This is a genomic window from Janthinobacterium sp. PSPC1-1 (genome assembly GCF_049897625.1).
GTDB classification, from domain to species: Bacteria; Pseudomonadota; Gammaproteobacteria; order Burkholderiales; family Burkholderiaceae_D; genus Janthinobacterium; species Janthinobacterium tructae.
The window spans coordinates 568587-626257 of record NZ_JAFCWP010000003.1 but is presented as its reverse complement, the minus strand read 5'-3'; the positions used below and the strand labels follow the sequence as shown (position 1 = coordinate 626257).

The following is a 57671-nucleotide window of genomic DNA, read 5'->3' as shown; positions in this document are numbered from 1 at the left end:
CAAGACGCGTATCAGGTATTGAAGCAAGACTGGGGTGGTTTTGCCGGTTACGACCGCTGGTTCGAGCAGCCATTGAGCAATGCGCACCTCGCTTCCGTGTCGACCTACAATGAATTTTTGCCTGCCTTCAAAAAATTGCTGGAAGAAAAAAAGAACTTTCGTGCTTTTTATGCTGCAGTGCACACAATGGCCCAGATCAAGAAGCCTGAGCGCAGGCATGCGCTGGAACAATTGTCCAGCCCCTGACCCGTAAAGATTGTCCCGTACGGCGAGGCAAGCGATTCGGTAACAGCGTATTTATCATGCTGCAGTGCAGCACAAAATGCCCCTAGAGTTGCTGCTCGAATACTGTTGAAAGCGCTTGCATGGAAGCGCGGCGCCCGATAGCATCGCATTAGTAGCATAGAGCAATTGCTCGTCAAAATGCTCAAACTGACTGCAGGACGACAGAATCCGCAGCAATGATCCGCGCCGGCAGGCTGCGCCGGCTCCCCCACGATTATTCGAGACAAGAGGCACAGGATGGAAAAAATTTGGCTGAAGTCGTATCCTCCCGGCGTTCCCGCCGACATCGATCCTGATCAATATCGTTCGCTGGTGCATTTGCTGGAAGAAGCGTTTCAAAAATATGCAGACCGCAATGCCTATGTCTGCATGGACAAATTTCTCACCTATGCCGAACTCGATACCTATTCGCGCCAGCTCGGTGCCTGGCTGCAAAGCCGTGGCTTGAAAAAGGGTGCGCGTGTCGCCCTGATGATGCCAAACGTGCTGCAGTATCCGGTGGCGATCGCCGCCGTGCTGCGCGCCGGTTACACGGTGGTCAACGTCAACCCGCTGTACACGCCGCGCGAACTCGAGCATCAGCTCAACGATTCGGGCAGCGAAGCCATCATCGTGCTGGAAAACTTCGCCCATACGCTGGAACAAGTGTTGAGCAAGACGGCCATCAAGCACATCGTCGTCGCCAGCATGGGCGAGATGCTGGGCGGTTTGAAGGGCATGCTCGTCAATTTTGTCGTGCGCAACGTCAAGAAGATGGTGCCCGCGTATTCCTTGCCGAACGCCATGCGTTTCAAGCAGGCGCTGGCGCTGGGCAGCCGCATGAAACTCACGCCCGTCGAGCTGAGCATCAACGACGCCGCCTTCCTGCAATACACGGGTGGCACCACGGGCGTGTCAAAAGGTGCGACCTTGAGCCACCGCAATGTGATCGCCAATGTGCTGCAGAGCGAAGCCTGGTCGGGCGCGGCGCTCGATCCGAACAGCCGCGAGCAGCTGATCATCGTCTGCGCCTTGCCGCTGTACCATATCTTTGCCCTGACGGCGTGCGCGATGTGGGGCACGCGCGTGGGCGCCCTGAATATCCTGATCCCGAACCCGCGCGATATCCCGGGCCTGATCAAGGAACTGGGCAAATACAAGTTCAACCTGCTGCCAGCGGTCAATACGCTGTATAACGCGCTGGTGAATCACCCCGACTTCGCCAAGCTCGACTTCTCGGGCTTGAAGATCGCCAATGGCGGCGGCATGGCGGTGCAGCAAGCCGTCAATGACAAGTGGCTGCAAGCGACGGGCGTGTCCATCATCGAGGGTTATGGCCTGTCGGAAACGTCGCCCGTCGCCACGTGCAACCGCGCCGACAGCACGGTGTTTTCCGGCACCATCGGCTTGCCGATTCCGTCGACCGAGATCGCGATTCTCGACGATGACGGCAAGGAAGTGCCGCTGGGGCAGACGGGCGAGATCGCCATCCGTGGCCCGCAAGTGATGAGTGGCTACTGGAACCGTCCCGATGAAACGGCCAAGGTCATGACGTCCGACGGCTATTTCAAATCGGGAGACGTGGGCATCATGGATGAGCGCGGTTATGTGAAAATCGTGGATCGCAAGAAAGACATGATCCTCGTCTCCGGCTTCAACGTGTATCCGAACGAAGTCGAAGCCGTTATCGCAGCCCATCCGGGCGTGCTCGAGTGCGCCTGCGTGGGCGTGCCCGATGAGCATTCGGGTGAAGCCGTGAAAGTGTTTGTCGTGCGCAAGGACCCGAACCTGACCCAGGCAGTGCTGGCCGCGTATTGCAAGGAACAATTCACGGGCTACAAGCGGCCGAAATACATCGAGTTCCGCGATGAACTGCCGAAGACCAACGTCGGCAAGATTTTGCGTCGCGCCCTGCGTGACGAGAAAAAGATAGCAGCATAAACAATGTGGATGCGCCAGGAGGCGCATCCCTTTTACAGATAAAGATGAGGCGAGATGGACAAGATTTGGTTGAAGTCGTACCCGGACAGCGTTCCCGCAGAGATAGACTGCACGCAATACCGTTCCGTGACGCATTTGCTGGAAGAGTCGTTCCAGAAATATGCGGACCGCAACGCTTTCGTGTGCATGGATAAATTCCTTACCTACCGCGAGCTCGACCAGTTGTCGCAGCAGATGGGGGCCTGGCTGCAAAGCAAGGGCCTGCAACGGGGGGCGCGCGTGGCGATCATGCTGCCGAACGTGCTGCAATATCCGGTGGCCATGGCGGCGATTTTGCGCGCCGGCTACACGGTGGTGAACGTCAACCCGCTGTACACGCCCCGTGAATTGCAGCACCAGCTGATCGATTCGGGCAGTGTAGCGATCATCGTGCTGGAAAACTTCGCCACCACGGTGGAGCAGGTGTTGCCGCATACCCAGGTCAAGCATGTGATCGTCGCCACCATGGGCGATTTGCTGGGTGGCTTGAAGGGCACGATTGTTAATTTCGTCGTGCGCAAGATCAAGAAAATGGTGCCCGCGTTTTCCTTGCCGGGCGCCATCAGTTTCAACAAGATGCTGGCCGAAGGCGCGCGCCTGACCTTGCAGCCGGTGCAGCAGGGGCATGACGATATCGTCTTCCTGCAATACACGGGAGGCACGACGGGCGTCTCAAAAGGCGCGATGCTGTTGCACCGTAACGTGATCGCCAACGTGCTGCAGAACGAGGCGTGGATGTCGCCCGTGATGACGCCTGAAATGCGCGCCACCTCGATGGGCTTCATGTGCGCCTTGCCCCTGTATCACATCTATTCGCTGACGGTCAGCGCCCTGATGGGCATGCGCCTGGGCGGCATGAGCGTGCTGATTCCCAATCCGCGCGACATCCCCGGTTTCGTCAAGGAATTGGCCAAGCACAAGATCGTCGTCTTCCCGGCCGTCAATACCCTGTACAACGCGCTGCTGAACAATGCCGAGTTTGCCAAGCTCGATTTCTCCAGCTACAAGGTGTGCAATGGCGGCGGCATGGCCCTGCAGCGCAACGTGGCCGAACGCTGGCTGAAACTGACGGGCTGTCCGCTGATCGAAGGCTATGGCATGTCAGAAACATCGCCCGTGGTGACGGGCAACCGCGTCGATATCACGGAATTCACGGGCACCATCGGCTTGCCTTTCCCGTCGACGGAAGTGGCGATCTTGAACGACGATGGCGTGGAAGTACCGCTGGGTGAACCGGGCGAAATCGCCGTGCGCGGCCCGCAAGTGATGGCCGGCTACTGGCAGCGTCCGGACGAAACTGCCAAGTCGATGACGGCCGATGGCTACTTCAAGACGGGCGACGTGGGCGTCATGGACGAGCGCGGCTACGTGAAGATCGTGGACCGCAAGAAAGACATGATCATCGTCTCCGGCTTCAACGTGTATCCGAATGAAGTGGAAGACGTGGTTTCATCGTGCCCGGGCGTGCTGGAATGCGCGTGCATCGGCGTGCCGGACGCCAACGCGGGCGAAGCCGTGAAAGTGTTTGTCGTGCGCAAGGATCCGAACCTGACGGTGGAACAGATCCGCGAGCATTGCAAGCATGAATTGACGGCCTACAAGAAACCGAAATACATCGAGTTCCGCGATGAATTGCCGAAAACCAACGTCGGCAAGATTTTGCGCCGTCAATTACGCGACGAGAAGAAGGTGGCTTAGTTCGCAGCCATGGCTGTGTCCGCCTCCAGGTTCCGCCCTGGGCGGGCGGGCAAGCCGAAGCAGGGGCGCAGCCAGTTCACCTTGCTGATCAGCAGCGAGGTTCCCAGCCAGCAGGTCGCCACCGTGCCAGCCAATATCAGCAGCGCTTCGAGCACGGGGCCCAGCTTCAGGGGCACCAGCCAGTAGGCCAGCAGCACGATCGCGCTCTGGTGCAGTATGTACCAGGGAAAGACGGCCTGACGGGCCCAAGGCAGCCAGGCAAACGGGCGGTTCAATAGCGTATGCGACCAGCCCAGGATGGCGCAGATGGCCAGCCACATATACAGGTTGCGCATGGGCCAGGAGCCGGCCGAGGCCCAGGTCAGCAGGTTTTCCGAATAAATCTGGTCAAATACCATGTACACGGCAAACGCGCCCAGACCCAGCCATAGCGTCTGCCAGCGCAGGCGCGACAGTTCTGCCCACAATCCCTTGTCATTACCCAGCCACCAGCCATACACGAACATGGTGAAATAGATGCTGTGCGCATACCAGTCGTGCACCACCGCATGGGTTTCCGGATAGCGCATTTTCAGGAACACCGTGGCGGCAAGGGTGGGCAGCGCAGGCAATACCAGCAAGCGCCAGCCGCGCAAGTGCTGGAACAGGGGGCGCAGCGCTGCCAGCAGCGGCTGCAGCGCCACCAGTACGATGATGTACAGCAGCAAGTACACCAGATACCACAAGTGATTCCACGTAAAACCATATTGCCAGCCTGCGAAGGCGCCGGCCGGCCAGGCATGGCCGCCAAAGTAATGCAGCAGGAACTGTCCATAGCCGGGTTCGACCAGGCCGTTGCTGACCCCTTCGCAATATGGCTGGATGGGAATGATGATGGCCATGCCGAACAGCAGCGGCAGCAGCAAGCGCTTGATTCTGCGCCAGAGGAAGGCGCCGCGCGAGGTCAGCGTCATCATGGCGCACGACACGCCGGAGATGAGAAAGACGATTTCCATGCGCCAGCGGTTAATGAAGACCAGCGGCATGTTCAAGGCATCGGTGGCGTAAGTGCTGTGCATGTGAAAGTTCCATCCATCCATGTACAGCAGGGCAGTGTGGTAGACAATCAGCAGGCTGAAGACGAGAAAGCGCAAGGCGTCGATATCGTGACGGCGGGAGTCCATGGTCATGATCGGTGGGCAAGTGGTGAAGGAAGGCCCAGCATAGGCAGCGGCGGGGCTGGCAGCCAGCGCGAAGTGACCAGCGGACGGCTGGCTGGGACGAATGGATCGCCTGGGACGGGTGTGGGACGTTACAATCGTGCAACTAATTTACCTGCCGAAGCCATGCGCGTCCCTTCCACCGACCTGTTGCAACGTTATCAACGCTGGCGCCGCGTGGCCGAGCCGGGATTCTGGATCGTGCTGACTCTGCTGCAGGCCAGCGTCAACAGCTGGCTGGTCTGGCTCGACCTGCGGCGCGCCGGCGTCAATACGCAATTCTGGGAAGTGGCCGTGTGGGAGTGGAGCAGCAATCTTGTGTTGCTGGCGCTGGTGCCTGTGGTCGTGCTGGCGGGACAGTACCGGCCGCTGCATCTGGTGTTCCAGCGCCAGAACCTGCGCTGGCACCTGGCTGCGTCGGTCGTCTACAGCCTGGTGCATGTGGTGGCCATGGTGGCCTTGCGCAAAATTGCTTATTGGAGCCAGGGCAGCCACTATGATTTTGGCGACTGGTGGCGCGAGTTGCCGTATGAATACCTGAAAGATGTGCGTGCTTACTTCCTCGTCTTGCTGGCCGTGGGCTTTTACCAGTTGCTGCTGATGCGCTGGCAAGGCGAGGCGACACTGCTGGGCGAACCCGATGAAGGCCCAGCCGTGGAGCCGGTGCAGCAGCCGGAACGCTTCCTGGTACGCAAGCTGGGCAAGGATTTTCTGTTGCCGGCTGCCGATATCGAGTGGATACAGGCCTGGGGGAATTACGTGAACCTGCATGTGCGCGGACACGATTATCCGCTGCGCTCGACCATGGCCGCCATCGAGCGCCGCCTCGACGGCAAGCGCTTTGTGCGCGTGCACCGCAGCTATATCGTCAACCTTGATTTCGTACAGAGCATCGTGCCGCTGGAATCGGGCGATGCGCGTGCCGTGCTATCCACGGGCGGGGAAGTACCCGTCAGCCGGCGCTACCGCGATGCCTTGAAAAGTACCTGCTAAGTGGGCTGCAAGCCCGCCTTGCCGTCCTGGACGGTGAAACTGGCCAGTGTCGCGATGGTAGAAGTGCTGTCGCGCACATTCTCCAGGCCCTGGAACAGGGTCGTGGTTTTCTCTGGCGTGATCTCCATCAACATATAGCCACGCTTGTCGCTGCGTCCGTAGCGGATGTGCGGGTTCATCGCCACATATTGCTCGGTGCGCGCCTGCGGGCGCGAGCTGGACGTGATGGAGGTACCGCAAAACTCGGTGGCCAGCACGGGATTGCTCTTGCCGGTGGGGCGCATGGCGTTGCGGCTCAGCTCGGAGGCATAAAAGGTATGCACGTCGCCCGACAGCACCAGCGGGTTGCTGGCCTTGCTGCTGCGCAGGGCGTCGAGCAGGTGCTGGCGCGCCATCGGATAGCCATCCCAGCCATCGGTCCAGACGCGCTCGTCGCCGGGCCGCAGGATGGGCACCTGGCTCGATTGCGCCATCAGGGTTTGCTGGGCCAGGATATTCCAGCGCGCGGGCGAGTTGTCGAGTCCTGCTTGCAGCCAGCGCTGCTGCTCCTCACCCAGCATGCTGCGCTGCGGTTTCAGCAAGTCGGGGCAGTGGCGCGTGGTGACGGAATTGGAGCCGCCGCGGCCCGGCCTAGCGCACGCGTGATAGGCGCGGTATTGCCGGTCGTCCAGTACGTGGAAGCGCGCCAGCCGGCCCCAGTCATAGCGCTGGTAGATGCGCATGTCGACAAAGCCGCGGCTGCCCAGCGGCAGCAGACGCAGCGGCATGTGCTCATAAAACGCCTGGTAGGCGGCCGCGCGGCGCTGCAAAAAGGTGGGCGTGAGCAATTCGTCGCGGTCGTTACCGTAATCATTGGCCACTTCATGGTCATCCCAGGTGACGATCCACGGCGCGGCCAGGTGTGCGCCCTGCAAGTCGTGGTCGCTCTTGTATTGCGCATAGCGGGCGCGGTACTCGTCCAGGGTAAAACTTTCGTGCGTGCGCATGGCCCTGCTCGGGTGCTGCAGCTGGTACGGTCCCCATTCATAAATGTAATCGCCGAGGAAGGCCACCAGATCGGGCGCGGCTGCTGCGATGTGCCGGTGCGCCGCATACGCGCCGAATTCCCAGTGCTGGCACGAAGCCACGGCCAGCTTCAGCGAGGCGGGCAGGCTGTCGGCGGCGGGCGCCGTGCGCGTGCGGCCCACGGGGCTGACGGCGTCACCCAGCATAAAGCGGTACCAGTACCAGCGTCCTGGCGCCAGGCCGCCCACGTCGACGTGCACGCTGTGCGCCAGGGCGGGCGTGGCCGTGGACTGGCCCTTGGCGGCGATGCGCCGAAAAGCCTCGTCTTCGGCCACTTCCCAGCGCACGTTCAGGGCGATGGCGGGCGTGGCGGCTGCCTGCAGCGGGTCGTAACAGATGCGCGTCCACAGCACGACGGCGTCCGGCAAGGGCGAGCCGGAGGCGGCACCGAGCGCAAACGGATAGCCGTTGCCGTTCAGGCGCGTGGCAGCGCTCGCGCTGGAGCCGGACAGCACGCTGCCGGCGGCGGCCAGCGCCGTGATGCGCGCAGCGCTCTGCAGAAAGATGCGGCGCTGGCTATCCATAGTGTGGAATTATTGCGACAATCAAGACGACAATAAGGTCTCGATCGGTGGCACCTTGCGCGGCTTGCGGTCGGAGTCCGTCGCCACGTAGATCAGGGTCGCTTCCGTGACTTTCACGATGCATGCCTGCAGGCGGTTGCGCTCGGCATACACCTCGACATTGACGGTGATCGAGGTATTGCCAACCTTGACGATTTCGGCGTAGAAGGACAGAAGATCGCCGACGAACACGGGGTTTTTGAAGACGAAGGAATTGACGGCGATGGTGGCGACACGGCCATTGGCGCGCCGCGTGGCCGGCAGGGAACCGGCGATATCGACTTGCGCCATGATCCAGCCGCCGAAGACGTCGCCGTACACATTGGCGTCGGATGGCGCGGGCATCATGCGCAATTCCGGCATTTTTCCGGCGGGCAGGCCGGAGGCGAGGCAGTTATCAGGACGGTCGGGGGAGGTGCTCATCTTTTATTCTCATGAAAGGCTACAATTGCCCCGATTGAACCATAAAAAGCTGACCTTCGCCATGCGCCGTTCCCAGACTCCTCCTCCGCCCCGCTCGCCAGCCTCCGCCAGCCACAGCGATTTCGCCACCATCAAGACCTTGCTGCCGTATCTATGGGTCTACAAATGGAGAGTATTGCTGGCGCTGCTATGCCTGGTGGGCGCCAAGCTGGCCAACGTGGGCGTGCCCCTGATCCTGAAAAAACTCGTCGACGCCATGACGATTACGGCGGCCCATCCGCAAGCGCTGCTGGTGTTACCGGTCGGCTTGCTGGTGGCGTATGGCTTGCTGCGCCTGTCGACCACCTTGTTTACGGAGTTGCGCGAATTCCTGTTTGCCAGGGTCACGCAGCGGGCCGTGCGCACCATCGCGCTGCAAGTGTTCCGCCACCTGCATGCCTTGTCCCTGCGTTTTCATTTGAATCGCCAGACGGGCGGCATGACGCGCGATATCGAACGGGGCACGCGCAGCGTCGGCTCGCTCATTTCCTATACTTTGTTCAACATCTTGCCGACCTTGGTGGAAATCACCCTCGTGCTCGGCTATCTTGTCTTGCATTACGACATCTGGTTCAGCGTGATCACGGCGGTGGCGCTGGTGTCCTACATCGCGTTTACCGTGCTGGTGACGAACTGGCGCACGCATTTCCGCCGCACCATGAACGACCTCGACTCGAAGGCCAACACCAAGGCCATCGATTCGCTGATCAACTATGAAACTGTGAAATATTTCGGCAACGAGGATTACGAGGCGAAGCGCTACGACGAAGGCTTGCAGCGTTATGAATCGGCGGCCGTGAAATCGCAGACTTCCTTGTCGCTGCTCAATACGGGCCAGTCCTTGATCATCGCCACGGCCGTCACCTTGATCCTGTGGCGCGCCACGGTGGGCGTGATCAACGGCAGCATGACCCTGGGCGACCTGGTGCTGGTGAATGCCTTCATGATCCAGCTGTACATCCCTCTCAATTTCCTCGGCGTCATCTACCGCGAAATCAAGCAAAGCCTGGCCGACATGGAGCGCCTGTTTTCGTTGCTGAACGAGAACCGCGAAATCGCCGATACGCCGGACGCAAGTCCGCTTGTCACGCGGGGCGCGGCCGTGCGCTTTGCGCATGTGAATTTCAGCTATGAAGCCAAGCGGCAAATCCTGTTCGACGTGGATTTCCAGATTCCGGCCGGCACCACCACGGCCGTGGTGGGTCACAGCGGCTCGGGCAAGTCAACCCTGTCGCGCTTGCTGTTCCGCTTTTACGAAGTCGATGGCGGCAGCATCACCATCGATGGCCAGGATTTGCGCAGTATTACGCAGGATTCCTTGCGCGCCGCCATCGGCATCGTGCCGCAGGACACGGTGCTGTTCAACGACACCATCGAATACAACATCGCCTACGGTAAGCCGGGCGCCAGCAAGGACGCCATCGTGGCGGCGGCAAAAGCGGCGTCGATCCATGATTTTATTGAAAGCTTGCCGGATGGCTACAATTCCATGGTGGGCGAGCGGGGCTTGAAGCTGTCGGGCGGTGAAAAGCAGCGCGTGGCGATTGCCCGCACCTTGCTGAAGGACCCGGCCATCCTGATCTTCGACGAAGCGACGTCGGCGCTCGACTCCAAGGCCGAACAGGCGATCCAGGCGCAATTGAAGGACATCGCCAAAAACCGCACCACCCTGGTGATTGCGCACCGGCTGTCGACGGTGGCCGACGCCCAGCAAATCCTGGTGCTCGACCATGGCCGCATCGTCGAGCGGGGCACGCATCCGCAATTGCTGGCCGCGAATGGCTTGTATGCGCAGATGTGGCAACGCCAGCAGGCGAATATGGATGATGAGGCGCAAGAGGAGGAGTTGGCGGGGCTGGCGCCGGCAAAATAAATCGGCGGGGGACAATCAGTAGGAAAAATGCTACAGCCGCGCTGATTCCGGCGCGCGTATAGCGCCTATTTGACGGCAATCGCAGAAAACGGCTGGTTCGGCGCTGAAAATGAAATAAAATTAATTCCATTGGTGGCGTTTGCACCACAGTTGTTTCGTCCGGCTTTGTATCCGGTTTGTCCGTCCAGGAGAATTTATGAAATTGACCAAAATCATCGCCACGCTGCTCAGCGTCGGCGTCATCAGCAGCATGTCGCCAGTCCAGGCTCAGGAATTGACCGGCACCTTGGCCAAGATCAAGAAAGCCGGTTCCGTCACCCTCGGCGTGCGCGACGGCTCCGTGCCCTTCTCCTATCTCGATGACAAGCAGCAATACCAGGGTTATTCGATCGATCTGTGCATGAAAGTCGTCACGGCCCTGCAAAAGCACCTGGGCCTGACCGAACTGAAAGTGGTGATGAGCCCCGTCACCTCGGCCAACCGCATTCCGCTGATGGCCAACGGCACCATCGACCTCGAATGCGGCTCGACCACGAACAACCTGGAGCGCCAGCAGCAGGTGGCATTCGCGCCCACCATGTTTGTCATCGGCAACCGCGTGCTGTCGAAAAAAACCTCGAACATCAAGACGCTGGAAGACTTGCGCGGCAAGACCCTGGTGGCCACGGCCGGCACGTCGACCATCAAGCAGATGACGATTTTGAACAAGGAAAAGAACCTGGGCATGACGATTGCCGTCGGCAAGGATCATCCTGAATCGTTCCTGATGCTGGAAACGGGCCGCGCGGTGGCCGAAGCCAACGACGACATCCTGCTGGCGTCGCAAGTGGCCAACTCGAAAAACCCGAACGACTACGAAATCACCAAGGAAGCGCTGTCGGTCGAGCCGTACGGCATCATGCTGCGCAAGGGCGATCCAGCCTTCAAGAAAGTGGTCGACGAAGCGCTGATCCGCCTGTACAAGAGCGACGACATCAACCGTATTTATGCGAAATGGTTTACCTCGCCGATCCCGCCGAAAAATATCAACCTGAAATTCCCCATGCCGCCGCAATTGAAGGCCGTGTTTGCGAATCCGACCGACTCCGGTGACCCGGCCGCGTACGCGACCGTGCCCGAAGCGCAGAAGACTTCGGACAAACGGAAAAAGTAATAAGAGTGCGTAACAAATCGGGGGGCGCAAGCCTCCCGGTTTCATTTGCGGGGTAGGCGGCTGGCCGCTTTCCTCGAGCTGCATGGGAAGGATGATCATGAATTACAACTGGAATTGGCGCATCTTCTGGGAGATGTCCCCCGATGGCGTGGGCACGTATATGGATACCCTGTGGTCCGGCCTGGTGTGGACCCTGGCCACGGCCGGTGCGGCCTGGATCATGGCCTTGATCCTGGGCCTGGTGATCGGCACCGTCCGTACCCTGCCGAACAAATGGCTGGTGAACGTGGCCAATGCCTACGTCGAATTGTTCCGCAATGTGCCGCTGCTGGTGCAGATGTTCCTGTGGTATTTCGTCATGCCGGAATTGCTGCCGCCGGACCTGGGCGCCTGGGTCAAGTCGCTGCCGAACGCGCCATTCGTCACGGCCGTTTTATGCCTGGGATTCTTTACCTCCTCGCGCGTGGCCGTGCAGGTCACGACGGGTATCGAGGCGCTGCCGCGCGGGCAGAAACTGGCCGGCACGGCGCTGGGCCTGACCCTGCCGCAAACCTATCGTTTCATCTTGCTGCCGATGGCCGCGCGCGTCATCATGCCGCCGCTGACCAGCGAATTCTTGAACATCATCAAGAACAGTTCCGTGGCATTGACCATCGGCCTGATCGAACTGACGGCCAGTGCGCGCGCCATCCAGGAGTTTTCCTTCCAGGTATTCGAGGCGTTTTCGGCTGCCACCATCATTTACGTCGTCGTCAATCTGCTGGTGGTGGTACTGATGCACCTGATCGAGAAAAAGGTCGCCATCCCGGGCTTCATCGTCGCCGGCGCCAAGACGGGAGGACACTGACATGTTAGGTAACTTCGATTTCGATGTCATCTCCCGCTCGTGGGTTTACCTGTTCCAGACCGGCATGGTCTTCACCCTGAAACTGACGGCGCTGGCCATGGTGGGCGGCATCGTGCTGGGCACACTGCTGGCGCTGATGCGCCTGTCCAGCAACCGCCTTATCTCGGGCGTGGCATCGAGCTACGTCAACCTGATACGCTCGATCCCGCTGGTGCTGGTGATCTTCTGGTTCTATTTCCTGGTGCCGTACATCGCCGCCTGGGTCATCGGCGCCGACGAGCCTGTGAAAGTGGGCGCGTTTTCTTCCGCGCTGATCACCTTCATCATGTTCGAGGCGGCCTACTATTGCGAGATCATGCGCAGTGGCATACAGTCGATTCCCCGCGGCCAGGTATGGGCCGGGCAGGCGCTGGGCATGAATTACCGGCAGACCATGGGCAGCATCGTGCTGCCGCAGGCCTTTCGCAACATGATCCCCGTGCTGCTGACGCAGACCATCGTGCTGTTCCAGGACGTGTCGCTCGTGTACGTGTTGTCGATCCCCGATTTCGTCGGCGCCGCCTCGAAAATCGCGCAGCGCGATGGCCGCCTGGTGGAAATGTATGTGTTTGTCGCCGTCGTGTATTTCGTGCTGTGCTATGCCTTGTCGTTCCTGGTAAAACGCCTGCAGAAACGCGTCGCCATCATTCGCTAACCGTAAAAGAAAGAACAAGATGATCGAACTCAATAACGTCAGCAAATGGTATGGCCAGTTCCAGGTACTGACCGACTGCACCACCGAGGTCGCCAAGGGCGACGTGATGGTCATTTGCGGCCCGTCCGGCTCCGGCAAGTCGACCCTGATCAAGACCGTCAACGGCCTCGAACCGATACAGCAGGGGCAGATCATCGTCGACGGTATCACCGTCAACGACCCGAAGACGAATTTGTCGAAACTGCGCGCGCGCATCGGCATGGTGTTCCAGAATTTCGAGCTGTTTCCGCACCTGTCCATCCGCGAAAACCTGACCATCGGCCAGATCAAGGTGCTCGGTCGCAGCGCCGACGAAGCCAATGCCAAGGGCTTGAAATACCTGGACCGCGTGGGCCTGCTGTCGCAGCAGGATAAATTCCCCGGCCAGCTGTCGGGCGGCCAGCAGCAGCGCGTGGCGATCGCCCGTGCGCTGTCGATGGACCCGATCGCCATGCTGTTCGACGAGCCCACTTCGGCGCTCGATCCGGAAATGATCAACGAGGTGCTCGACGTGATGGTGGGCCTGGCGCAGGAAGGCATGACGATGATGGTCGTCACCCATGAAATGGGCTTTGCCAGGCGCGTGGCCAACCGCATCGTCTTCATGGACCAGGGCAAGATCATCGAGGATTGCAGCAAGGATGACTTCTTCAACACCACGCGCTCGGACCGCGCGCGCGATTTCCTGGCCAAGATCATCCATTAATTGTTCATCACTTTGAAGTTGAGTGCGAATGCCTGACATGAAACACTTAGCCGGTGCCATGCTGGCGCTGGGCCTGCTCGCGCATGCCCACGCGGCCGACAGGATCGCCGTCGACATCGCCCTGCGCGACGCCACCCTGATCGACGTTGCTGCCGGTAAGGCGGTCGCCGGAAAAACGGTGCTGCTCAGGGGCGACAGCATCGTCGCCGTCGTCGATGACGCGCAGCTGCGCAGCTACGCGCCGAAGCGGACCATCCGCCTGCCCGGCAAATACCTGATGCCGGGCCTGTGGGATACGCACGTGCATTTCGGCGGCGGCCCCGAGCTGATCGACGAGAACAAGCAGCTGTTGCCTTTGTACCTGGCGCATGGCATCACCACGGTGCGCGACTGCTCGGGCGACTTGCCCGACACGGTGCTGGCATGGCGCCAGCAAATCAACGCGGGCCAGCTGCAAGGCCCGACGATTTTCACGTCCGGCGCCAAGCTCGAAGGCATCAAGCCGCTATGGAAGGGCACCATCGAAGTGGGCACGCCGCAGGAGGTCACCCGCGCGCTCGATGGCCTGCAGGCGCAGCAGGTCGACTTCGTGAAAATCACGGAAAACACCCTGAAGCCGGAGCTGTACCTGGAAGCGCTGCGCCAGGCGCGCGAGCGGGGCATGCGCACTTCGGGCCATATCCCTGTGCAGCTGACCCTGGAGCAGATGGCCGATGCGGGCCTGGGCACGATCGAACATCAATCGTACCTGCTGCGCGCCACCACGCCGCGCGAGCAGGAGCTGACGGACAAGGTGGCCGCCGGCGCGATGACGGGCAAGGAAGCCATGCACGCCAGCGTGCAAAGCTACGACGAGCCGACGGCGCGCAAGGCCTTCAGCTACCTGGCTGCACGCGGCACGGCCATCGTGCCGACCCTGTGGGGTTCGCGCGTGACGGCTTACCTGGACCGTGAAGACCACACGCACGATCCCGCCCTGCAATACATCGGCAAGGGCTTGCGCGCCACCTACGACTGGCGCGTGCAGCGCGCCGCCAAGGATGGCCCGGAAGCGATCGCCCAGCGCCATGCGCAGTTCGAGCAATCGGCAAAGCTGCTGCCGATTTTGCAGCAGCAGGGCGTGAGCATCATCGCCGGCACCGATGCGGGCTTTTTGAATTCCTTCGACTATCCGGGCCAGGCCCTGCACGATGAAATCGGCCTGTACGTGCAGTACGGCCTGACGCCGCAGCAAGCCTTGCAGTCGGCTGTCATCAACGGTCCCCGCTTCCTGGGCAAGCTGGAGCGCTACGGCAGCGTGGCGGCCGGCAAGGCGGCCGATTTGCTGGTGCTCGACGCGAACCCGCTGCAGGACATCAAAGCCACGCGCCAGATCCGCCTGGTGGTCAGCCGTGGCCACGTGTACGACCGCGCCGCGCTGGACCAGATGCTGGCCGATATTCGCGCCTGGGTGGCGCAGCAGGAGACGGCGCCGGCCAAGTCCTGATCTTCTGCGTTCTCTTTTAGTAAAAACGGCCGGTTGATACCGGCCGTTTTGCCGTCTGTCAGCCGCTCGCGCTTGGTTTGCCGAAAACGATCTCCAGTCAATCCGCCGTACGCTGATTCTTTACCAGTCAAATCCTTCCTTTTTATACTAATAAAGGTATAATTCATGAAGGTCACTCCAAAGCCTCACAAGCCGCTGGTGTGGGTTGCTTCCACCAAGAAAGAGTTGATGGCCTTGCCTGTGGACATCCGTTCATTCTTCGGCCATGCGCCGGACCTGGCGCAGCGCAGTGACCGCCATGACAGCGCCAAGGTATTGCACGGTTTTGGCTGTGCTGGCGTGCTGGAAATCATCGACGATGGTGTGGGTGGCACCTATCGCGCCGTCTACACGGTGAAGTTCGAGGAGGAGGTGTTCGTGCTGCACTGCTTCCAAAAGAAGAGCAAGAGCGGTATCGCGACGCCGAAGCAGGAAATGGATCCGGTGCGCGCCCGCCTGCAGAGTGCACAACAATGGATCGAGGAGTTACGCCATGAAAAAACATATCGTCGATGAGACCGAGTTTGAACTGTCCAGCGGTAACGTCTTTGCCGACCTGGGCCTGCCCGGCGCCGACAAGCTGCAAATCAAGTCCGGCCTGGTGGGGGAAATCCGCAATGCCATGCGCAAGCTGGAATTGACGCAGGAAGAAGCGGCGCGGCGCATGGGGATCGCGCAACCCAAGGTGTCAGGCATGTTGCGTGGCGATTTTTCCGGTCTGTCCGAACGCAAACTGATGGATTGCCTGAACCGCCTCGGTTACGACATCGAGATCAGCGTCAAGCCGGCCGCCAACGCTATCGGCCATCTGAAACTGGCTGTCGCCTGAGCTTCCTCACTCGCGTCCCCCGGCCTGTGCTGCTGCCCCGCGGCTGGTAAAATGGCGTTATTCGCAATGACCGCCTGAGAGCAGCCGCCATGTCCACACTCGATCACACCCCAGCCGCCGTTCCATCCTCCATCACCATTACCCGTCCGGATGACTGGCATTTGCACCTGCGCGATGGCGCCGTCATGGCCAGCGTGCTGCCGCACAGCGCGCGCCAGTTTGGCCGCGCCATCGTCATGCCGAACCTGAAACCGCCCGTCACCACCACGGCCGATGCCAGCGCCTACCGCGAGCGCATCCTGGCCGCCGTGCCGCAAGGCGTGAACTTCGATCCGCTGATGGTGCTGTACCTGACGAACAATACTTCGCCCGACGAAATTCGCCGCGCGCAGGACAGCGGCATCGTGCAGGCTGTCAAATTGTATCCGGCCGGTGCCACGACGAATTCCGACCTGGGCGTGACGGATTTGAAGAATTGCTACAAGGTGCTCGAAGTGATGCAGGAAGTGGGCATGCCCTTCCTCGTGCACGGCGAAGTGACGGACCCGGAAATTGACATCTTCGACCGCGAAGCCGTCTTCATCGAGCGCGTGATGCGTCCGCTGCGCAGCGCCTTCCCGGCCCTGTCCGTGGTGTTCGAGCACATCACCACCAAGGATGCGGCGCAGTATGTGGCCGAAGCGGAAGGCCCGATCGCCGCCACCATCACGGCGCATCATCTGCTGTACAACCGCAACGAGATTTTCAAGGGCGGCATCCGTCCGCATTACTACTGCCTGCCCATCCTGAAGCGCGAAGAGCACCGCCTGGCGCTGATGACGGCCGCCGCCAGCGGCGACGAGCGTTTCTTCCTCGGCACCGACTCGGCGCCGCACGCGCAAGGCGCCAAGGAAATGGCTTGCGGCTGCGCCGGTTGCTACACGGCCCTGCACGCGATGGAAATGTATGCCGAAGCGTTCGAACGGGCCGGCGCGCTGGATAAACTGGAAGCGTTCGCCAGCTTCCACGGCCCGGCCTTCTACGGCGTGCCGCGCAACACGGACAGCATCACCCTGAAGCGCGAAAGCTGGACCTTGCCAGCCTCGCTGCCGCTGGGCGACAGCCATGTGATTCCGCTCAACGCGGGCGAGCAGATCAACTGGAAAATGGTCTAAGCGCTCCATGCTGCCATCGATAGACTGGACCCGCCCCTGGTTTGCCACGGTGCTGCCGGCGCGACGGCAGCTGGACCTGCAGCGCGACACGGTGATCGTGGCGCTGAACGGACGGGCGCGCGCGCTGGACTTGCGCAATCCCACCGGCCTGCCGCTGGCCTTCGTGCCGCAAGCGGACTTGCCCGAAGGCGTGGCCTACGAAGAGTTCATCGGCGCGACGGGCGGCGTGCCCACGCGCGACAATCTGCACGATTTTTTCAACGCGCTCGTGTGGCTCACCTTCCCGCGCATCAAGCGGCAATTGAACGCGCTGCAGGCGGCGCAGATTGCCCTGTCCGGCGTCGGCAAGTCGCGTGGTCCGGCACGCGATGGCGCGACGATTTTCGATGAGAATTCCGCCTTGCTGGTGCTGCGCGACAGCGATGCCGGACGCGCGCTGGAAGCGGCCTTGCGCGGACACGACTGGCGCAGCGCGTTCATTGCGCAGCGCGAGAAATTTGGCACCGGCGGCGACGCCGAAGTCTGGCTGTTTGGCCACGCGCTGATGGAAAAACTGGTGGCGCCGCGCAAGGCCATCACGGCGCATACGCGCGTGATCTTTGCCGGCGACGCCTACTTCGCACTCGATGATGCGGCACGCCGCGCCTGGCTCGACGAGCGCGTGGCGCAAGACCTGGCCCAGCAAGGCCTCACCACTGCAGACTTCACGCCGCTACCCGTGCTGGGTTTGCCCGGCTGGTGCGAGGGGCAGGACGACGATTTTTACAATGACGCGGCGGTGTTCCGCCCGAAGCGCAAGGCAGCTGGCGCAGAAAGAGATCAATAGCATGGAAAATACCGTCCGCTGGGGCATCCTCGGCACCGGCAAGATCGCCCGCGCGATGGCCCAGGGCTTGCGCGATGCGCCCGGCGCGCAGCTGGTGGCGGTCGCTTCGCGCAGCGATGCCAGCGCACAGGCCTTCGGCGCCGAATTCGGCATCGAACGTTGCCACGGTTCCTACCAGGCGCTGGCCATGGACCCCGGCGTGGACGTGATCTACATCGCCACGCCGCACACCCTGCATGCGGAAAACGCCTTGCTGTGCCTGGCCGCCGGCAAGCACGTCGTGTGCGAAAAACCGTTCACCATGAACGCGCGCGAAGCGCAGGCCGTGGTCGATATGGCACGCGAAAAAAAGCTGTTTTTGATGGAAGCCATGTGGAGCCGCTTCCTGCCCGCCGTGCAGGAAGCGCAGCGTATCATCGCCAGCGGTGAAATCGGCGTGCTGCAGCAGGTGCAGGCCGATATCGGCTTTGTCGCCAATTTCCCGCCCGAGCACCGCATGTTCAATCCGGAGCTGGGAGGTGGCGCGCTGCTCGACGTGGGCATCTATCCGCTGTCGATGGCGGCGTTCTTCCTCGGCCCGGTATCGCAGGTGCAGGCGCTCGCTGAAATGGGTGCCACCGGTGTCGATGAGCAGGTCGTATTTTCCTTGCTGCACGCGGGTGGCGGCACCTCGTCCTGCGCCTGTAGCCTGCGCGCGCAAACGCCGACGGAAATGACCATTTCCGGCAGCCTGGGGCGGATTCGCCTGCCCAACCGTTTTTACAAACCCGATCATCTGATCGTCGAAACGATGGATGGCGAACGCCGCGTCGTCGCCATGCCCCACTTGGGCAATGGCTACGCGCATGAGGCGATCGAAGCGATGCGCTGCATCCGCGCCGGCCTGCTGGAAAGCCCCGTCATGCCGCACGCCGACAGCGTGGCGCTGATGCACAACCTTGACACCATGCGCGGCCAGATCGGTCTGGTGTATCGCTCCGACCTCAGCGCCGACCAGGCGTGAACAGGCCCAAACAGGAATCCTCCATGACATTGCACTCATCCCGTCCCAGCCTGAAAACCGTCCTGATCGCCAGCGGCGTCGTCCTGACCCTGGCGATGGGCGTGCGCCACGGCCTGGGCTTCTGGATGCAGCCGATCTCGCAAGCGAATGGCTGGACGCGCGAAACGTATTCGCTGGCGCTGGCCATGCAAAACCTGATGTGGGGCGTCTTCGGCCCGTTCGCCGGCATGGCGGCCGACCGTTTCGGCACCATGCGCGTCGTCATCGTCGGCGCCATCAGCTACATGGCGGGCCTGGTGTGGATGGCGCTCGTGACGCAACCGGCCCTGTTCATCGCCGGTTCCGGCATCTTCATCGGCCTGGCGCTGGCCTGCACTGCCTTTGGTGCCATCAGCGGCATCATCGGCCGCAGCGCGCCGCCCGAGCAGCGCTCGTGGGCCTTCGGCATCTCGTCGGCGGCCGGCTCGTTTGGCCAGTTCCTGATGATGCCGGTGGAGCAGCAACTGATTTCCGCCGTGGGCTGGCAGAACGCCTTCTATGTGCTGGCCGCGCTGGTGCTGCTGGCCATGATCCCGATGGCCTTTTATTTGCGCGAGCCACCCGTCTCGCACGCCAGTGGCCCGCAGCAAAGCGTTGGCGCGGCCTTCAGCGAAGCCATCGCCAGCCGCTCGTTCTGGCTGCTGCTGGCAGGGTATTTTGTCTGCGGTTTCCAGCTGGTCTTCATCGGCGTGCATTTGCCGGCCTACCTGAAGGACCAGGGCCTGATGAATCCGAACATCGCCGTCACGGCGCTGGCGCTGATCGGCCTGTTCAATATCGTTGGCTCCTATTACGCGGGCAAACTCGGTGGCAAGATTGCCAAGCGCTACCTGCTGTCGGCCATCTACGTGACGCGCGCCGTGGTCATCACCGTGTTCCTGCTGGCGCCCTTGTCGGCGTGGTCGGTGTACCTGTTTGCCGCCGGCATGGGCGTGCTGTGGCTGTCGACGGTGCCGCTGACGAACGGCATCATCGCCGGCATCTTCGGCGTCAAGCACCTGTCGATGCTGGCCGGGATGGTGTTCTTCTCTCACCAGGTGGGCAGTTTTCTGGGCGCGTGGCTGGGCGGCTATCTGTACGAGCACCAGGGCAGTTACCACATCGTCTGGATGATCACCATCGGCCTGGGCTTGCTGGCCGCACTGATCAACCTGCCCATCGACGAGCGCGCCGTCAAGCGCGTGGCGGTGGCCGCGTAATGGCCAGCTGGCGCACATGGCTGTGGCGCCTGGCTGGCGCCGCGCTGCTGGCCATCGTCTTCCTGGCCTATCTGCGGCCGGACTTCATGCTCGACCTGGCGAACCGCTTCTGGATGTGTATGTAGACTGCGCGGGCGCAAGGTAGTTTGCGAAAAGTCGGATTACGCTGGAAGTCGGATTACGCCAGAAGTCGGATTACGCTACGCTAATCCGACCTACCCGACCTATTGCGGTGTCTTTTCGCGTAGGTCGGATTAGGCCGCAGGCCGTAATCCGACAACACCGGGAAATAAGCAATATCGATGGCGCTTAGGCCGCAGGCCGTAATTCGACAACATCGGGAAATAAGCAATATTGATGGCGCTTAGGCCGCAGACCGTAATCCGACAATCCCCTGAAATCATGCAGTACCTACGCGCATACCAGCCAGGCGGCAGTTTTTTCTTCACGGTGGTGACTGCCCGTCGCCGGCCCGTTTTTGCTACCGCCACTGCCGTGGACGTGCTGCGGGATGCTTTTCGCGTCGTGCGCCAGAAACGGCCATTCGCCATCGAAGCCATTGTCATTCTGCCCGATCACCTGCACTGCATCTGGACCCTGCCTGAAGGCGATGCCGATTTCATGACGCGCTGGAGGCTGATCAAGACGTGGTTCAGCAAGCATGCAGGATTGAAAGACGTTTGGCAGCATCGCTACTGGGAGCATGTGCTACGCGACGAACGCGAATTGATAAATCATGTCGATTACATCCATTACAACCCTGTCAAACATGGTTTAGTGGGCAAAGTTATCGATTGGCCGTATTCCAGTTTTCACCGGTATGTCAAGCATGGCTTGTGTGCAGAGGATTGGGGTGGGGACGGTGTGGCGATTGAGGGTGTTGGGCGGGAGTGAGGAGCGCTAACAATGTTGTCGGATTACGTCAGAAGTCGGATTACGCTACGCTAATCCGACCTACCCGACCTGCCGCCACGTCTATCGCGTAATCCGACAACACCTAAAAGCCAGCAATACCAGATTTACACCTTTAAAAACTCTTCCTTGCCACCCAGCCAGCGCGCCAGATGCGCTTCCACGGTGGCCGCCGCCGTCGCGGTGGTGGCGTGCAGCAGGTCGTGCGCCACGTCGCGCGCCTGATCTACCAGCCATTGATCCGTCTCCAGGTCGACGAAGCGCAGCATGGCCTGGCCGGACTGGCGCGCGCCAAGAAACTCCCCGGGGCCGCGGATTTCCAGGTCGCGGCGGGCAATTTCAAAACCGTCCGTCGTCTCGCGCATGGTCATCAAACGCTGGCGCGCCACGCCGCCCAAGGGGCCTTGATACAGCAGCAGGCAGACGCTGGCCGCCGTGCCGCGGCCCACGCGGCCACGTAACTGGTGCAGCTGCGACAAGCCAAAACGCTCGGCGTGCTCGATCACCATCAGCGAGGCGTTCGGTACGTCGACGCCCACCTCGATGACGGTGGTGGCCACCAGCACGTGGATATGGCCGGCGATGAAGGCATCCATCACTTCCTGCTTTTCCGCCGGCTTCAAGCGGCCGTGCACGAGGCCCACCTGCAGCGCGGGCAGGGCTTCGGCCAGCATCATGTAAGTGTCGGTGGCCGTTTGCAGCTGCAGCGCTTCCGATTCCTCGATCAGCGGGCAGACCCAGTACACTTGCCGGCCTTCCAGCGCGGCCGCATACACGCGGGCGATGACTTCGTCGCGCCGGTTCTGGTCAATGGCGCGCGTGACGATGGGGCTGCGTCCGGGCGGCAGCTCGTCGATCACTGACACTTCCAGGTCGGCGTAATACGTCATGGCCAGGGTGCGCGGGATCGGCGTGGCCGACATCATCAGCTGGTGCGGCACGGCCGCGCTGTCGCCCTTGTTGCGCAGGGTCAGGCGCTGACCCACGCCGAAGCGGTGCTGCTCGTCGACGATCACCAGGCCCAGTTTGGCAAACAGCACATTGTCCTGGATCAGTGCATGCGTGCCGATCACCAGTTGCGCCTCGCCCGATTCAATCAGGGCCAGCGCTGCCGTCTTTTCCTTTTTCTTCAGGCTGCCCGTCAGCCAGGCTACCTTCACGCCCAGCGGCTCCATCCAGGCAGCGATCTTGCGGAAGTGCTGCTCCGCCAGGATCTCCGTGGGCGCCATCAGCGCGGCCTGGTAGCCGCTGTCGATCGCTTGCGTGGCGGACAATGCCGCCACCACCGTCTTGCCGCTGCCGACGTCGCCTTGCAGCAAGCGCTGCATCGGATACGGCTGGTGCAGGTCGGCGCGGATTTCCTCGAGCACGCGGGCCTGTGCGCCCGTCAGCTTGAAGGGCAGGGCGGCACCAAAGGCATGCGACAGGGTACCGACGACTGCTAGCTGTGCGGCGCCTTTCGAGCGGCGCGCGCGCTGGGCGCGTTTCAGCGACAGCTGCTGCGCCAGCAGCTCATCGAATTTCATGCGCACCCAGGCCGGGTGCGAACGGTCCATCAGCGCGCTTTCATCGATGTCCTGCGGCGGATAGTGCAGCAAATGCACGGCGGCGCGGAACGGCGACAGCTGCATCTGGCGCAACAAATCGTCAGGCAAGGTATCGTGCCAGTCGATGCGGCGCATGGCGTCGGCGATCTCGCGCCGCAGCACGTGCTGCGACAAGCCTTCGCCGGACGGGTACACGGGCGTCAGGGCCGTGGGCAGCGGCGCGCCCTCGTTGACGACTTTATACGTCGGGTGCACCATCTCGGCGCCGAAAAAGCCGTGTTTGAGTTCGGCACGCGCGCGTACTCGCGTGCCTTCGGCCAGTTGCTTGACCTGGCTACCGTAGAAATTCATGAAGCGCAGCAGCAAATTGCCCGTTTCGTCGGCGATCGTCACCAGCAATTGCTTGCGCGGCTTGAAATTGACTTCGCACTTGGTGACGACGCCTTCCACTTGCCACGACTCGCCGCCGCGCAGGCAGGCATCGCGTATCGTGTAGACCTTCGTCTCATCCTCGTAGCGCATCGGCAAGTGCAGCACCAGGTCCATATCCGTGCGCAAGCCCAGTTTGGCCAGCCGGCTTTCCGTGCTGACCGCTTTTTTGGCGGCTTTCGGCTTCGCGGCAGGCTTGGCTGTGGGAGGAAGATCGGGCTTGGGTTCGGACATATCGGAGATTTTTGTGCCGCTAGCGTAAAATAGAGGGTTGTCCGGCACACCCTGTGCGTACCGCAGTCATAATTTGTTGCGGCGGATTATTGTAATGCCTGTATAGGCGCACAGTATAGTGCCAGATGTTCCATTGCGCACTCCTAATCATTTTTGACGTACTTTTGAAGCAAAACGCATGTATTCGCTTTCCGATTTCGATTTTAATTTGCCGCAAGAAAACATTGCGCAAACTCCGTTGGCCCAGCGCAGCGCTTCGCGCCTGTTGCATCTGGACGGCGATGCCCTGGTCGACCGCAGCTTTGCCGACATCGTCGGGCTGTTGCAAGCGGGCGACCTGCTGGTAATGAACGATACCCGCGTACTCAAGGCGCGCTTCTTTGGCGTGAAGGAAAGCGGCGGCAAGATAGAGGCGCTCGTCGAGCGTGTCTTGGACGACCGCACCGTGCTGGCCCAGGTGCGCGCCTCGAAGTCGCCGCCGCCCGGCTGCCGCATCCGCCTGGCCGACGCCTTCGATGTGACGGTAGGCCAGCGCGCCGGCGAATTCTTTACCTTGCACTTCGAGGCCGACGTGTTCGAGCTGATCGAGGCGCATGGCCGGCTGCCACTGCCGCCGTACATCGAGCACGATGCGGACGAATTTGACGAGACGCGCTACCAGACCGTGTTCAACAAGGTGCCCGGCGCTGTCGCCGCGCCGACGGCCGGCCTGCATTTCGACCAGGCCCTGCTCGACCAGTTGAAAGCGAAGGGCGTCAACTTTGCCTATGTGACCCTGCACGTGGGCGCCGGCACTTTCCAGCCCGTGCGCACGGAAGTACTGGCCGAACACAAGATGCACACCGAGTGGTACACCATGCCGCAGGACACCGTCGACGCCGTGCGTGCCGCCCAACTTGCCGGGCGCGACGTGGTGGCCGTCGGCACGACCAGCTTGCGCGCGCTGGAATCGGCTTCGCAAAGCGGCCAGCTGGTGGCGGGCAGCGCCGATACGGCCCTGTTCATCACGCCCGGCTATGCTTTTAAAACGGTGACGCGGCTGATCACCAATTTCCATTTGCCGAAGTCGACCCTGCTCATGCTGGTATCGGCCTTTGCCGGCTATGCGCCGATCCGCAGCGCCTACGCGCATGCGATCGCGCAGAACTACCGTTTCTTCAGCTATGGCGATGCGATGCTGCTGACCACGCAATCGCGCGCTGCACTGAACCTTGATACTCCCGTGAAAGACTGACCATGCTGGAATTTACACTACTCAAGACCGACACGAGCGGCCTGACCAAGGCACGCCGCGGCACCTTGAAACTCAACCATGGCGTCGTGCAGACGCCGATCTTCATGCCAGTGGGCACTTACGGCACCGTGAAAGCCATGTCGCCGCTGGAACTCAATGAGATCGACGCGCAGATCATCCTGGGTAACACGTTTCACTTGTGGTTGCGTCCTGGCAACACCGTCATGGAGAAATTCGGCGGCTTGCACGGTTTCATGGGCTGGAACAAGCCGATTTTGACCGATTCGGGTGGCTTCCAGGTGTTTTCGCTGGGCGCCATGCGCAAGATCACGGAAGAGGGCGTGCATTTCAATTCGCCCATCAACGGCGATAAACTGTTCCTCTCGCCGGAAGTGTCGATGCAGGTGCAGCGCGTCTTGAATTCCGACATCGTCATGCAGTTCGACGAATGCACGCCGTACGAGATTGCTGGCCGCCCGGCCACCATCGAGGAAGCGGCCAAGTCGATGCGCATGTCCTTGCGCTGGGCGCAGCGCTCGAAGGACGAGTTCCACCGCGGCGAAAACCCGAACGCGCTGTTCGGCATCGTGCAGGGCGGCATGTTCGAAATGCTGCGCGACGAGTCGCTGGCCAAGCTCGAAGAGATCGATTTCCCCGGCATCGCCATCGGCGGCCTGTCCGTCGGCGAGCCGAAGGAAGACATGATGCGCATGCTGGCCCACGTGGGCCCGCGCCTGCCGGCCAACAAGCCGCATTACCTGATGGGCGTGGGCACGCCGGAAGACCTGGTGGCCGGCGTGTCGAACGGCATCGACATGTTCGATTGCGTCATGCCGACGCGTAACGCCCGCAACGGCTGGCTGTTTACCCGTTTTGGCGACATCAAGATCAAGAATGCCAAGTACAAGGAAGACCAGGCGCCACTCGATGAGACCTGCAGCTGCTACGCCTGCCGCAACTTTTCGCGCGCCTACCTGCACCATTTGCACCGTTCCAAGGAAATCCTCGGCGCGCGCCTGAACACCATCCACAACCTGCATTACTACCTGGACTTGATGCGCCAGATGCGTGAAGCGCTGGATGAAGACCGTTTCCACGCGTTTACCCTGCAATTCCATGCGGAACGCGCACGCGGAACTTAAGAAAAGCTTAGCTTGAGCCCTGGCGGTGGCAGCGCTGGAAGTTTTGTGTATTGGTGCTTGGACTGGGGCGATAAAGCATTGCATAATGCCTTTTTAGCCCCACTTAAAGTTGCCATGCCTGCAATTCGGGTTATGACGTATAGCCAATGCTAGAATACAGCGCTATTTTTTCAAACTGATTAGAACTGGAGTCACCGTGTTTTTCATTTCCAACGCTTATGCGCAAGCCCCAACCGACGCCCTGGGCTTCGGCGGCAACCTGACCAGCTTCCTGCCGCTGGTATTGATGTTCGTGGTCATGTATTTCCTGATGATCCGTCCACAGCAAAAACGCGCCAAAGAACAACGGGCGATGATGGATGCGCTGGCCAAGGGTGACGAAGTCGTCACCGCTGGCGGCATGCTGGGCCGTGTTGTCAAGGTAGTGGACGCTTACGTCACCATCGAAGTGGCGACCGGCACCGAAGTCACGGTGCAAAAGAGCTCCATCACCACCTTGCTGCCTAAAGGCACCCTGAAGGCGCTGTAATTCCTCGCTGTCATTGCCTAGGCAATGATGACCGGGGCGGCTATCCGCCGCCCCTCGCGACGCCTCCGACGCTCAACACTGAACGCTGAATCAATATGAATCGCTATCCTGCCTGGAAATACATCATCATCGTCGTCGCCTTATTGCTGGGCGCACTCTATACGGCACCCAATTATTTCGGTGAATCACCGGCGCTGCAAGTAACCAGCGGCAAGTCGACCGTCAAAGTGACGGGCGATCTGATGACGCAAGTCGCGGAAATATTGACGAAAGAAAACGTCAAGTCGGAAGGTGTGACCATGGATGGCGCTGGCAACCTCGCCTCCGTGCGCGTGCGTTTCGCCGATCCCGATACCCAATTCAAGGCAAAACTGGTGCTGGAAAAGGACCTGAATACGGATGCCAGCGACCCTGCGTACATCGTGACGGTCAACCTGCAAGCCAATACGCCGATGTGGATGCAAAAATTGCATGCCTTGCCCATGTACCTGGGCCTGGATTTGCGCGGTGGCGTGCACTTCCTGATGCAGGTCGATGCGAAAGCCGTACTGAACAAGAAAATTCAGGGCGTCCAGTCCGCCGCGCGTAGCGTGCTGCGCGACAAGAATATCCGTCACGCCGGCATCGAGCGCGTGGGTGACAGCGTGCAGATCAACTTCCGTGACGCGGAAACGCGCCTGAAGGCCAAGAATGTGCTGTCCGACCAGATGTCGGAACTGGCTTTCGCCGATGCGGGCGAAGGCAGCGATTTGAAACTGAACATCACCCTGAAACCGGCGGCCCTGAAAGCGACCATCGACGAAGGCGTGAAACAGAATATCTCCACCCTGTCCAAGCGCGTCAATGAGCTGGGCGTGTCCGAGCCGCTGATCCAGCAGCAAGGTCCTGACCGTATCGTGGTGCAACTGCCTGGCGTACAGGACGTGGCCCGCGCGAAAGCCATCATCGGCCGCACGGCGACGCTGGAAGTGCGCCTGGTCGACGAAGGCATCGTGCCTGGCACGGAACTGTCGAGCGCCATTCCGTTCAACTCGGAACTGTTTACGGTTGGCAAGGGCGTGCCTGTCGTCCTGTCGAAAGACGTGATCCTGACGGGCGACTATATCTCCAGCGCGACGGCCAGCTTCGACCAGAACCAGCAAGCGGCCGTGTCGATCGACCTGAACGGCGACGGCGGCCGCAAGATGCGCGAAGCGACGCGTGAGCGCGTGGGCAAGCGCATGGCCATCGTGCTGTTTGAAAAGGGCAAGCCGGAAGTGCTGTCGGTTGCGACCATTCAGCAGGAACTCGGCTCGCGCTTCCAGATCACCGGAATGGGCGGCGCGGAAAACGCGAATGAACTGGCGCTGCTGCTGCGCTCGGGCGCCTTGTCCGCACCGATGACCGTCATCGAAGAACGCACGATCGGACCGCAACTGGGCGCGGAAAACATCGCCAAGGGCTTCCACTCGACCTTGTATGGCTTCATCGCCATCGCCATCTTCATGATCGCCTACTACATGCTGTTCGGCGCCTTCAGCGTGCTGGCCCTGGCCACCAACCTGCTGTTGCTGGTCGGCTTGCTGTCCATGATCCAGGTGACCTTGACACTGCCAGGTATCGCCGCGATCGCGCTGGCGCTGGGCATGGCGATTGACGCCAACGTGCTGATCAATGAACGTATCCGTGAAGAGTTGCGTGCCGGCAGTACGCCACAAGCGGCGATCTCCGCCGGCTTCGACCGTGCATGGGCCACGATTCTCGACTCGAACGTGACCACCCTGATCGTCGGCCTGGCGTTGCTGGCCTTCGGCAGCGGTCCCGTACGCGGCTTTGCCGTCGTGCATTGCCTGGGCATCCTGACGTCGATGTTCTCCTCCGTGTTCGTGTCGCGCGGCGTGGTCAACCTCTGGTATGGCCGCAAGAAAAAGCTGACGACCTTGTCGATCGGCACGGTGTGGGTGCCGGGCACGAGCAAATAAGCGGCGGCCCTGACTCACCCAATAGCGACAACAGCGATCGCGTCCGGTGGCACAACCGCCGGACGCACAGAATAGAACTCAGAGGATTTCATGGAATTTTTCCGGATCAAAAAAGATATTCCCTTCATGCGCCATGCGTTGATTTTCAACGTCATTTCGGCCGTGACCTTCCTTGCCGCCGTCTTCTTCCTGTTCCACAAGGGCTTGCACCTGTCCGTGGAATTCAAGGGCGGCACCGTGCTGGAGGTGAAGTACCCGAAAGCGGCCAACCTTGAAGGCATACGCGGCACCCTGATCGGCATGGGCTACGAAGAGCCTGGCGTGACCAGCTTCGATACGGCGCGCGACGTGATGATCCGCCTGCCGGTGGAAAAGGGCGTGACTGCCGCGAATACCTCGCAGCGCGTGTTCGAAACCCTGTGCAAGGTCGAGCAAGGCACGACCAAGGGCATCGATACCGTCACCGACAAGGGCGAGCACGTCATCAAGACCGCCTGCCTGGACGCCGCCGGCAACGAAGCGCTGGTGCTGCAGAAAGTCGAATTCGTCGGCCCGCAAGTGGGCGACGAATTGACGCAGAACGGTCTGAACGCGCTGGTGGTGGTGATCCTGGGCGTGATGGCCTATCTGGCCGTGCGCTTCGAATGGAAATACGCCGTGTCGGCCATTATCGCCAACTTGCATGACGTGGTGATCATCCTGGGCTTCTTTGCCTTCTTCCAGTGGGAATTCTCGCTGACGGTGCTGGCGGCGATCCTGGCGGTGCTGGGCTACTCGGTCAACGAATCGGTGGTGATCTTTGACCGTATCCGCGAAAACTTCCGCAAGCAGCGCAAGGCGAGCGTGCATGAAGTGATCGACAGCGCGATCACCAGCACCATTTCGCGTACCATCATCACCCACGGTTCAACCCAGATGATGGTGCTGTCGATGCTGGTCTTCGGCGGCCAGACCCTGCACCACTTCGCACTGGCGCTGACCATCGGTATCTGCTTCGGTATTTACTCGTCCGTGTTCGTCGCGGCCTCGATCGCCATGTGGCTGGGCGTCAAGCGCGAAGACTTGATCAAGCCGATCAAGGAAAAAGACGAGACTGACGGCGCCGTGGTGTAAGCGCAGTTTGTTGCATGACGAATTCAAGAACGATCACCCGCGCGGTGGTCGTTTTTTTTGTAACGGATGACGATGAAGCGTTTGATAGTGATGGGCCTCATGGCGGGCATCGGCACGCTGGGCAGTGCCGCGGAATTGAGCCGCGTAGGCAGCGATACCATCGCCCTGCGCGGCGCCATCGCCGAGGGCGACGTGGACCAGCTGCGGCAGCTGGCCACGCCAGCGACCACCGTGCTGCGCATCAATAGCGCAGGCGGCGACCCGCCGGCGGCCATGCTGCTGGGGCGCTACCTGCGCCAGCAGCAATGGAGCCTCGCCATCGACACCGTGTGTGCCGGCAGCTGTGCCCTGTACGTTTTCCCGGCCGCGCACCATACAAGCATTCCAGACACCGCCGTGCTGGCGCTGCAGGAGTCGGCCTTCCTGCGCGCGCAGGAAGGCCCGCAGCACATGCGCCGCAGCCTGATCGAGGCGGGCGTACCGGCCGATGAGCTGGAGCGTGAAACTGCGGCGCTGGCCGTGCAACTGGCGCAGGTGGCGGCGCTGGAAGCGGCCTTTGCCGCGGAGCTGGGCATCGTCCCCGCCTTCTACCGCGACTTCCGGCAGGTGGCGGCGCAGGCCGATGGCGTGCGCCAGCGCTTTCCCGACCAGGAGGCTGCCGTCCACTGGTGGCCGGGGGCAGCACGGCTGCAGCGCTGCTACGGTATCGCTGGCGTGGACGAAGGCCCGCGCGCGGCGCGCCTGGCGCCAGACGGCTATCTGTACGTGCCGGCCCTGTCGGCCCTGGTGATGGGCGACCAGGCTTTGCAGGCTTGTCCATGAGCCGCAGCGGCCGCTTGTTCCTGCTGATGGACGCCATGCGCGCCAGGCGCGTGCCCGTCACGGCGGCCCAGCTGGCGCAGCAGCTGGGCGTTTCCGAGCGCACGATTTACCGCGACATCCAGACCCTGGCCGAACTGGGCGCGCCCCTGCAGGGTGAGGCCGGCATCGGCTATGTGCTGCGCCGTGGCGCCTTTCTGCCGCCGCTGATGTTCGGTCCCGATGAACTGGAAGCGCTGGTGCTGGGCGCGCGCTGGGTGCGCCGCCAGGGCGATGCGGGCCTGGCGCAGGCGGCCAGCAATGCCCTGGCGAAGATCGCGGCCGCCTCGCCGCGCGACCTGCGCGACAGCATGGCCGAGACCAGCTTGTGGGTGCCGCTGGGCCGTCCCGCCGATGGCACGCAGCCGGCCGACCGCTACGTGCAGCCAGTGCGCGAGGCCATCCGCTATGAACAGAAGCTCACGCTCGCCTATCAGGATGAGCATGGCAGCGCCACCTCGCGCACGGTGTGGCCGTTTGCCCTGGCCTTTTTTGAAGGCAAGCGCCTGCTGGCCGCCTGGTGCGAGCTGCGTGGCGATTACCGGCATTTCCGCATCGACCGCATCGCCGACGTGCAGCGGCACGAGGAGCGCTATCCCACGCGGCGGCATGTGCTGTTGGATACCTGGCGCAAGGCCCACGAGATTGATCCGGAATCCTGAGATGCGCTCCTGACAAAAACTGTCAGTGACTGGTTCTACGATGGTGGCTTCTTCACTCACCGGAGCCATCTACCATGCGCCTGTACCACCACCCCATGTCTTCGAATGCCCGCCGTGCCCTGATGACGGCGATCCACCTTGGCCTGCCTCTGGAACTGGCCGAAGTCGACCTGATGAATGCAGACGACCGCCGCCGCCTGAGCGAACTGAACCCGAACGGCAAGGTGCCCGTGCTGGCCGATGGCGCTTTCCTGCTGTGGGAATCGTGCGCCATCATGCAGTACCTGGCCGAGCAGGTGCCGGGCCAGACGCTTTATCCGCAGGCGCCGCAAGCACGCGCCGACGTCAACCGCTGGCTGTTCTGGGCGGCGCAGCATTTCGCGCCGGCCATCAGCGTGCTGGCCTGGGAACGCGCCTGGAAGGGCATGACGGGCAATGGTCCGGCGGACCCGCTGGAAGAGGCGCGCGGCGAGCGCGATCTGCATGAGTGCGCCGTGGTGCTGGACGCGCATCTGGCGCAGCGCGACTGGCTCAGCGGAGACGCTGTGACCCTGGCCGATTTCGCCGTGGCCGCGCCGCTGATGTACAGCGAGGCCGTGCGGCTGCCGCTGGCGCAGTACCAGCATATCGAGGCCTGGTTTGCCCGCGTGCGGCAGCTGCGTGCCTGGCAGGAAACGGATGTGCAGCTGCTGCCGGGATAATCTGCCCGCTAAGTGTGCCAGCGCACGGAGCCGACGCGGCGCACCACATAAGATAGGGCTGTCTCTTTCAGGACATCCCTAGCTTTGGACTTTACCCGCTTTCGAGCGGGTTTTTTTTGTTCGGAGCTTGATAATTGGATCGTCGCTGCACATATGCGGCGTCTCCCACTGCCAGCAGGTACGCCATGTTCATGCCACGCCATCCGAAGCCACTATTGAGCACCCGGGCGGTCGCCACGCAAGTCGCCCAGCAGAAGCAGGGAACGCAGGCCATGGACAAGCATGTGCTGATCGTTGACGTGAAGAAGCCGGCGCCGGGCGTGCCGATCATGCCGCCGGTGCCGGTAAAACAGGATTAATGCACGAGCACCTTCAGCAGCGACTGCACTTCATCGTCCGATTCTTCCATGATGCTCGACAGGGTCGCATCGCCGATCACGCAATCGATGCTGCCGGCGGCGCGGGCGGCGCGCACGGCGATGGCGGCCGGACTTTCGTTGAGGGGTGACGAGACCGGCGCCAGGTCATTCGCCAGCAGCAAGGTGTCGCCCAGCGATTCGGGCGGGATGGCGCGCAAGCCTTCCCACAGCGCAGCGATGGCGCCCATCACCGCTTCCGGCACCTTCAGTTTGGTCAATACGCCATGGCCGATGGCTTGTTCGCCATGTTCGACCCAGTCCTGCGGTTCGCCGTCGAGGATGCCGGGGAATTCGGCTGCGCGTGACAGCAGATAAAAGCCGCCCACTTCATGCATGATGCCGGCAAACAGGGCCGTATCCGGGTCCACCCTGGTGACGCGGCGAGCCAGTACCTGCGACAGGGCCGCCACGTGGGCCGTATGTTCCCACAGCTGCTTGGCCTTCGCCTGCAGCACGGGATCGGTAATGGTGCTGCCCAGCTGGCGTACGATCAGCGACGCTACCACCGACTGCAGGGTACGCACGCCGAGCCGTTGCACGGCATTGCGTACGCTGGTGATTTCATTGCCGGAGCGGTTGAACGCCACCGAATTGGCGATGGCCACCGTGCGCGCGGCCAGCAGCGGGTCGGCTTGCACCAGCTTGGCGGCGGCCTCGATATGGCAGTCGGGATCGGCCAGCGCCTCTTGCAGCTTGAGCGAAGCGTTCACATTGGCAGGAAAGGTCAGCTCGCCACGAGCGGCTTGTGCGGCGATGCTTTTAAAGGCGTCGAGTCTGTTCATTGAAAAAATTATACTCGCAATATTTCCGTACGGAACTTTTTAACCGTGATCTTTTCGCAAACAAGCGAGTAAAAGGCAAGTAAATCCCCGTAAACGGAAAAAGGGCAGGCCACTGGATCAGCGGCATGCCCTTTTTGGATTATGCGAGCGCTATCAGTCAGATTCGCTGAAGATCGCGTCGCAGCCTTCGACCAGCTCGTCGCTGTCTTCCAGCTCATCCGTCAAGCCCAGGTCGAAGAGTTCCTCGACGGCATTCATGAAGCTGTTGTGCTTGGTGGCGCCGATCAGGCGGTAGATTTCGCCGTCTTCGTTGCGCACGCCGATGATCAGTTTTTCCTGGCGTACCAGTTCCGGCGTGCTGGCGTTGAGCAGCAGATTGCCGATGATGTGTTTATCGAAATGAGCGGGCTTTTTGCCGTCGAGTAGTGTAGTTTTCAACTTGGTTTCCTTTGTCTTGTTTGAATGTGCTTGGTGAATTATCAACTGTGGCCGTTGGCGATGGCGTGTTTCAGGCTTGCCAGGGTGGTTTCCAAGCGCATGAAATCGTCTTCGGTATAGCCGTCAAACAAGCGCTGTCCCTGCTGTGTCAGCTTGGGGAACACGTCATGGAACACCTGTTCACCCTCGCAGCTCAAGCGCACGAAGTAGGAGCGCTTGTCTTTCGTGCAACGTTCGCGGACCACCAGCCCCTTTTGCTCCAGCCGGTCCACCACGCCCGTCAAGGTGCCCTTGGTAATCAGGGTTTTCTGGCCCAGCTCCTTGTAGGACATGCCGCAGGTGTTGCCGAGCGTGGCAATGATGTCGAATTGCGCATGCGTCAAGCCGTACTGGCGCACGAAGTCGCCTGAAAACCGCTCGAAGCCTTGCATGCATTCGGCCAGCAGCCGGATACTTTTTAAATATCGTTCACCCATGGGGTGTGATTATATCCTTCCATCCCGCTTTTTTCCGCCGGGGCAGCGGCGTTATTGCATGAAGGGTTCGATGGGGCGGAACTCCGGTATCATGTGGGCAACTCAGCCCTTGCCCCTGGTCCGCCCCGCCGATGTCTTTCGCTAATCTTTCCCGTATCGGCCTCGACAAACCGCTGCGCCTGCTGTTGGTCCATGCCGGCGATGCCGAGTCGATTACCTGGGCGGGCCTGGTGCAACCGCTGCGCCTGTGCGCGCGGGCGCTGGGGCCGGACGCGCTGCAACTGGACGTGCGCACGCCCGAACAAGTAGTCCAGCAGGGCGGCAACTGGCATATCGCGCTGCTGGTGGCCGATGAAACGCAGGCGCCGCTGCGCGCCGAGCTGTGCCGGGCCGTGATTGAGCGCTGCCGTTCGGCGCCATTCTGGGGTGGCGTGGGCGCAGCCGTGCTGTGGCTGGCCGACGCGGGCGTCATGGATGGCGTGCGCATCGCCTTGCCCTGGGCCCTGTACGCGGATGCGGAAGCGAAGGCCGAACGCGCCATCCTGACGCCGCACCTGTTCGACATCGACGGCCCGCACATTACCTGCTGCGGCGGAGCGGCCAGCATCGATTTTTCGCTGACCCTGATCGAGACCATCTTTGGCGCCGACGTGCAGGCGCTCGTCAAGGAAGCGTTGTGCGTGGACAAGGTACGCGGCAAGGAAGAACGCCAGCGCGTGGCCTTGCAGGCGCGTTTCGGCGTGCTGCAGCCGAAATTGTCCGAAGCGGTCACCTTGATGGAAGCCAATATCGAGGAGCCGCTGTCGACCGACGACATCGCCAGCCTGGTGGGCCTGTCGCGGCGCCAGCTGGAACGGCTGTTCAAGCAATACCTGGGCAGCTTGCCGTCGCGCTACTACCTGGAGCTGCGCCTGCAGCGCTCACGGCAACTATTGCTCGATACACATTATTCCATCGTGCAAGTGGGCCTGATGTGCGGCTTTTCCTCCGGCTCGCACTTTTCCACGGCGTTTGGCACCTTGTTTGGCAATACGCCCCGTGAGGAACGGCAGCGCAAGCTGATGCCGCCGGCCTAGCCGGTGTCAAGGCAGCTGTGATGAATTGTGAAAATCCTTGTCGCAGATTCAAAAGAGTTTTAGCATCCCGCTTTTTATAATGCAGTACACACGTAGCTGTCGTAGCTGCGGAGTACCTAACATATTGATGGGGAAATGCTATGAATGCCAAGCTTGATTCGACCGTAACGGCTCGTCCAGTCACCCGGGATACCTTTGACCAGGTCCTCGTTCCTACCTACGCCCCTGCAGCCATGGTGCCCGTGCGCGGTTCCGGACTGGATCTGTGGGACCAGTCAGGCAAGCATTACCTCGATTTCACCTCCGGCATCGCCGTCAACAGCCTGGGCCACTGCCATCCGGTCCTGGTCGACGTGCTGACCAAGCAAATCAATAATTTGTGGCATTTGGGCAACGGCTACACCAACGAGCCTGTGCTGCGCCTGGCGCTGGCCCTGACGGAAGCGACTTTCGCCGACCGCGCCTTCTTCTGCAACTCGGGCGCGGAAGCCAACGAAGCGGCCCTGAAACTGGCGCGCAAGTACGCGCACACCAAATTCGGTGCGCACAAGTCGCGCATCATCTCGTGCTTCAGCTCCTTCCACGGCCGCACCCTGTTTACGGTGTCCGTCGGTGGCCAGGCCAAGTACACGGAAGGCTTCGAGCCGCTGCCACCGTCGATCGACCACATCGCCTACAACGACATCGAAGCGGCGCGCGCCGCCATCGGCGATGACGTGTGCGCCGTGATCGTCGAGCCGGTACAAGGCGAAGGCGGCGTGGTGCCGGGCAATCCTGAATTCCTCAAGGAGCTGCGTGCCCTGTGCGACAAGACGGGTGCTTTGCTGATTTTCGATGAAGTCCAGAGCGGCATGGGCCGCACTGGCGCGTTGTTCGCCTACATGGGCTATGGCGTCACGCCGGACATCCTGACGGCCGCCAAGGCGCTGGGCAACGGCTACCCGATCGGCGCCATGCTGACCACGAATGAACTGGCGCAAACCCTGTCCGTCGGTACCCACGGCACCACCTACGGCGGCAACCCGCTGGCCGCTACCGTGGCCTTGAGCGTACTGGAAACGATCAACACGCCAGCGTTCCTGGCGCGTGTGAAAGAAGCCAGCGTCAACACCATCGCCATGCTGCAAGGCTTGATCACGGATTACCCGCAAGTGTTCTCCATCGTGCGCGGCAGCGGTTTGCTGCTGGGCCTGGTAGTCAGCGATGCCTACAAGGGCCGCGCGAAAGACATCCAGAAGGCGGCCGAAGCGCAAGGCTTGATGGTGCTGATCGCCGGCATGGACGTGGTGCGCCTGGCACCGGCCCTGATCGTCTCGGACGAGCAGATTGCCGAAGCGGGTCGTCTGCTGCGCGTCGCCATCGACGGCATGCTGAAAGCCTGAGGCTAGCCTCGCTCCCTGTTTGATCACCGGCCCGCCGCTTTGCTGCGGGCCGGCTTGGTTCTACCCGGGTATTCAGCCCAAGTATCGTCAGCATTGAAGGAGTACCCATGTATGTTGTCCGTCCGGTAGAAATTGCGGATATCGCAGCCCTCGAAGCGCTGGCCGCGGTAACCATGCCGGGTGTCCATACCCTGCCGAAGACGCGCGAAAAAATCGCCGCCTCCGTCGAGCGCTCCATCGCCTCGTTTGCCGCCCATGTCGACATCCCCAGCGAAGAGTCATACCTCTTCGTGCTTGAATCCCTGCTCGACAAGAGCATCTTTGGCACGGCCGCCATCTTCGCCTCGGCCGGCTCGAACGGCACCTATTTTTCCTTTCGCAACGACGTCATCCAGCAAGTCTCGCGTGACCTGAACATCAGCCACAGCGTGCATGCGCTGACCCTGTGCTCGGAGCTGACGGCGTACTCGCAGCTGTCCGGCTTCTACGTGCGCAACATGGAGCAGGCGGGCCTGGAAGCGGCCCTGCTGTCGCGCGCGCGGCTGCTGTTTGCCGTACTGGCGCCGCACCGTTTCGGCGACCGCTTTTTCGTGCCGCTGGCCGGCATCACGGACACCAACGGCCAGTCGCCGTTCTGGGATGCGCTGGGCCGCAAGTTCTTCCAGATGGATTTCCTCGATGCCGAAAAAGTCATCGGCGGCGCGCGCAACCGCACCCTGATCGTCGAACTGATGCCGCACTACCCCGTGTACGTGCCGCTGTTGCCAGGCGACGCGCAGGCGGCCATGGGCCAGATCCACCCGAGCGGCGAACTGGCGTTCAATTTGCTGACGGAAGAAGGCTTTGAGGCCGACGATTACATCGACATCTTCGATGGCGGCCCGATCCTGCAAGCGCACAAGCATGCGCTGCGCTCGTTTACGGGCTCGCTCACGCGCCGCGTCGTCGCAGGCGTCACGCCCAGTCGCACGGGCCTGAAAGTGCATTACGCGGTCGCTTCGGGCGCGGAACGCAACTTCCGCGCCGTCACCTTTACCTGCGATGCGCTCGAAGCGCAGGACACCGTCGGCTTGCCGCCAGAGCTGCTCGAAGCGCTGGCCGTGGCCGAAGGCGACAGCGTCATTTGCGTGCGCATTTAACCGAGAGAACATTATGCTAGTAGTACGCGCCATCAACGCTTCTGACCTGGACGCCCTGTACGGCTTGGCCAGCCAGGTCGGCACCGGCATGACCACCCTCAAGCCGGACATGAAAATGCTGGGCGACCGCCTGGCCATCGCCTGCGCCTCGTTCGCCGAAACCATCGCGCCCGAAAAGCGCGACTACATGTTCGTCATGGAGGATACCGATACGGGCCGCCTGGCCGGCGTGTGCGCCATCAAGGGCGCCGTGGGCCTGGAAGAGCCGTTCTATAACTACCGCATCGGCACCCTGGTGCATTCCAGCCGCGAGCTCGACGTGTTTACGCGCATGGAAACGCTGTACCTGTCGAACGACCTGACGGGCAGCACGGAGCTGTGCTCGCTGTTTCTGCACCCCGATTACCGCAGCGGCAACAACGGCAAGCTGCTGTCGAAAAGCCGCTTCCTGTTCATCGCCCAGTTCCCGCACCTGTTCACGGAAAAGCTGATCGCCGAAATGCGCGGCTACCAGGCGCCGGACGGCAGCTCGCCGTTCTATGAAGGCCTGGGCCGCCACTTCTTCAAGATGGATTTCCATCACGTCGACGACTTGACGAGCCTGGGCAAGAAATCCTTCATCGCCGAACTGATGCCGCGCCAGCCCATGTACGTGGCCTACCTGCCCGACGAGGCGCAGGAAGTGATCGGCAAGGTGCATCTGAGCACGGCGCCCGCGCGCCGCCTGCTGGAACAGGAAGGCTTGCACTTCGAAGGCTATGTCGATATTTTCGACGCCGGTCCCGTGCTGCAGGCGCGCGTGTCCGAACTGCGCGCCATGCGCGACAGCATGCCGGCCATACTCGACGCAGAGGCAGCACCTGAAGTCTGCGGTGACCTTGCCCAGGCCGAGCCTTACCTGGTGTCGAACACCGACCTGAAAGATTTCCGCATGATCGTTACCAGCGCCAATCCGCACAGCGGCAAGATCGCGCTCGATGACGATGAATTGCACCTGCTGCGTTGCCATAACGGCGACACCGTGCGCACCTTGTCACTCAACCCGAGGAAGCATCCCCATGTCTAATGTGAATACCACGCAATCGAACTTCATCAACGGCGACTGGCTGCCAGGCACGGGCCGTGAACTGCTCACCGTCGACCCATCGAACGGCAAGCAGACCTGGGCCAGCCTGGAAGCGACGCCAACGCAGGTCGAAGAGGCTTGCCAGGCCGCCCGCGCGGCGTTCGAAGCATGGGCCGATACGCCCGTCGAAGAACGCATCGCCATCTGCGTGCGCTTTCGCGAACTGCTGAAAGTTCATGCGGAAGCGCTGGCGCTGCTGATCTCGGAAGAAGTGGGCAAGCCCTTGTGGGAGTCGCGCACGGAAGTGGCCACCATGGCCAACAAGATCGATATCTCGGTGCAGTCGTACCACGCGCGCACGGGCATCACGCAAAGCAAGATCGCCGATGGCGACGCCGTGCTGCGCCACCGTCCGCATGGCGTGTTCGGCGTCTTCGGCCCGTATAACTTCCCCGGCCATCTGCCCAACGGCCACATCGTGCCGGCCCTGATCGCCGGTAACACCATTGTCTTCAAGCCCAGCGAATATGCGCCGCGCACGGCCGTGAAAACCGTGCAGCTGTGGCAGCAGGCCGGCTTGCCGGATGGCGTCGTCAACCTCGTTAACGGCGGGCGCGATACGGGCGTGGCCCTGGGTGCCAATGCGCACCTCGACGGCGTGCTGTTTACGGGTTCCTGCCAGACGGGCATCAGCCTGCACCGCCAGTTCGGCGGCCAGCCGGGCAAGATGCTGGCGCTGGAAATGGGTGGCAATAACGCCCTGGTCGTATGGGATGTGCAGGATGTCGACGCCGCCGTGCACCACGCGATCTTCTCCGCTTTTGTGTCGGCCGGCCAGCGCTGCACCTGCGCGCGCCGCCTGGTAGTGCAAGATAACGCTGCGGGGTCTGCCTTGGTGGCGCGCCTGGTGGAAGTGGCGGCGAAGCTGGGCATCGGTGCGTCCGACGCGCAGCCGCAACCCTTCATGGGCCCAGTAGTGTCGGCTGCCGTGGCCGCGCGCCTGGTGCAGGCGCAGGCGGACATGGTTGCCAAGGGCGGCACCACCCTGCTGCAGATGCGCCAGTTGAATCCCGCAGCGGGTTTTGTCACGGCCGGTATCGTCGACGTTACCGCTGCCACCGGCATTCCCGACGAAGAGTGGTTCGGCCCACTGCTGCAGGTGATCCGCGTGGCCGATTTCGATGCAGCCCTGAAGGTTGCCAACGCCACCGAATTCGGCCTGGCCGCCGCGCTCCTGTCCGACGATGCGGCGCTGTGGCACCTGTTTCAAACGCGCGCGCGCGCCGGCATCATCAACTGGAACCGCCCGACCACGGGCGCGGCCAGCACGGCGCCGTTCGGCGGCATCGGCAAGTCGGGCAACCACCGTCCGAGCGCCTATTACGCTGCCGATTACTGCGCCTACCCGGTCGCGTCGATCGAGAACAGCGCGCTGGAGATGCCGGCCAAGCTGTCGCCCGGCCTGAATTTTTAAGGAATAACCATGCACAGCACGCGCGAATACAATTTTGACGGCCTGGTCGGCCCATCGCATAACTATGCCGGCCTGTCGTTCGGCAATGTGGCCTCGTTCAGCAATGTGAAAAGCGCTTCGAATCCGAAGCAGGCTGCCTTGCAGGGCCTGGCCAAGATGCGTGCGCTGGCCGCGCGCGGCTTTGCGCAAGCCTTGCTGCCGCCGCAGGACCGCCCCAATTTCCGCCTGCTGCGCGCTATCGGTTTCACGGGCACGGACGCCGAGGTGCTGGCGCGCGCCTACAAGGAATCCCCTGTGATTCTGGCCTGCGCCTATTCGGCCTCGCCCATGTGGACGGCGAACGCCGCCACGGTCAGCCCGTCGGCCGACACGCAGGATGGCCGCGTGCATTTTACGGCCGCCAACCTGAATAACAAGCTGCACCGCGCCTTCGAGCACGCGCAGTCGGCACGCAGCCTGCGCGCCATCTTCAGTGACGAAAAACACTTCGCCGTGCATGACGCGCTGCCGTCGACGCCCGCCTTTGGCGATGAGGGCGCGGCCAACCACACGCGTTTGGGTGCCAACCACGGCGCGCCATCGGTGGAGTTGTTCGTGTATGGTCGGGTGGAGTTCGATCCATCCGCGCCGTCGCCGAAGCGCTATCCGGCGCGCCAGACCCTGGAAGCGTCGCAAGCCGTGGCGCGCCTGCATGGCCTCGATGCAAAACGCAGCGTGTACGTGCAGCAGAATCCGGACGTGATCGACCAGGGCGTGTTCCATAACGACGTCATCGCCGTCGGCAATGGCAATGTGCTGTTCTATCACGAGCAGGCGTTTGCCGATGAAGAGGAGAGCCTGTCGCAGCTGCACCGCGCCGTTGCCGCCACCGGTGCGCAGCTGGATGCGCTGCGCGTGGATACGGGCCAGGTACCGATCCAGGATGCGGTGACCAGCTATCTGTTCAACAGCCAGTTGCTGACGAAAGAGGGCGGCAAGATGGCGCTGGTGATACCGCAGGAGTGCCAGGAAAACCGCGCCGTGTCGCGCTACCTGGAAGGCCTGGTGGCCAGCGGTGGACCCATCGATGAACTGATTCATTTCGACCTGCGCCAGAGCATGCGCAACGGCGGCGGGCCCGCCTGCCTGCGTTTGCGCGTGGCCCTGACGGAAACCGAAGCGCGCGCCATGCACCAGGGCGTGATCATGACGGAAACGCTGTACCATCGGCTGGTGCAGTGGGTGGAAAAACACTACCGCGACCACCTGGAGCCGGGCGACCTGGCCGACCCGCAGCTGGCGCTGGAAGTGCATGCGGCGCTTGAAGAATTGACGATCATCCTCAACTTACCTGGATTGTACGACTTGTAGGCGATAGAAAACACACAGAAAAAATCCGAGACAGACTATCCGTAGCACAGACAGAATTGGACGGGCGACCCCCGTCTCTTGACACCGCTGCCGCCCAGCCACAAGCCCGAACGACAGCGTTGGACATTCACATTACCGTAATGGAGATGCAAGATGAATCACACGCCACAAGATTTGCGTACACAAACGCTGGAGCTGATTAACGCGGCTGGCAATGCGAACAAGGCGGCAGCGCCTGTCGTACAACTGGTGCAGGCATGGCTCGACTCGCTCGACGCCGAAGACCTGGCCGATATCGCGCCCGACAGCCTGGCGCCCGTGCTGGTCGACGGCTTTACGCAAGCTGCCAAGCGCACCGGTAGCGGCTGCCAAATCGCCACCCTGCGTTATGCCGATGGCCGTGGCGGCATGGCGAGTGCCTTGCTGATCCTGAACGAAGACATGCCTTACCTGGTCGACTCCATCGTCATGGCCATGCGCCGCCAGCACCTGGCCGTGCGTGGCGTGATGAATACCGTGCTGCCTGTGCGCCGCGCCGCTGACGGCAGCGTCGAAGCGGTGCGCCAGCCGGGCGACCCGCTCGAATCGTATGTGCTGGTGCTGCTTGACGAAGAGCTGGCGCCGGAAGCCCTGGCCGCGCTGGTCGCCGCCCTGGAGATGGTCGCGCGTGACGCCGCCGTCGTACGCCGCGATGCTGCCGCCATGGGCGAGCGCTTGGCCTCCGTCGCCGTGGCTGCCGCCCAGCATGGCGAAGAAGGCGCGGAAGTCGCCGCTTTCCTGGAATGGGCCCGCAGCGGCGGCTTTGAAGTGTTCGGCTATGCGTACTACCGCGTCAAGCCGGGCGTGCGCGAACTCGAACGCGACATCCCGAGCCGCGTCGGCGTGCTGCAGGATACGGCACACCCCGTCTACAGCACCTGCCTGGCGAATATTCCCGGCGACTTCGACACCCTGGCCAAGCGCGAATCGGCGCTGTCCATCGTCAAGGCCGACGTGGCGGGTACTTTGCACCGTGACCAGCAGCTCGATTTCATCGGCGTGCGCGACATGGATGCGCAAGGCGCGATCCTGGGCGAGCATTGCTTCGTCGGCCTGTTTACCCGTGCCGGCAACTCCACCCCGCTGGCAGCGCTGCCGTTTGCGCGCGGCCGCGTGGCCAAGGTACTGAGCCTGGCTGGCGTGCGCCAGCAAGGCTTCCGCGCCGAGAAATTCCGTGAAATCCTCGAATCCCTGCCGCGCACCGAAGCGCTGGAAGCGGACCTCGACTGGCTGGCGCAAGTATGCGGTTCCGTCGTTTCGCTGTACAAGCAGCCGCGCACCAAGGTCTTTGCGCGCCGCGACGTGTATGCGCGCCACCTGAACGTGCTGGTGTACCTGCCGCGCGAGCGTTACAGCGCCAGCGTGGCATCGAGCCTGGCAAAGGCCCTGCAAGCCAGTTCCGGCGCCACGCATGTGAGCACGCAAACCCTGGTGGCCGACGGCCCCCTGGCACGCGTCTACCTGATCGCCCACGCCGCCCGTTACCCGCTGGACCTGGAAACGGATATCGAACAGCCGCTGCTGGGCGTGCTCGATGGCTGGCATAACGGCTTTGCCGCCGTGGCCGACGCCGTGCCCGACGTGGCCCTGCGCACCAGCCTGCGCAAACTCTGCGCCACCTTGCCGCTCGATTACGTGGCCGCCACGGCGCCAGCCGTCGCCTTCCGCGATCTCGACACCATCCTGCGCAACACCGATTCATCGCACGTGGCCGTACGCATCGAGACGGGTGCCGTCACCACCATCCGCCTGTATTCGGCCAACAAGGTGCCGCCGCTGTCGGCCATCTTGCCGGCCCTGCACAATGCTGGCGTGGCGATCGATCGCGAGCAGGCCTTCTCGATTTCGCCACTGGACGGCACGCGTTATTTCGTCACCAGCCTGACGGTCGATGCCGCCAGTGCGGCGAAACTGGCGCAGCCATCCGTCGTCGCCGTGGCGCAGGAACTGTTTGCCGCCCTGTTCAACGACACGGCCGAAGATGGCCGCCTGAATGGCCTGGTCATCGAAGGCGGTTTGTCGACGCGCGAAGTGCAGCTGGTGCGCGCCTACACCAGCTACTGGCGCCAGACGGGCAGCCGCTTCTCGGTGCGCTACATCGCCGAAAGCCTGCGCAAGCAGCCGGCCCATGTGAAGGCCCTGGTCGACGCCTTCCTGCAGCGCTTCGATCCATCGCTGTCCGACGCGCAGCACGCGGCCGCCCTGGAGGCGATCGCCACCATCAAGGCCGGCCTGCCATCCGTGAACCATGCCGATACCGAGGAAATTCTCGGCGCGCTGGCCGACCTGATGGCCGCCACCCTGCGCACCAGCTACTTCCAGAATAATCAACAAGGCGACAAGATCATCTTCAAGTTCGATACCAGCAGCCTGGCGCTGGTGCCGGAACCGCGTCCTTACCGCGAGATTTTTGTCTTCTCGCGCCGCTTTGAAGGCGTACACCTGCGCGGCGGCCCTGTCGCCCGTGGCGGCTTGCGCTGGTCCGACCGCATGGAAGACTACCGCACCGAAGTGCTGGGCCTGGTGAAGGCGCAGATGGTGAAAAATGCCGTCATCGTGCCGGCCGGCGCAAAGGGCGGTTTTGTCTGCAAGATGATGCCGAAGGACGCCGTGCGTGAAACCATCGCGGCCGAAGGCGAAGCCGTGTACCGCCTGTTCATTTCCAGCCTGCTGGAAGTGACGGACAACCGTTCGCTGGGCAATATCGTGCCGCCGGTCGATACCGTCTGTTTCGACGACGCCGATCCTTACCTGGTAGTCGCCGCCGACAAGGGCACGGCCACGTTCTCGGACATCGCCAACGGCATCGCCGTGCAGCGCGGTTTCTGGCTCGGTGACGCGTTTGCCTCGGGCGGCTCGAATGGTTATGACCACAAGAAGCTGGGCATCACGGCCAAGGGCGCATTCGAAGCCGTGAAGCGCCACTTCTATGAAATGGACCACGACTTGAACACCACGCCGATCACCATGGTCGGCGTGGGCGACATGTCGGGCGACGTGTTCGGTAACGGCGTATTGCTGTCGCGCCAGCTGAAACTGGTGGCCGCATTTGACCATCGCCATATCTTCCTCGACCCGACACCGGACGTCGCCGTCTCGTTCGAAGAACGCGCGCGTCTGTTCGCCTTGCCGCGCTCTTCGTGGGACGACTACAACAAGGAATTGATCTCGGCAGGCGGCGGCGTGTATCCGCGTTCCGCGCGCACGATCGAGCTGTCGCCGCAGATCCGCGCCGCGCTCGATATCGCAGAAACCTCGCTGGCGCCGGAAGAACTGATGCACCGCATCCTGAAATCCCCGGTGGACCTGTTCTACAACGGCGGCATCGGCACCTACATCAAGGCATCGACCGAGACGCACGCGCAGGTGAAGGACCGCGCGAATGACCATATCCGCGTCAGCGGCAATGAGCTGCGCGTGAAAGTGGTGGCCGAAGGCGGCAACCTGGGGGCGACGCAGGCAGGCCGCATCGAGTTCGCGCTGACGGGTGGGCGCATCTTCACCGATGCGATCGACAATTCGGCCGGCGTGGATTGCTCGGACCATGAAGTGAACGTGAAAATCTGGCTGGACGTGGAAGTCAATGCGGGCAAGCTGACGGAAGCGGAACGCAACCGCGAGCTGTATGCGATGACGGACGACGTCGAACGCCTGGTCTTGCGCGACAACACGCAACAGACGCATTTGCTGGTACGCGAGCTGCAGGCGCAAAGCGAGAGCGCCGTGCAGGATGGCTATGCCGCCCTGATCGCCAGCCTGGAAGAAGAAGGCGCCCTGTCGCGCGAGCTGGAGCAACTGCCTTCGGTGGCCGAACTGGCACGCCGCAAGAGCGACGGTCGTGGCCTGACCACGCCGGAACTGGCGGTGGTGATTGCCAACGTGAAGAACCGCTTCAAGCGCATTCTGTCGGCCCTGCCGTTGACGGACGAAACGTGGGCCGAACCGGTCTTGAAACCGTACTTCCCGTCGCTGCTGGTGGAAACCCGTTCGGCGCTGGACCACCCGCTGGCCAACGCCATCCTGGCGACCGTGCTGGCCAATGAAGTGATCAACCGCTGCGGCCCGCTGATGATCCGCAACCTGGCGGCGGAACATGGCGTGGACGAGTCGGCAGTGATTCTGGCATGGGGCCAGGCCTGGGTGGCGCTGAATCTGGCGCCCGTCTTCGACGCGCTCGATGCGGATGCCTTGACGATTCCGCGTGCCGTATCGATCAAGGTCGACGCGCAAACGCGCGTGCTGCAGCAAACGATGATCACTGGTGTGCTGTCCGTGCCGGCCGAGCAATTGCGTGGCGCCGGCCTGGCCGAACTGACGCGCTTGTTTGGTGCGGAATCGAAGCGCGAACTGCTGCAAGCCGTTGGCATCAAGTCTGAAGCGGCGCTGGTGCCGGGCTTGACGCCTGCCTTCGTGCAGGCGTGGGATGCGGTCGACGCGCTGGAAGTCGTCGCCGGCTTCCTGTTCCCGGCCCTGTCCGTGCCGCGTCCTGCGGCGATGGACCTGGCGGCCTTCCTGCAAGTGGGCCTGGCCCTGCGCAGCCAGGCGGGCATCGATACGCTGGAGCGTGGCCTGAAGCTGGCCGCACAAGGCAAGTCGCAGGAACAGTTGCGCAACTACGCGCAGCAAGCGCTGCGCCGCACGCAACAGCGTCTGCTGACGCAGGTGCTGGCGCGTGCCGAGCAAGGCAATGCGGGCCAGGCCGTCGATGCGGTGACGGGCGCGCTGGGCTTGTCGGCGTATGTGGCGGCGACGGAACTGGAGCAAGCCATGCTGGACGTGTGGACGCTCTCCGAGGCTGTGAATAAAGTGACAGTGGAAGCGGCGGTGTAATGACGCAAGAAGTACGACAAGTTGGGCAGGGCGCTGGCGGCTTGCCGCCAGCCGTGCAGGCGCTGGCGCAGGCCGATTTCAGCGGTGTGGCACAGTTGTTTGCCAACGCCGGTTTCACGGTGGCCTTGCCAGCACCGGGCATGCTGCAAGTCGTCAAGCCGCAGGCCGATGCGGGGCGCGCCAGCGTGGCCGTCTCGGTGGGCGTGCATGGCGACGAGACGGGGCCGATCGAAGTGCTGGCACATCTGCTCGACGCGCTGTCGCGCGATGCGTCGCAGCTGGCCGTCGACCTGCTCGTTTGCGTGGGCAATGTCGATGCGATCCGGGCCGGCAAGCGTTTCATCGACGCCGACCTGAATCGCATGTTCCGCCCCGTGCGGGGTAGCCTGGCGCAAGCGGCGGAAAGCGCGCGCGCCGATGAAATGATCGCCGCCACAACAGCGTTCTTTGCAGCGGCCGGTCCCGTGCGCTGGCACCTGGATTTGCACACGGCCATCCGGCCTTCCGTGTATCCCACGTTTGCCATCGTGCCGGACCTGGTGGCCGACGACGCCAAGGCGCAGCTGATAGCCTGGCTGGGCCAGGCGGCCATCGGCGCCATCATCATGAACCCGCAGTCGGCCGGCACCTACAGCTATTATTCGGCCGAACATTGCGGTGCGGCCGCCAGCACGGTGGAGCTGGGCCGCGTGGGCACCCTGGGACAGAACGATTTGTCCCTGTTCGACGACGTGTCGCGGGCGCTCGACGGCTTGCTGCGTGGGCTGCCTGCGCAGCCCGTCAAGGCGCAACCGCACGTGTTCAAGGTGGCGCAGGAAATCATCAAGCACAGCGATGAATTCCGCATGGCGTTTGATCGCAGCACGCAAAACTTCACCTCGCTGCCGCAGCACGCCGTGATCGCCAGCGATGGCGAGCACGTCTACACGGTGCAGCACGCGGAAGAGCTGGTGGTATTCCCCAACCCGGACGTGCGCGTGGGCTTGCGCGCCGGTCTGATGGTGGTGCGCGTTTCTTGATTGTCCAGTAATCGTATCGCCTCAGGCGCCAGCCGGGATTTCCCGCCTGGCGCTTTTTTCATGAGAAAAATGCTGTACGGAAATAATTATCCATTAAGCAATCAATTGATTTAAAATATTTACCCTTTGCAATTTTTTTGGACCGATCATGTTGAAACGCCTGCTGACAGCCTTGCTGTGCCTGACCCTCTCCGGCCTGACGGCTGCCGCCCCTGCCGAAGAGAAGGCAGCCGCACCGGAAATGACGGCCGAGCAATTCCTTGCCCAGTTGTACCTGCAACGCGGCAAGATCACTTTGCCAGGCGGCATCGCCACCCTGGATTTACCCGCCAACTTCCGCTATTTGTCGCCGACGGACGCCGAGCGGGTGCTGGTCGATGCCTGGGGCAATCCACCGGGCATGGTATCGCTGGGCATGATCGTGCCCGCCAAGACCAGCGTGCTCGAGCGCGATAGCTGGGGTGTCATCGTCACGTATGAAAAGGAAGGCCATATCAAGGATGACGATGCGGACAGCATCAAGTACGACGAATTGCTCAAGGATATGCAGGCGTCCGTGCTGGACAATAACGCGGAGCGCAAGAAGCAGGGTTATCCCGGCATCCATTTGATGGGCTGGGCGGAAAAACCCAGCTATGCCAAGGAGACGCACAAGCTGTACTGGGCCAAGGACTTGATGGTCGATGGCGGCGAGCACTCGCTGAACTACAACGTGCGCGTGCTGGGCCGCGAAGGCGTGCTGAACCTGAACGCGATCGCCAGCATGCAACAGATCGAGGCGATCAAGAAAGAAATGCAGCAAGTAACGGCGTTCACGGAATTTACCGACGGTAACCGCTACACGGATTTCGACAGCAAGACGGACAAGGTGGCCGAATACGGCCTGGCGGCGCTGGTGGCGGGCGGCGTGGCCAGCAAGCTGGGCCTGTTTGGCAAGTTGCTGGCGCTGCTGCTGGCCTTCAAGAAAGTGCTGCTCCTGGCCGTGGTGGGCGGCGGCGCGGCCATCGTCAAGTTTTTCGCTGGCAAGCGCAAGGAAAAGCAGCAACCAGTACTACCGCAGGAGCCGGTTGAACAGCCCGGCCACACGTCGGACGGCAAGGTGAATCTGGACAAGTAAGGGTAACTGGGCCGCTCGGTGCGCTGGCGAACAGGAGTGGCATTGCGCGCGCGGCCGGAAAACAGCGCCTCGGGTACACTGACTCATCGTTCACTATCAGGAGTTCGCCATGTCCGTGTCCATGTATCAGGCAACCATTCCCGTCTTCATCCGCGGCTTGCGGGTCGTCTCGGCCCTGCTGGAAAAAGCGCAAGCCCATGTGGAGGAAGATGGCATCGTGCCCGAGATTTTACTGGGCGCGCAACTGGCGCCCGACATGCTGGACTTGACGGCGCAGGTGCAGCGCGCCAGCGATACGTCGAAGATGTCGGTCGAGCGCCTGAGCGGCGTACCGGCGCCGAAGTTCGAGGATAACGAAGCGTCGTTCGAGCAGTTACAGGAACGCATCGCCAACACCATCGCCTACATCGACAGCGTCAACGCGGGCCAGATGGCCGGCAGCGCGCAGAAGGAAGTGGTGCTGAACTGGACTGACGAGGGCAAGAAATTCTCGGGCGACAATTACCTGCTCAGCTTTGCCTTGCCGAACTTCTATTTTCACGTCTCCATGGTCCACGCCATTCTGAGAAACAATGGCGTGGCCGTGGGCAAGCTCGATTATCTGGGACCGTACGATTAACGTTGCGGTTGCTGCTCAACCTGGTTCTGCACCGCATTGCCCAGCATGCCGCCGCCGATCACGCCGGCCACGGTCGCCAGCGCCTTGCCGCGGCCGCCACCGACCTGATTGCCGATCAAGCCGCCGATAACGGCACCCGTGCCGATGCCCACGTAGTTCGGTTGTGCCGGTGCCGGCGCAGGCACTGGCTGCTGCTGGCGTGCGGGTTCGCGGTAGGCTGTGTCGCGGTAGCCATCGTCATTGTAGGCAGGACGCGCTTGCGCCACTTGCGTGTGGTGCACGACGCGCTTGTGCACGACGGGCGCCGGGGCTGGTGCCGGGGCGGCTTGTGCGACGACGGGCGCGGCAACCGGTGCGGCCACAGGCGCTGCCAGGGCCGCCACGTCGGCAGGTACGGCCGCTGCGGCAGGCACATTCGCCCGCGAATTGGGCAGGATGCCAGCGATGGACGCCGCGCCTACCAGGCACAGGACGGTCACGGAAATGGCGGCGCCGGCCATCAAGGGGTGGATGCGGCTGGCGGTGGTCGTCGTGTTCATGTGTTCTCCTGGGGTGGTATTGCGGCTGTTATTGATGTGTCCAGATTAGCGGCCGCGCCTGCGCAAGGCTAGCCCTTGCGCTGTATCAAACGTAAGCAGGTGTAAGCCGCGCTTTTCAAAGCGCAGTAGAATCGGTGCTTCCCCTTTTCCGGAGTTCGCCATGAGCCAGCTATTCACGCCGTATGCACTGGGGCCGCTGCAGGTGGCCAACCGCATCGCCATCGCGCCCATGTGCCAGTACTCGGCCGACAATGGCAACGCCACCGACTGGCACATGATCCACCTGGGCCATCTGGCCCTGTCCGGCGCGGGCTTGCTGATGACGGAAGCGACGGCCGTCTCGCCCGAGGGACGCATCTCGGCCGATGACCTGGGCCTGTGGTCGGATGCGAATCAGGCTGCGCTGGCCAGCGTGGTGCAGGCGATCCGCCGCCACGCTCCGATTCCCCTGGTGGTGCAGCTGGGCCACGCGGGACGCAAGGCGTCGAGCCGCGCGCCATGGCAGGGCGGCGCTTGCGTGCACCTGGCCGACGGTGGCTGGCAAACGGTGGCGCCGTCCGCCATCGCCCACGCGCCCGGCGAAACCGTGCCGATCGCCCTCGACGAGATGGGTTTGTTGCAAATCAAGGGCGCCTTTGTCGCGGCCGCCCAGCGCGTGCATGCGCTCGGTATCGAAGGCATCGAACTGCACGCGGCGCACGGCTATCTGCTGCACCAGTTCCTGTCGCCCCTGTCGAATCACCGCACCGATGCGTATGGCGGCAGCCTGGATAACCGCATGCGCTTTCCGCTGGAAGTCTATGAAGCCGTGCGCGCCGCCGTGCCCGCCAGCATGGCCGTGGGCGTGCGCCTTTCCGCCACCGACTGGGTCGAGGGCGGCTGGGAAATCGAGCAAAGCGTGCGCTTCGCGCAGGAACTCAAGCAACTGGGCGCCGATTTCATCCACGTCTCCAGCGGCGGCATTTCGCCGCAGCAGCAGATTCCCGTGGGACCGGGCTACCAGGTGGCGTTTGCCGAACGCATCAAGCGCGATAGCGGCTTGCCCACCATCAGCGTCGGCTTGATCACGGAGGCGCAGCAGGCGGAAGATATCATCGCCAACGGCCAGTCCGACATGGTGGCGCTGGCGCGCGCCATCCTGTTCGACCCGCGCTGGCCCTGGCATGCGGCGGCCCAGCTGGGTGCACAGGTACAGGCGCCACCGCAGTACTGGCGCTCGCAGCCGCGCGAATTCAAGAACCTGTTTGGCGACACGACCCTGGGCCAGCGCTGACAAGCCTGCTCTGCTACACTGTCGCTTCTTCCCCATTTCTCCAGGACGCTTCGACATGCGCCATTGATACTGCCGTGCTGTGCACGGCCTCGCCCTTCCCGCCAGCGCAGCATTGCGCCGCGCGGGTTCGCCAGCCTTGCTCAAGGAGTATCCATGCCCGCATTACTACAACTCGACCGTCTTTCCTTCGTGCTGCCCGATGGCCGCTCCCTGTTTTCCGATTTGCAATTTGCCTTTGCCCCGCAACGTATTGGCCTCGTCGGCGATAACGGCGTGGGCAAGAGCGTTCTCGCGCGTCTGCTGGCGGGCCAGGCGCAGCCGTCTTCTGGCGCCGTGCGCTGCGACGGCAGCGTGCATTACGTGGCGCAGGAGCTCGATCCGCAGCGCTACCCCACCGTGGCGGCGCTCGCCGGCATGCAGGACTTGCTGGCGGCGCTGGCGCGCATCGCCGCCGGCAGCATCGACGAGGCCGACTACGCCCTGGTGGGCGAACGCTGGGATGCCCCCGCCCGCTTGCGCCAGGCGCTCGATGCGCTCGATTTGCGCCATGTCGATGCCGACACGCCGACGAGTCGCCTCAGCGGTGGCGAACGCCAGCGCATCGCCTTGCAAGGCGCCTGGCTGTCGCAGGCGGACTGGCTGGTGCTCGATGAACCGAGCAACCATCTCGATGCGCGACAGCGCGCCCGCCTGGTGGCGCAGATGGCGCGCTGGCCCGGCGGCTTGCTGTTGGTCAGTCATGACCGCGCCTTGCTGCAGCACGTCGATGCCATCGTCGAGCTGTCGCCGCAGGGCTTGCGCAGCTATGGCGGCAATTACGCCTTGTATGCGCAGCAGCGGGAACTGGAGCAGGCCGGCTACGTTGCTGCCCTGCAAGCGGAAAAGGCCGGTGCCAGACGTGAACAGCGCGAGGCGCAGCAGCAGGCAGAACGGCAACATAAACGGGTGACGCGCGGTGAGCGCGAGGGCCGCGAAGGCAATCAAAGCAAGCTGCTGCTCGACGCGAAAAAGGAGAAAAGCCAGGATAGCCAGGGCAAGCTGCGCCTGCGCGCGCAAGAGGCGCAGCAGGCGCGCCAGCAGCGCGTGATGGACGCCAGCGCCCGCTGCGCGCCCGAGGTCGAACGGCTGCTGCTGGCGCCCGAGGGCCTGGTGCCGAATGGTAAATTGCTGCTCGAATTGCGCGACGTGGTCTTGCCGCATGGCCAGGCGCACGCGATTAACTTGCTGCTCAGCGGGCCGCGCCGCCTGGCCGTGACGGGAGACAATGGCAGCGGCAAGTCGACCCTGCTGCGCGTGATCGCCGGACAGCTGGCACCGGCCAGCGGCGAGCTGCGCTGCCATGCGCGGGTGGCCTGGCTGGACCAGCACGCAGGCCTGCGGGAAGGCGAGCGGAGCGCCGTGCAACGCTTGCAGGAACGCAACAGCATCTTGCCGGAAGGCGAGCTGCGCACGCGGCTGGCGCTGCTGGGCATTGCCGGCGCGCGCGCCACCATGCCCAGCCGTTTGCTCAGCGGCGGCGAGTGCATGAAGGTGGCGCTGGCGGCCGAACTGTATGCGCAGGCGCCGCCGCAACTGCTGTTGCTCGATGAGCCCGACAATCATCTGGACCTGGCCAGCCTGCAGGCGCTGGAGCAGATGCTGCTGCAATATCAGGGGGCGTTACTTGTGGTATCGCACGACCGCGCATTTCTGGATGGCCTGAAGCTTGACCCAGAGGGCTTGACAATGCATAAATGATAATCAAGTGAAAATAGTCACGCTCGATGCCTGTAGAGCATGCTTCATGAAGCAATGCTGAATTTTGTTTGATTGTCGGTATAATCCACTGAATAACCGGTCCTATTTGTGAACTAAAACTGCTCGTTCACCAATATGATGACGTTTAATCTGGCGCTGTTGTCGGTCACTGCCGCGCTGCCAGGGCGCCGTCATCCCGCCATCATCCTGTTCTTGCTGTTGATGAATTTCGGTTTCGTTTATATTGTTTTCTTGGAGAAATAGCATGTCGTTTTACGAAAAACTCAAGGCCCTCAACATCGAATTGCCAGTCGTTGCCGCACCAGCTGCCGCTTACGTGATGCATGCCCGCACGGGCAACACGGTCTTCCTGTCTGGCCACCTGGCCAAGAAGGATGGCAAGGTCTGGGTCGGTCAACTGGGCAAGGACGTCACCACGGAAGAAGGCAAGATCGCAGCGCGCGGCATCGCCATCGAACTGATCGCCACCCTGCAAGACGCCTGCGGCGGCGACTTGAACAAGGTCAAACGCATCGTCAAGGTCATGAGCCTGGTCAATTCCACCTCCACATTCACGGAACAGCACCTGGTGACCAATGGCGCCTCGGAACTGTTCGTCGAAGTCTTCGGCGACAGCGGCAAGCATGCCCGCTCCGCCTTCGGCGTGGCGCAAATCCCGCTGGGTGCTTGCGTCGAAATCGAGCTGATCGCCGAACTGGCCTGACGCAGTGGTCTGACCACATGAGCATGCCGGCGCTCAGCCGCCGGCCAGCCCTTTCCTCCTTTCCAGCAAGAGCGGAACCGCCATTGGGGCGAGGGATCGGTGTATTCAAGAAAAAAACGGAGACACGTAATGAAAACGAGTGAACAAGGCTTGCACCGCGGCCTGGGCGAGCGGCAAATCCGCCTGATGGCGCTGGGCGCCGCGATTGGCGTGGGCCTGTTTTTGGGTTCCGGCAACGCGATCAAGATGGCCGGTCCCGGCATCATGCTGTCGTATATCATCGGTGGCGCGGTCATCTTCATGATCATGCGCGCGCTGGGTGAAATGGCCGTGCACAATCCCGTGGCAGGTTCTTTCAGCCGCTATGCCCAGGATTACCTGGGACCCCTGCAAGGCTATCTGACGGGCTGGAACTACTGGTTCCTGTGGCTCGTCACATGCGTGGCGGAAATTACCGCCGTCGCCATCTACATGGGCATCTGGTTCCCCGATGTGCCGCGCTGGATCTGGGCCCTGGCGGCCCTCGGCTCCATGGGCGCGATCAACCTGCTGGCCGTGAAAGCTTACGGCGAGTTCGAGTTCTGGTTCGCCCTGATCAAGGTGGTCACCATCATCCTGATGATCGTCGGCGGCACGGGCATGATCGTCTTTGGTTTGGGCAACGGCGGCGTGGCCATCGGTATCTCGAACCTGTGGACGCATGGCGGTTTCTTCCCGAATGGCGCGCAAGGCGTGTTGATGTCGCTGCAGATGGTGATGTTTGCCTATCTGGGCGTGGAAATGATCGGCCTGACGGCTGGCGAAGCGGCCAACCCGAAGAAATCGATTCCCGACGCCATCAATTCGGTGTTCTGGCGCATCCTGATTTTCTATGTCGGCGCGCTGTTCGTCATCCTGTCGATCTACCCATGGAATGAAATCGGCACCACCGGCAGCCCCTTCGTGATGACGTTCGAACGCCTGGGCATCAAGACGGCCGCCGGCATCATCAACTTCGTCGTGCTGACGGCGGCCTTGTCGTCGTGCAATGGCGGCATCTTCAGCACCGGTCGCATGCTGTACAACCTGGCGCTGCAAGGCCAGGCGCCGAAGGCGTTTGCGGAAACCACGGCCAGCGGCGTGCCGCGCCGCGCCATCCTGGTGTCCGTCTTCGCGCTGTTGCTGGGCGTGCTGCTGAACTACCTGGTGCCGGAAAAAGTGTTTATCTGGGTCACCTCGATCTCCACCTTCGGCGCCGTCTGGACCTGGGGCGTGATCCTGGTCACGCAGATCCAGTTCCGCAAGACCTTGACGCCGCTGGAAATCAAGAACCTGGCCTTCCGCATGCCGTTCGCGCCCTACGGTTCCTGGATTTCGCTGGCCTTCCTGGCGCTGGTGATCGGCTTGATGGCGTATTTCCCCGATACGCGCATCGCCCTGATGGTGGGACCAGCCTGGCTGATCCTGCTGACGGTGCTGTACTACGTGCTGGGTCTGGCGCCGAAAGACCGTCGCGACGACGTGCCGCAAGGCTACGAGGCCGGCTGGCCGCCGGCCGATGCGCCAAACGTCAAGAAGTAAGCCAGCGTAGTTGAGCTGAGTCAAAAGCGCGTCCCTGCTCCTGCAGCGGCGCGCTTTTTCTTTCATATAAACAATTTCTTCTTCGCCTGCACTCCTGCGGCTTTGCCGGCGCACGCCTGGCGTTGTTTCCTTGCATCAAAGTTCTGTTTAGCTGAGCCGATGAAAGCCCTATAATCGCTTAGTTTTGAAAATGGTCGCGATCTTTCCGGTTTTTTGCCAGGTAGGGCCGGAGCGCCGTTTCAAGTCTTTTTACCCGTCGTACGAAAATACGTATGCCTCATAAAGGAATGCTAGTGAGCCAAACCCTGGTCCAGAAACTTTGCCGCACCAAGCCGATCGATACCACGGTCGAATATGGTGAAGGCCTCAGCAGCAGCGGCTTGAGCCGGTCCATCGGCCTGTTTTCCCTCACCATGATCGGCGTCGGTGCCACCATCGGCACGGGCATTTTCTTTACCATGGTCGAAGCCGTCCCCAAGGCGGGCCCATCGGTCGTCCTGTCTTTCCTGATCGCCGCCATCACGGCCGGCTTGACGGCCTTGTGCTACGCGGAGCTGTCGTTCCGCATTCCCGCCTCCGGCTCCTCGTATTCGTTTGCCTACGCCACCGTGGGTGAGTTTCTTGCCTTCATCATGGCCGCCTGCTTGCTGCTCGAATACGGGTTGGCGGGCAGTGCCGTGGCCATCGGCTGGTCGTCCTACCTGAACAACTTCCTGGAAAATGCCTTCGGCTGGCACATTCCCGAGATGCTGCGCACGCCGATGATCGTTTCCGGCCCGCATGGCATGGAGTTTCATGCCGGCCACATCAACCTGCCGCCCATCTTTTTGATCTGTATGTGCGGCTTCTTGCTGTTGCGCGGCGCCAAGGAATCGGCCCTGATGAATGCCATCATGGTCATCATCAAGCTGGCGATCCTGGTGTTTTTTGTCGTTATCGCGTTTTCCGGATTTAATGCCGACAATTTCTTCCCCTTCTTTAATACTGACAATAGCAAGGGCTTTGCCGGCATGACGGGTGTCACCGCCGCGGCCGGCACTGTGTTCTTCTCCTTCATCGGCCTCGATACGGTGGCCACCGCAGGCGACGAAGTCAAAAATCCCACGCGCAATGTGCCGCGCGGCATCCTTGGCGCCCTGCTCATCGTCACCGTGTTTTACCTGCTGGTGGCCGTGGCCGCCCTGGGTGCGCAACAGGCGAAATTGTTCGAAGGCCAGGAAGCGGGCCTGGCGGTGATCCTGCAAAACGTCACGGGCAAGACCTGGCCCGCCCTCGTGCTGTCGGCTGGCGCCGTCATTTCCGTCTTCAGCGTGACCCTGGTGACGATTTATGGCCAGACGCGCATCCTGTTTGCCGTCAGCCGCGACGGCCTGATCCCCAAGTCGTTCCAGAAGATCCACCCGCGCACGCTGGTGCCAGTCAGCAATACCATCATCGTCTGCCTGGTGGTGGCCGTGGTGGCCGGCTCCATCGATGCCACTTATTTGTGGGACATGGTCAGCATCGGCACCCTGACCGCCTTCATGGTCGTCTCGGTTGCCGTGCCCGTGCTGCGCCACAAGCAGGGCGCCAACCGCATCGAAGGCTTCAGCGTGCCGTTCGGCCCGTACGTGATTCCCGGCCTGAGTATCCTGGCTTGCCTGTACATCATGCGCGATTTGCCGCATACGACGTTTGTCGTGTTCAGCGTGTGGATGGCGGTGACAGTGGCCATTTACTTCCTGTACAGCATGCGGCATTCGCACCTGGGCAAGAAGGCCCGCTAATGCAGCCTGTTCCATCCAAAACCGCCGCGCTTGCCGGCGGTTTTTTTCATTTCTAACCGGAATTTACATGATGAAAATAACTGATCTGGCCGGCTACGGCTTGCTGGCTAGCAGCCTTCTGGTGAGCCTGGCGCAGGCAGCCCCTGCAACCGAGCCGGCATTGCGCGATTACCGCGCCGTGGCCCTGTCGGCCAATGGCCAGCACATCGCCACCATCGAATCGAGCAAGGCGGGCGAGCAGCCGCAGCGCCCGCATGCAGTCATCGTCGTGCGCGACGCCGCCAACGGCGCCATCGTGCAGCAATTCGATCCTTGCACCGTGTGTTCGTACGACAAGCCCAGCTGGTCGCCCGATGGCAGGCAGCTGGCCTTCGTCGGCTACGACGCCAAGGCGGGCACGGCGCAGCTGTACCTGGCCACCCTGGCGCAGGCGCCAGTGCGGATGTTAACCAGTATCAAGGGCGTGGCCAGTACGGCGCGCTGGTCGCCCGACGGCAAGCAGCTGGCCTTGCTCGCCACGCTGGGCGCGCGCAAGTTGGCCGGCGCCGTGGAGGCGGGCGTGCGCCAGGTGGGCGAAGTGGGTAGCGAAGACGATGCCCAGCGCATCGCCGTCGTGCCTGCCAGCGGCGGTGAGCCGCGTTTGCTGTCACCAAGCGACACCTATGTGTATGAATACAGCTGGACGCCCGATGGCCGCGGCTTTGTCGCTACCAGCGCGCAGGGCAATGGCGACAGCAACTGGTGGGTTGCCAAGCTCAGCCATATCGATGCGGCCACGGGCGCCCTGCGCGTGATCGCATCACCGGCCATGCAGCTGAATCTGCCTTCCGTCTCGCCGGATGGCAAGACGGTGGCCTTCATCGGTGGCCTGATGAGCGATTTTGGCTCCATCGGCGGCGATATCTACACGGTGCCGCTGGCCGGCGGCACGCCGCGCAATCTCACGCAAGACTATCGCGGTACCTTCAATGGCGTCGTCTGGCGCGGCGCCGGCTTGCTGGCGACCGCGCTGATCGACTCGCAACTGGCGCTGGTGCCTGTCGATGCGCAAACCGGTCCGGCCCAGCCCGTGATGCTCGGTGAGCTCAGCAGTAGCGGCAGCGATGGTCGTCTGTCGTTCAGCGCCGATGGCCGCCAAGCCGCTGCCGCACAGGAAGATTTTACGCACGCCAGCTACCTGGTGGCGGGACCGGTGGGCCAGCTGAAAAAGATCACGGGCGACAATGACGGCTTTGCGCCGCAACTGACGGTGCAGAACGTGGGCTGGAACAACGAGCAATACAAGGTGCAGGGCTGGCTGCTGGGACCGTTGTCGGTGGAGGCCGGCAAGCGCTACCCGATGATCGTCAACGTGCATGGCGGCCCGGGCGCGGCCGCCTCGCCCCGTTATGTGGCAGCGAGCACCGTGATCGA

General features: G+C 62.2%; 51 protein-coding genes (2 of these 51 cut by a window edge). 43 read left to right on the top strand and 8 right to left on the bottom strand.

Annotated elements, in window-relative coordinates:
- The 3 genes from ACP7EG_RS13900 to ACP7EG_RS13890 all read left to right on the top strand — a co-directional run.
- Positions 1-246, top strand: the 3' portion of a protein-coding gene (locus tag ACP7EG_RS13900; protein ID WP_426088049.1) for an aminopeptidase. Its footprint begins 804 nt before the window's first position; 246 of the gene's 1050 nt are visible here — the last part of the coding sequence; its start codon lies beyond the left edge, outside the window; the stop codon is at positions 244-246.
- Positions 247-522: 276 nt separating this feature from the next.
- Positions 523-2205, top strand: coding sequence for a long-chain fatty acid--CoA ligase (locus ACP7EG_RS13895; RefSeq protein WP_426088048.1), 1683 nt, complete (start codon positions 523-525; stop codon positions 2203-2205).
- A 54-nt stretch (positions 2206-2259) separates the two neighbouring features.
- Positions 2260-3942, top strand: a complete 1683-nt coding sequence (locus ACP7EG_RS13890) for a long-chain-fatty-acid--CoA ligase (RefSeq protein WP_426088047.1) — start codon at positions 2260-2262, stop codon at positions 3940-3942.
- On the opposite strand, the gene ACP7EG_RS13885 is transcribed toward ACP7EG_RS13890, so the two are convergent.
- Positions 3939-5111: an acyltransferase family protein gene (locus tag ACP7EG_RS13885; RefSeq protein ID WP_426088046.1), complete on the bottom strand. Its 1173-nt coding sequence runs from the start codon at positions 5109-5111 to the stop codon at positions 3939-3941. The two genes, ACP7EG_RS13890 and ACP7EG_RS13885, sit on opposite strands and share 4 nt — an antisense overlap.
- Before the next feature lie 156 nt (positions 5112-5267).
- On the opposite strand from ACP7EG_RS13885, the gene ACP7EG_RS13880 reads away from it, so the two are divergent.
- Positions 5268-6134, top strand: coding sequence for a LytTR family DNA-binding domain-containing protein (locus ACP7EG_RS13880; RefSeq protein ID WP_426088045.1), 867 nt, complete (start codon positions 5268-5270; stop codon positions 6132-6134).
- Here ACP7EG_RS13880 and ACP7EG_RS13875 read toward each other — a convergent pair.
- The gene (locus tag ACP7EG_RS13875; protein ID WP_426088044.1) at positions 6131-7723 is read right to left on the bottom strand and encodes an alkaline phosphatase D family protein; all 1593 of its coding nucleotides are present in this window, start codon (positions 7721-7723) and stop codon (positions 6131-6133) included. The two genes, ACP7EG_RS13880 and ACP7EG_RS13875, sit on opposite strands and share 4 nt — an antisense overlap.
- Before the next feature lie 21 nt (positions 7724-7744).
- Positions 7745-8110: an acyl-CoA thioesterase gene (locus tag ACP7EG_RS13870; protein ID WP_010401930.1), complete on the bottom strand. Its 366-nt coding sequence runs from the start codon at positions 8108-8110 to the stop codon at positions 7745-7747.
- A gap of 136 nt (positions 8111-8246) precedes the next feature.
- Between ACP7EG_RS13870 and ACP7EG_RS13865 the strand changes: the two genes are divergently transcribed.
- The 14 genes from ACP7EG_RS13865 to ACP7EG_RS13800 all read left to right on the top strand — a co-directional run bounded on the left by ACP7EG_RS13865 (position 8247) and on the right by ACP7EG_RS13800 (position 21005).
- Positions 8247-10097: an ABCB family ABC transporter ATP-binding protein/permease gene (locus tag ACP7EG_RS13865; RefSeq protein ID WP_426088043.1), complete on the top strand. Its 1851-nt coding sequence runs from the start codon at positions 8247-8249 to the stop codon at positions 10095-10097.
- Between the two features lie 196 nt (positions 10098-10293).
- Positions 10294-11250 (top strand): amino acid ABC transporter substrate-binding protein, encoded by a 957-nt coding sequence (locus tag ACP7EG_RS13860; protein ID WP_426088042.1) that lies wholly within the window; start codon positions 10294-10296, stop codon positions 11248-11250.
- Positions 11251-11347: 97 nt separating this feature from the next.
- Positions 11348-12097 carry an amino acid ABC transporter permease gene (locus ACP7EG_RS13855; protein ID WP_071075969.1) on the top strand — a complete coding sequence of 250 codons (750 nt, stop codon included), beginning with the start codon at positions 11348-11350 and terminating at the stop codon, positions 12095-12097.
- A gap of 1 nt (position 12098) precedes the next feature.
- The gene (locus tag ACP7EG_RS13850) at positions 12099-12791 is read left to right on the top strand and encodes an amino acid ABC transporter permease (RefSeq protein WP_071075163.1); all 693 of its coding nucleotides are present in this window, start codon (positions 12099-12101) and stop codon (positions 12789-12791) included.
- Between the two features lie 19 nt (positions 12792-12810).
- Positions 12811-13536 (top strand): amino acid ABC transporter ATP-binding protein, encoded by a 726-nt coding sequence (locus ACP7EG_RS13845; RefSeq protein ID WP_096238162.1) that lies wholly within the window; start codon positions 12811-12813, stop codon positions 13534-13536.
- 37 nt (positions 13537-13573) lie between these two features.
- A complete protein-coding gene (locus ACP7EG_RS13840; protein WP_426088041.1) occupies positions 13574-15022 on the top strand; it encodes an amidohydrolase family protein in 1449 nt (482 codons plus the stop codon).
- Positions 15023-15187: 165 nt separating this feature from the next.
- A complete protein-coding gene (locus ACP7EG_RS13835) occupies positions 15188-15577 on the top strand; it encodes a type II toxin-antitoxin system RelE/ParE family toxin (RefSeq protein ID WP_426088040.1) in 390 nt (129 codons plus the stop codon).
- Positions 15555-15890, top strand: coding sequence for a helix-turn-helix domain-containing protein (locus ACP7EG_RS13830; protein WP_282409515.1), 336 nt, complete (start codon positions 15555-15557; stop codon positions 15888-15890). Before ACP7EG_RS13835 ends, ACP7EG_RS13830 begins: the two co-directional genes overlap by 23 nt.
- 89 nt (positions 15891-15979) lie before the next feature.
- The gene (pyrC, locus tag ACP7EG_RS13825; RefSeq protein ID WP_096238158.1) at positions 15980-17044 is read left to right on the top strand and encodes a dihydroorotase; all 1065 of its coding nucleotides are present in this window, start codon (positions 15980-15982) and stop codon (positions 17042-17044) included.
- A gap of 7 nt (positions 17045-17051) precedes the next feature.
- Positions 17052-17870, top strand: a complete 819-nt coding sequence (locus ACP7EG_RS13820; protein WP_426088039.1) for a DUF3025 domain-containing protein — start codon at positions 17052-17054, stop codon at positions 17868-17870.
- Position 17871: 1 nt separating this feature from the next.
- Positions 17872-18873 carry a Gfo/Idh/MocA family protein gene (locus ACP7EG_RS13815; protein ID WP_426088038.1) on the top strand — a complete coding sequence of 334 codons (1002 nt, stop codon included), beginning with the start codon at positions 17872-17874 and terminating at the stop codon, positions 18871-18873.
- A gap of 23 nt (positions 18874-18896) precedes the next feature.
- A complete protein-coding gene (locus tag ACP7EG_RS13810; protein ID WP_426088037.1) occupies positions 18897-20111 on the top strand; it encodes an MFS transporter in 1215 nt (404 codons plus the stop codon).
- Complete coding sequence (locus tag ACP7EG_RS13805) at positions 20111-20236, top strand: hypothetical protein (protein WP_257620246.1); 126 nt, start codon at positions 20111-20113, stop codon at positions 20234-20236. The genes ACP7EG_RS13810 and ACP7EG_RS13805 overlap by 1 nt, the downstream gene beginning before the upstream one ends.
- A 277-nt stretch (positions 20237-20513) precedes the next feature.
- Positions 20514-21005: an REP-associated tyrosine transposase gene (locus tag ACP7EG_RS13800; RefSeq protein WP_426088036.1), complete on the top strand. Its 492-nt coding sequence runs from the start codon at positions 20514-20516 to the stop codon at positions 21003-21005.
- Between the two features lie 125 nt (positions 21006-21130).
- Here ACP7EG_RS13800 and recG read toward each other — a convergent pair whose 3' ends face one another.
- Positions 21131-23233, bottom strand: a complete 2103-nt coding sequence (gene recG, locus ACP7EG_RS13795; protein ID WP_426088035.1) for an ATP-dependent DNA helicase RecG — start codon at positions 23231-23233, stop codon at positions 21131-21133.
- 178 nt (positions 23234-23411) lie between these two features.
- On the opposite strand from recG, the gene queA reads away from it, so the two are divergent.
- The 9 genes from queA to ACP7EG_RS13750 all read left to right on the top strand — a co-directional run bounded on the left by queA (position 23412) and on the right by ACP7EG_RS13750 (position 31792).
- A complete protein-coding gene (gene queA, locus ACP7EG_RS13790; RefSeq protein ID WP_426088034.1) occupies positions 23412-24467 on the top strand; it encodes a tRNA preQ1(34) S-adenosylmethionine ribosyltransferase-isomerase QueA in 1056 nt (351 codons plus the stop codon).
- 2 nt (positions 24468-24469) lie between these two features.
- A complete protein-coding gene (gene tgt, locus ACP7EG_RS13785) occupies positions 24470-25609 on the top strand; it encodes a tRNA guanosine(34) transglycosylase Tgt (RefSeq protein ID WP_426088033.1) in 1140 nt (379 codons plus the stop codon).
- Between the two features lie 196 nt (positions 25610-25805).
- The gene (yajC, locus tag ACP7EG_RS13780; RefSeq protein WP_096238151.1) at positions 25806-26138 is read left to right on the top strand and encodes a preprotein translocase subunit YajC; all 333 of its coding nucleotides are present in this window, start codon (positions 25806-25808) and stop codon (positions 26136-26138) included.
- 95 nt (positions 26139-26233) lie between these two features.
- Positions 26234-28099 (top strand): protein translocase subunit SecD, encoded by a 1866-nt coding sequence (secD, locus tag ACP7EG_RS13775; RefSeq protein WP_426088032.1) that lies wholly within the window; start codon positions 26234-26236, stop codon positions 28097-28099.
- A gap of 90 nt (positions 28100-28189) precedes the next feature.
- On the top strand, positions 28190-29212 hold the full coding sequence (gene secF, locus ACP7EG_RS13770; RefSeq protein ID WP_426088031.1) for a protein translocase subunit SecF: 1023 nt from the start codon (positions 28190-28192) through the stop codon (positions 29210-29212).
- 72 nt (positions 29213-29284) lie between these two features.
- Positions 29285-30034, top strand: a complete 750-nt coding sequence (locus tag ACP7EG_RS13765; RefSeq protein ID WP_426088030.1) for a hypothetical protein — start codon at positions 29285-29287, stop codon at positions 30032-30034.
- Positions 30031-30732, top strand: coding sequence for a helix-turn-helix transcriptional regulator (locus tag ACP7EG_RS13760; RefSeq protein ID WP_426088029.1), 702 nt, complete (start codon positions 30031-30033; stop codon positions 30730-30732). Before ACP7EG_RS13765 ends, ACP7EG_RS13760 begins: the two co-directional genes overlap by 4 nt.
- Before the next feature lie 74 nt (positions 30733-30806).
- Complete coding sequence (locus ACP7EG_RS13755) at positions 30807-31433, top strand: glutathione S-transferase family protein (RefSeq protein WP_426088028.1); 627 nt, start codon at positions 30807-30809, stop codon at positions 31431-31433.
- Between the two features lie 185 nt (positions 31434-31618).
- Positions 31619-31792, top strand: coding sequence for a hypothetical protein (locus ACP7EG_RS13750; protein WP_180287849.1), 174 nt, complete (start codon positions 31619-31621; stop codon positions 31790-31792).
- Here the strand turns inward: ACP7EG_RS13750 and ACP7EG_RS13745 are convergent.
- From ACP7EG_RS13745 to ACP7EG_RS13735, 3 genes are all read right to left on the bottom strand, one after another.
- Positions 31789-32634: an HDOD domain-containing protein gene (locus ACP7EG_RS13745; protein ID WP_071075178.1), complete on the bottom strand. Its 846-nt coding sequence runs from the start codon at positions 32632-32634 to the stop codon at positions 31789-31791. The genes ACP7EG_RS13750 and ACP7EG_RS13745 overlap by 4 nt on opposite strands.
- Positions 32635-32787: 153 nt before the next feature.
- Positions 32788-33072 (bottom strand): hypothetical protein, encoded by a 285-nt coding sequence (locus ACP7EG_RS13740; protein ID WP_071075179.1) that lies wholly within the window; start codon positions 33070-33072, stop codon positions 32788-32790.
- A gap of 41 nt (positions 33073-33113) precedes the next feature.
- The gene (locus tag ACP7EG_RS13735; RefSeq protein ID WP_426088027.1) at positions 33114-33548 is read right to left on the bottom strand and encodes a MarR family winged helix-turn-helix transcriptional regulator; all 435 of its coding nucleotides are present in this window, start codon (positions 33546-33548) and stop codon (positions 33114-33116) included.
- A 131-nt stretch (positions 33549-33679) separates the two neighbouring features.
- Here ACP7EG_RS13735 and ACP7EG_RS13730 point away from each other — a divergent pair, with 131 nt between their 5' ends.
- From ACP7EG_RS13730 to ACP7EG_RS13685, 10 genes are all read left to right on the top strand, one after another.
- Positions 33680-34624: a GlxA family transcriptional regulator gene (locus tag ACP7EG_RS13730; RefSeq protein WP_426088026.1), complete on the top strand. Its 945-nt coding sequence runs from the start codon at positions 33680-33682 to the stop codon at positions 34622-34624.
- Positions 34625-34764: 140 nt separating this feature from the next.
- On the top strand, positions 34765-36006 hold the full coding sequence (gene astC / locus ACP7EG_RS13725) for an acetylornithine/succinylornithine family transaminase (protein ID WP_426088025.1): 1242 nt from the start codon (positions 34765-34767) through the stop codon (positions 36004-36006).
- Between the two features lie 107 nt (positions 36007-36113).
- Positions 36114-37145, top strand: a complete 1032-nt coding sequence (locus tag ACP7EG_RS13720) for an arginine N-succinyltransferase (RefSeq protein WP_426088024.1) — start codon at positions 36114-36116, stop codon at positions 37143-37145.
- Positions 37146-37158: 13 nt separating this feature from the next.
- Positions 37159-38211 (top strand): arginine N-succinyltransferase, encoded by a 1053-nt coding sequence (astA, locus tag ACP7EG_RS13715; RefSeq protein ID WP_426088023.1) that lies wholly within the window; start codon positions 37159-37161, stop codon positions 38209-38211.
- Complete coding sequence (gene astD, locus ACP7EG_RS13710) at positions 38204-39685, top strand: succinylglutamate-semialdehyde dehydrogenase (RefSeq protein WP_426088022.1); 1482 nt, start codon at positions 38204-38206, stop codon at positions 39683-39685. Before astA ends, astD begins: the two co-directional genes overlap by 8 nt.
- A 9-nt stretch (positions 39686-39694) precedes the next feature.
- On the top strand, positions 39695-41035 hold the full coding sequence (gene astB / locus ACP7EG_RS13705; protein ID WP_426088021.1) for an N-succinylarginine dihydrolase: 1341 nt from the start codon (positions 39695-39697) through the stop codon (positions 41033-41035).
- A gap of 153 nt (positions 41036-41188) precedes the next feature.
- Positions 41189-45904 carry an NAD-glutamate dehydrogenase domain-containing protein gene (locus ACP7EG_RS13700; RefSeq protein WP_426088020.1) on the top strand — a complete coding sequence of 1572 codons (4716 nt, stop codon included), beginning with the start codon at positions 41189-41191 and terminating at the stop codon, positions 45902-45904.
- Positions 45904-46923: a succinylglutamate desuccinylase gene (locus ACP7EG_RS13695; RefSeq protein ID WP_426088019.1), complete on the top strand. Its 1020-nt coding sequence runs from the start codon at positions 45904-45906 to the stop codon at positions 46921-46923. Before ACP7EG_RS13700 ends, ACP7EG_RS13695 begins: the two co-directional genes overlap by 1 nt.
- Before the next feature lie 148 nt (positions 46924-47071).
- Positions 47072-48040 (top strand): DUF2167 domain-containing protein, encoded by a 969-nt coding sequence (locus ACP7EG_RS13690; RefSeq protein ID WP_426088018.1) that lies wholly within the window; start codon positions 47072-47074, stop codon positions 48038-48040.
- Between the two features lie 109 nt (positions 48041-48149).
- Entirely contained in the window at positions 48150-48659 is a 510-nt protein-coding gene (locus ACP7EG_RS13685; RefSeq protein WP_086138669.1) for a DUF1993 domain-containing protein, read from the top strand.
- Here the strand turns inward: ACP7EG_RS13685 and ACP7EG_RS13680 are convergent.
- Positions 48656-49198 carry a glycine zipper 2TM domain-containing protein gene (locus ACP7EG_RS13680; protein WP_426088017.1) on the bottom strand — a complete coding sequence of 181 codons (543 nt, stop codon included), beginning with the start codon at positions 49196-49198 and terminating at the stop codon, positions 48656-48658. The genes ACP7EG_RS13685 and ACP7EG_RS13680 overlap by 4 nt on opposite strands.
- A gap of 160 nt (positions 49199-49358) precedes the next feature.
- On the opposite strand from ACP7EG_RS13680, the gene ACP7EG_RS13675 reads away from it, so the two are divergent.
- From ACP7EG_RS13675 to ACP7EG_RS13650, 6 genes are all read left to right on the top strand, one after another.
- Positions 49359-50471, top strand: coding sequence for an NADH:flavin oxidoreductase/NADH oxidase (locus ACP7EG_RS13675; RefSeq protein ID WP_426088016.1), 1113 nt, complete (start codon positions 49359-49361; stop codon positions 50469-50471).
- Positions 50472-50624: 153 nt separating this feature from the next.
- Positions 50625-52208, top strand: coding sequence for an ABC-F family ATP-binding cassette domain-containing protein (locus tag ACP7EG_RS13670; protein WP_426088015.1), 1584 nt, complete (start codon positions 50625-50627; stop codon positions 52206-52208).
- A gap of 265 nt (positions 52209-52473) precedes the next feature.
- A complete protein-coding gene (locus ACP7EG_RS13665; RefSeq protein WP_070254760.1) occupies positions 52474-52932 on the top strand; it encodes a RidA family protein in 459 nt (152 codons plus the stop codon).
- 129 nt (positions 52933-53061) lie between these two features.
- Positions 53062-54492, top strand: coding sequence for an amino acid permease (locus ACP7EG_RS13660; RefSeq protein ID WP_426088014.1), 1431 nt, complete (start codon positions 53062-53064; stop codon positions 54490-54492).
- A 293-nt stretch (positions 54493-54785) separates the two neighbouring features.
- Entirely contained in the window at positions 54786-56258 is a 1473-nt protein-coding gene (locus ACP7EG_RS13655) for an amino acid permease (protein ID WP_081344397.1), read from the top strand.
- Positions 56259-56325: 67 nt separating this feature from the next.
- On the top strand, positions 56326-57671 hold the 5' portion of the coding sequence (locus tag ACP7EG_RS13650; RefSeq protein WP_426088013.1) for an alpha/beta fold hydrolase. The gene runs 604 nt beyond the window's last position; 1346 of the gene's 1950 nt are visible here — the first part of the coding sequence; its start codon is at positions 56326-56328; the stop codon falls past the right edge of the window.

Coding starts and splice junctions, on each gene's coding strand:
- ACP7EG_RS13720 (WP_426088024.1), top strand. CDS start 36,114: ATGTATGTTGTCCGTCCGGTAGAAATTGCGGATATCGCAGCCCTCGAA.
- ACP7EG_RS13760 (WP_426088029.1), top strand. CDS start 30,031: ATGAGCCGCAGCGGCCGCTTGTTCCTGCTGATGGACGCCATGCGCGCC.
- ACP7EG_RS13735 (WP_426088027.1), bottom strand. CDS start 33,548: ATGGGTGAACGATATTTAAAAAGTATCCGGCTGCTGGCCGAATGCATG.
- secF (WP_426088031.1), top strand. CDS start 28,190: ATGGAATTTTTCCGGATCAAAAAAGATATTCCCTTCATGCGCCATGCG.
- ACP7EG_RS13835 (WP_426088040.1), top strand. CDS start 15,188: ATGAAGGTCACTCCAAAGCCTCACAAGCCGCTGGTGTGGGTTGCTTCC.
- ACP7EG_RS13695 (WP_426088019.1), top strand. CDS start 45,904: ATGACGCAAGAAGTACGACAAGTTGGGCAGGGCGCTGGCGGCTTGCCG.
- ACP7EG_RS13685 (WP_086138669.1), top strand. CDS start 48,150: ATGTCCGTGTCCATGTATCAGGCAACCATTCCCGTCTTCATCCGCGGC.
- ACP7EG_RS13670 (WP_426088015.1), top strand. CDS start 50,625: ATGCCCGCATTACTACAACTCGACCGTCTTTCCTTCGTGCTGCCCGAT.
- ACP7EG_RS13665 (WP_070254760.1), top strand. CDS start 52,474: ATGTCGTTTTACGAAAAACTCAAGGCCCTCAACATCGAATTGCCAGTC.
- ACP7EG_RS13805 (WP_257620246.1), top strand. CDS start 20,111: ATGGCCAGCTGGCGCACATGGCTGTGGCGCCTGGCTGGCGCCGCGCTG.
- astC (WP_426088025.1), top strand. CDS start 34,765: ATGAATGCCAAGCTTGATTCGACCGTAACGGCTCGTCCAGTCACCCGG.
- ACP7EG_RS13840 (WP_426088041.1), top strand. CDS start 13,574: ATGAAACACTTAGCCGGTGCCATGCTGGCGCTGGGCCTGCTCGCGCAT.
- ACP7EG_RS13860 (WP_426088042.1), top strand. CDS start 10,294: ATGAAATTGACCAAAATCATCGCCACGCTGCTCAGCGTCGGCGTCATC.
- pyrC (WP_096238158.1), top strand. CDS start 15,980: ATGTCCACACTCGATCACACCCCAGCCGCCGTTCCATCCTCCATCACC.
- ACP7EG_RS13730 (WP_426088026.1), top strand. CDS start 33,680: ATGTCTTTCGCTAATCTTTCCCGTATCGGCCTCGACAAACCGCTGCGC.
- astD (WP_426088022.1), top strand. CDS start 38,204: ATGTCTAATGTGAATACCACGCAATCGAACTTCATCAACGGCGACTGG.
- ACP7EG_RS13745 (WP_071075178.1), bottom strand. CDS start 32,634: ATGAACAGACTCGACGCCTTTAAAAGCATCGCCGCACAAGCCGCTCGT.
- ACP7EG_RS13700 (WP_426088020.1), top strand. CDS start 41,189: ATGAATCACACGCCACAAGATTTGCGTACACAAACGCTGGAGCTGATT.
- astA (WP_426088023.1), top strand. CDS start 37,159: ATGCTAGTAGTACGCGCCATCAACGCTTCTGACCTGGACGCCCTGTAC.
- ACP7EG_RS13875 (WP_426088044.1), bottom strand. CDS start 7,723: ATGGATAGCCAGCGCCGCATCTTTCTGCAGAGCGCTGCGCGCATCACG.
- ACP7EG_RS13815 (WP_426088038.1), top strand. CDS start 17,872: ATGGAAAATACCGTCCGCTGGGGCATCCTCGGCACCGGCAAGATCGCC.
- ACP7EG_RS13810 (WP_426088037.1), top strand. CDS start 18,897: ATGACATTGCACTCATCCCGTCCCAGCCTGAAAACCGTCCTGATCGCC.
- ACP7EG_RS13820 (WP_426088039.1), top strand. CDS start 17,052: ATGCTGCCATCGATAGACTGGACCCGCCCCTGGTTTGCCACGGTGCTG.
- ACP7EG_RS13690 (WP_426088018.1), top strand. CDS start 47,072: ATGTTGAAACGCCTGCTGACAGCCTTGCTGTGCCTGACCCTCTCCGGC.
- ACP7EG_RS13755 (WP_426088028.1), top strand. CDS start 30,807: ATGCGCCTGTACCACCACCCCATGTCTTCGAATGCCCGCCGTGCCCTG.
- ACP7EG_RS13895 (WP_426088048.1), top strand. CDS start 523: ATGGAAAAAATTTGGCTGAAGTCGTATCCTCCCGGCGTTCCCGCCGAC.
- astB (WP_426088021.1), top strand. CDS start 39,695: ATGCACAGCACGCGCGAATACAATTTTGACGGCCTGGTCGGCCCATCG.
- secD (WP_426088032.1), top strand. CDS start 26,234: ATGAATCGCTATCCTGCCTGGAAATACATCATCATCGTCGTCGCCTTA.
- ACP7EG_RS13855 (WP_071075969.1), top strand. CDS start 11,348: ATGAATTACAACTGGAATTGGCGCATCTTCTGGGAGATGTCCCCCGAT.
- recG (WP_426088035.1), bottom strand. CDS start 23,233: ATGTCCGAACCCAAGCCCGATCTTCCTCCCACAGCCAAGCCTGCCGCG.
- ACP7EG_RS13660 (WP_426088014.1), top strand. CDS start 53,062: ATGAAAACGAGTGAACAAGGCTTGCACCGCGGCCTGGGCGAGCGGCAA.
- ACP7EG_RS13750 (WP_180287849.1), top strand. CDS start 31,619: ATGTTCATGCCACGCCATCCGAAGCCACTATTGAGCACCCGGGCGGTC.
- queA (WP_426088034.1), top strand. CDS start 23,412: ATGTATTCGCTTTCCGATTTCGATTTTAATTTGCCGCAAGAAAACATT.
- ACP7EG_RS13865 (WP_426088043.1), top strand. CDS start 8,247: ATGCGCCGTTCCCAGACTCCTCCTCCGCCCCGCTCGCCAGCCTCCGCC.
- ACP7EG_RS13765 (WP_426088030.1), top strand. CDS start 29,285: ATGAAGCGTTTGATAGTGATGGGCCTCATGGCGGGCATCGGCACGCTG.
- ACP7EG_RS13800 (WP_426088036.1), top strand. CDS start 20,514: ATGCAGTACCTACGCGCATACCAGCCAGGCGGCAGTTTTTTCTTCACG.
- tgt (WP_426088033.1), top strand. CDS start 24,470: ATGCTGGAATTTACACTACTCAAGACCGACACGAGCGGCCTGACCAAG.
- ACP7EG_RS13850 (WP_071075163.1), top strand. CDS start 12,099: ATGTTAGGTAACTTCGATTTCGATGTCATCTCCCGCTCGTGGGTTTAC.
- ACP7EG_RS13830 (WP_282409515.1), top strand. CDS start 15,555: ATGAAAAAACATATCGTCGATGAGACCGAGTTTGAACTGTCCAGCGGT.
- ACP7EG_RS13845 (WP_096238162.1), top strand. CDS start 12,811: ATGATCGAACTCAATAACGTCAGCAAATGGTATGGCCAGTTCCAGGTA.
- ACP7EG_RS13870 (WP_010401930.1), bottom strand. CDS start 8,110: ATGATGCCCGCGCCATCCGACGCCAATGTGTACGGCGACGTCTTCGGC.
- ACP7EG_RS13885 (WP_426088046.1), bottom strand. CDS start 5,111: ATGACCATGGACTCCCGCCGTCACGATATCGACGCCTTGCGCTTTCTC.
- ACP7EG_RS13675 (WP_426088016.1), top strand. CDS start 49,359: ATGAGCCAGCTATTCACGCCGTATGCACTGGGGCCGCTGCAGGTGGCC.
- ACP7EG_RS13890 (WP_426088047.1), top strand. CDS start 2,260: ATGGACAAGATTTGGTTGAAGTCGTACCCGGACAGCGTTCCCGCAGAG.
- ACP7EG_RS13680 (WP_426088017.1), bottom strand. CDS start 49,198: ATGAACACGACGACCACCGCCAGCCGCATCCACCCCTTGATGGCCGGC.
- ACP7EG_RS13880 (WP_426088045.1), top strand. CDS start 5,268: ATGCGCGTCCCTTCCACCGACCTGTTGCAACGTTATCAACGCTGGCGC.